This window comes from Methylobacterium sp. UNCCL125 (assembly GCF_900116795.1).
In the GTDB taxonomy this organism is placed as follows: Bacteria; Pseudomonadota; Alphaproteobacteria; order Rhizobiales; family Beijerinckiaceae; genus Methylobacterium; species Methylobacterium fujisawaense.
This window is the reverse complement of sequence record NZ_FPBW01000040.1, coordinates 1-42,456: the sequence shown is the minus strand read 5'-3', so window position 1 is coordinate 42,456 and position 42,456 is coordinate 1. Positions and strand designations below refer to the sequence as shown.

General features: G+C 70.7%; 43 protein-coding genes and 1 other annotated feature. Of the genes, 28 read left to right on the top strand and 15 right to left on the bottom strand.

Features of this window, described 5'->3' with window-relative positions; all coding sequences use genetic code 11:
• Positions 1-55: 55 nt before the first annotated feature.
• Positions 56-111 (bottom strand) — a sequence feature (sul1 is cis-regulatory element that is thought to sense ions involved in sulfur or methionine metabolism; They are found in Alphaproteobacteria).
• Positions 112-685: 574 nt separating this feature from the next.
• Positions 686-1,491, bottom strand: a protein-coding gene (locus tag BM396_RS28410; RefSeq protein ID WP_091995219.1) for an IS5 family transposase whose coding sequence is annotated in 2 segments (ribosomal slippage) — positions 686-1,161 and positions 1,161-1,491 — 807 coding nt in all. Because the reading frame shifts where the segments join, the coding sequence is not laid out codon by codon here.
• Positions 1,492-1,765: 274 nt separating this feature from the next.
• Between BM396_RS28410 and BM396_RS28405 the strand changes: the two genes are divergently transcribed.
• Both BM396_RS28405 and BM396_RS28400 read left to right on the top strand, forming a co-directional pair.
• Positions 1,766-2,167, top strand: coding sequence for a hypothetical protein (locus BM396_RS28405; RefSeq protein WP_043386800.1), 402 nt, complete (start codon positions 1,766-1,768; stop codon positions 2,165-2,167).
• Between the two features lie 232 nt (positions 2,168-2,399).
• Positions 2,400-2,717, top strand: a complete 318-nt coding sequence (locus BM396_RS28400; protein ID WP_043386797.1) for a hypothetical protein — start codon at positions 2,400-2,402, stop codon at positions 2,715-2,717.
• 191 nt (positions 2,718-2,908) lie between these two features.
• Here the strand turns inward: BM396_RS28400 and BM396_RS28395 are convergent, their stop codons facing one another.
• Both BM396_RS28395 and BM396_RS28390 read right to left on the bottom strand, forming a co-directional pair.
• Positions 2,909-3,502: a hypothetical protein gene (locus BM396_RS28395; RefSeq protein WP_043386794.1), complete on the bottom strand. Its 594-nt coding sequence runs from the start codon at positions 3,500-3,502 to the stop codon at positions 2,909-2,911.
• A 79-nt stretch (positions 3,503-3,581) separates the two neighbouring features.
• The gene (locus tag BM396_RS28390; protein WP_043386791.1) at positions 3,582-4,160 is read right to left on the bottom strand and encodes a hypothetical protein; all 579 of its coding nucleotides are present in this window, start codon (positions 4,158-4,160) and stop codon (positions 3,582-3,584) included.
• 467 nt (positions 4,161-4,627) lie between these two features.
• Between BM396_RS28390 and BM396_RS28380 the strand changes: the two genes are divergently transcribed.
• From BM396_RS28380 to BM396_RS28345, 8 genes are all read left to right on the top strand, one after another.
• Entirely contained in the window at positions 4,628-5,020 is a 393-nt protein-coding gene (locus BM396_RS28380) for a hypothetical protein (protein WP_139239561.1), read from the top strand.
• A 74-nt stretch (positions 5,021-5,094) separates the two neighbouring features.
• Positions 5,095-5,457 (top strand): hypothetical protein, encoded by a 363-nt coding sequence (locus tag BM396_RS28375; RefSeq protein ID WP_043386781.1) that lies wholly within the window; start codon positions 5,095-5,097, stop codon positions 5,455-5,457.
• A gap of 77 nt (positions 5,458-5,534) precedes the next feature.
• On the top strand, positions 5,535-6,329 hold the full coding sequence (locus BM396_RS28370; RefSeq protein ID WP_043386778.1) for a hypothetical protein: 795 nt from the start codon (positions 5,535-5,537) through the stop codon (positions 6,327-6,329).
• Positions 6,329-6,688, top strand: a complete 360-nt coding sequence (locus tag BM396_RS28365) for a hypothetical protein (protein ID WP_043386775.1) — start codon at positions 6,329-6,331, stop codon at positions 6,686-6,688. The genes BM396_RS28370 and BM396_RS28365 overlap by 1 nt, the downstream gene beginning before the upstream one ends.
• Positions 6,688-6,933 (top strand): hypothetical protein, encoded by a 246-nt coding sequence (locus BM396_RS28360; protein WP_043386772.1) that lies wholly within the window; start codon positions 6,688-6,690, stop codon positions 6,931-6,933. Before BM396_RS28365 ends, BM396_RS28360 begins: the two co-directional genes overlap by 1 nt.
• A 215-nt stretch (positions 6,934-7,148) precedes the next feature.
• Entirely contained in the window at positions 7,149-7,532 is a 384-nt protein-coding gene (locus BM396_RS28355) for a hypothetical protein (RefSeq protein ID WP_043386769.1), read from the top strand.
• Positions 7,532-8,020, top strand: coding sequence for a hypothetical protein (locus BM396_RS33030; RefSeq protein WP_043386767.1), 489 nt, complete (start codon positions 7,532-7,534; stop codon positions 8,018-8,020). The genes BM396_RS28355 and BM396_RS33030 overlap by 1 nt, the downstream gene beginning before the upstream one ends.
• A gap of 82 nt (positions 8,021-8,102) precedes the next feature.
• Positions 8,103-8,564, top strand: a complete 462-nt coding sequence (locus tag BM396_RS28345; protein WP_043386764.1) for a hypothetical protein — start codon at positions 8,103-8,105, stop codon at positions 8,562-8,564.
• Between the two features lie 50 nt (positions 8,565-8,614).
• Here BM396_RS28345 and BM396_RS28340 read toward each other — a convergent pair whose 3' ends face one another.
• Both BM396_RS28340 and BM396_RS28330 read right to left on the bottom strand, forming a co-directional pair.
• On the bottom strand, positions 8,615-9,190 hold the full coding sequence (locus BM396_RS28340) for a metallophosphoesterase family protein (RefSeq protein ID WP_043386761.1): 576 nt from the start codon (positions 9,188-9,190) through the stop codon (positions 8,615-8,617).
• Positions 9,191-9,681: 491 nt separating this feature from the next.
• Positions 9,682-11,247 carry an integrase family protein gene (locus BM396_RS28330; protein WP_043386758.1) on the bottom strand — a complete coding sequence of 522 codons (1,566 nt, stop codon included), beginning with the start codon at positions 11,245-11,247 and terminating at the stop codon, positions 9,682-9,684.
• Positions 11,248-11,758: 511 nt separating this feature from the next.
• Here BM396_RS28330 and BM396_RS28320 point away from each other — a divergent pair.
• The 3 genes from BM396_RS28320 to BM396_RS28310 all read left to right on the top strand — a co-directional run bounded on the left by BM396_RS28320 (position 11,759) and on the right by BM396_RS28310 (position 15,023).
• Entirely contained in the window at positions 11,759-13,312 is a 1,554-nt protein-coding gene (locus BM396_RS28320) for a PAS domain-containing sensor histidine kinase (RefSeq protein ID WP_043386818.1), read from the top strand.
• Positions 13,302-13,919: a response regulator FixJ gene (gene fixJ / locus BM396_RS28315; RefSeq protein WP_043345590.1), complete on the top strand. Its 618-nt coding sequence runs from the start codon at positions 13,302-13,304 to the stop codon at positions 13,917-13,919. The genes BM396_RS28320 and fixJ overlap by 11 nt, the downstream gene beginning before the upstream one ends.
• A 162-nt stretch (positions 13,920-14,081) precedes the next feature.
• Positions 14,082-15,023 (top strand): cyclic nucleotide-binding domain-containing protein, encoded by a 942-nt coding sequence (locus BM396_RS28310; RefSeq protein ID WP_244538985.1) that lies wholly within the window; start codon positions 14,082-14,084, stop codon positions 15,021-15,023.
• A gap of 138 nt (positions 15,024-15,161) precedes the next feature.
• Here the strand turns inward: BM396_RS28310 and hmpA are convergent, their stop codons facing one another.
• Positions 15,162-16,406, bottom strand: a complete 1,245-nt coding sequence (gene hmpA / locus BM396_RS28305) for an NO-inducible flavohemoprotein (RefSeq protein ID WP_043386755.1) — start codon at positions 16,404-16,406, stop codon at positions 15,162-15,164.
• A 94-nt stretch (positions 16,407-16,500) separates the two neighbouring features.
• Between hmpA and BM396_RS28300 the strand changes: the two genes are divergently transcribed.
• Positions 16,501-16,998: an Rrf2 family transcriptional regulator gene (locus tag BM396_RS28300; RefSeq protein WP_043386753.1), complete on the top strand. Its 498-nt coding sequence runs from the start codon at positions 16,501-16,503 to the stop codon at positions 16,996-16,998.
• Positions 16,999-17,311: 313 nt separating this feature from the next.
• Positions 17,312-17,578, top strand: a complete 267-nt coding sequence (locus BM396_RS28295; RefSeq protein ID WP_043345609.1) for a hypothetical protein — start codon at positions 17,312-17,314, stop codon at positions 17,576-17,578.
• A gap of 263 nt (positions 17,579-17,841) precedes the next feature.
• On the opposite strand, the gene BM396_RS28290 is transcribed toward BM396_RS28295, so the two are convergent.
• The 3 genes from BM396_RS28290 to BM396_RS28280 all read right to left on the bottom strand — a co-directional run bounded on the left by BM396_RS28290 (position 17,842) and on the right by BM396_RS28280 (position 21,466).
• Positions 17,842-18,594, bottom strand: a complete 753-nt coding sequence (locus BM396_RS28290) for a helix-turn-helix domain-containing protein (protein WP_043386750.1) — start codon at positions 18,592-18,594, stop codon at positions 17,842-17,844.
• Positions 18,595-18,686: 92 nt separating this feature from the next.
• Positions 18,687-19,277, bottom strand: a complete 591-nt coding sequence (locus tag BM396_RS28285; protein ID WP_043353988.1) for a class GN sortase — start codon at positions 19,275-19,277, stop codon at positions 18,687-18,689.
• On the bottom strand, positions 19,274-21,466 hold the full coding sequence (locus BM396_RS28280; RefSeq protein WP_043386749.1) for a marine proteobacterial sortase target protein: 2,193 nt from the start codon (positions 21,464-21,466) through the stop codon (positions 19,274-19,276). The genes BM396_RS28285 and BM396_RS28280 overlap by 4 nt, the downstream gene beginning before the upstream one ends.
• A gap of 251 nt (positions 21,467-21,717) precedes the next feature.
• Here BM396_RS28280 and BM396_RS28275 point away from each other — a divergent pair, with 251 nt between their 5' ends.
• The 8 genes from BM396_RS28275 (at position 21,718) to BM396_RS28240 (ending at position 29,731) form a co-directional block, all read left to right on the top strand.
• Positions 21,718-22,449: an NUDIX hydrolase gene (locus tag BM396_RS28275; protein WP_043386747.1), complete on the top strand. Its 732-nt coding sequence runs from the start codon at positions 21,718-21,720 to the stop codon at positions 22,447-22,449.
• Between the two features lie 10 nt (positions 22,450-22,459).
• Complete coding sequence (locus BM396_RS28270) at positions 22,460-23,446, top strand: SPFH domain-containing protein (protein ID WP_043386744.1); 987 nt, start codon at positions 22,460-22,462, stop codon at positions 23,444-23,446.
• 11 nt (positions 23,447-23,457) lie between these two features.
• The gene (locus BM396_RS28265) at positions 23,458-24,351 is read left to right on the top strand and encodes an NAD(+)/NADH kinase (RefSeq protein WP_043386741.1); all 894 of its coding nucleotides are present in this window, start codon (positions 23,458-23,460) and stop codon (positions 24,349-24,351) included.
• 22 nt (positions 24,352-24,373) lie between these two features.
• On the top strand, positions 24,374-24,919 hold the full coding sequence (locus BM396_RS28260) for a GNAT family N-acetyltransferase (RefSeq protein WP_043386738.1): 546 nt from the start codon (positions 24,374-24,376) through the stop codon (positions 24,917-24,919).
• Positions 24,920-25,380: 461 nt separating this feature from the next.
• Positions 25,381-26,433 carry an ABC transporter substrate-binding protein gene (locus tag BM396_RS28255; RefSeq protein ID WP_043386735.1) on the top strand — a complete coding sequence of 351 codons (1,053 nt, stop codon included), beginning with the start codon at positions 25,381-25,383 and terminating at the stop codon, positions 26,431-26,433.
• Between the two features lie 4 nt (positions 26,434-26,437).
• Positions 26,438-27,364: an ABC transporter permease gene (locus BM396_RS28250; RefSeq protein ID WP_043386732.1), complete on the top strand. Its 927-nt coding sequence runs from the start codon at positions 26,438-26,440 to the stop codon at positions 27,362-27,364.
• On the top strand, positions 27,354-28,160 hold the full coding sequence (locus BM396_RS28245; protein ID WP_043386730.1) for an ABC transporter ATP-binding protein: 807 nt from the start codon (positions 27,354-27,356) through the stop codon (positions 28,158-28,160). Before BM396_RS28250 ends, BM396_RS28245 begins: the two co-directional genes overlap by 11 nt.
• Before the next feature lie 29 nt (positions 28,161-28,189).
• The gene (locus tag BM396_RS28240) at positions 28,190-29,731 is read left to right on the top strand and encodes an amidohydrolase family protein (protein WP_043357013.1); all 1,542 of its coding nucleotides are present in this window, start codon (positions 28,190-28,192) and stop codon (positions 29,729-29,731) included.
• Between the two features lie 22 nt (positions 29,732-29,753).
• Here BM396_RS28240 and gudD read toward each other — a convergent pair whose 3' ends face one another.
• The 3 genes from gudD to kdgD form a co-directional block, all read right to left on the bottom strand.
• Positions 29,754-31,103 carry a glucarate dehydratase gene (gudD, locus tag BM396_RS28235; protein WP_043386727.1) on the bottom strand — a complete coding sequence of 450 codons (1,350 nt, stop codon included), beginning with the start codon at positions 31,101-31,103 and terminating at the stop codon, positions 29,754-29,756.
• A 79-nt stretch (positions 31,104-31,182) separates the two neighbouring features.
• A complete protein-coding gene (locus tag BM396_RS28230; protein ID WP_043386722.1) occupies positions 31,183-32,538 on the bottom strand; it encodes an MFS transporter in 1,356 nt (451 codons plus the stop codon).
• 98 nt (positions 32,539-32,636) lie between these two features.
• Positions 32,637-33,551 carry a 5-dehydro-4-deoxyglucarate dehydratase gene (gene kdgD, locus BM396_RS28225; RefSeq protein WP_043386719.1) on the bottom strand — a complete coding sequence of 305 codons (915 nt, stop codon included), beginning with the start codon at positions 33,549-33,551 and terminating at the stop codon, positions 32,637-32,639.
• A gap of 108 nt (positions 33,552-33,659) precedes the next feature.
• Here kdgD and BM396_RS28220 point away from each other — a divergent pair, with 108 nt between their 5' ends.
• Both BM396_RS28220 and BM396_RS28215 read left to right on the top strand, forming a co-directional pair.
• Entirely contained in the window at positions 33,660-34,562 is a 903-nt protein-coding gene (locus tag BM396_RS28220) for a LysR family transcriptional regulator (protein WP_043357021.1), read from the top strand.
• Between the two features lie 115 nt (positions 34,563-34,677).
• Positions 34,678-34,965, top strand: a complete 288-nt coding sequence (locus tag BM396_RS28215; RefSeq protein ID WP_043357022.1) for an MTH1187 family thiamine-binding protein — start codon at positions 34,678-34,680, stop codon at positions 34,963-34,965.
• 177 nt (positions 34,966-35,142) lie between these two features.
• On the opposite strand, the gene BM396_RS28210 is transcribed toward BM396_RS28215, so the two are convergent.
• Positions 35,143-35,316, bottom strand: a complete 174-nt coding sequence (locus BM396_RS28210; protein WP_043357024.1) for a metallothionein — start codon at positions 35,314-35,316, stop codon at positions 35,143-35,145.
• Between the two features lie 156 nt (positions 35,317-35,472).
• Here BM396_RS28210 and BM396_RS28205 point away from each other — a divergent pair, with 156 nt between their 5' ends.
• Together BM396_RS28205 and BM396_RS28200 are read left to right on the top strand one after the other, a co-directional pair.
• Positions 35,473-37,791: an FdhF/YdeP family oxidoreductase gene (locus tag BM396_RS28205; RefSeq protein WP_043357026.1), complete on the top strand. Its 2,319-nt coding sequence runs from the start codon at positions 35,473-35,475 to the stop codon at positions 37,789-37,791.
• Positions 37,792-37,836: 45 nt separating this feature from the next.
• Positions 37,837-39,207 carry a pentapeptide repeat-containing protein gene (locus tag BM396_RS28200; protein ID WP_043386716.1) on the top strand — a complete coding sequence of 457 codons (1,371 nt, stop codon included), beginning with the start codon at positions 37,837-37,839 and terminating at the stop codon, positions 39,205-39,207.
• 72 nt (positions 39,208-39,279) lie between these two features.
• Here BM396_RS28200 and BM396_RS28195 read toward each other — a convergent pair whose 3' ends face one another.
• Together BM396_RS28195 and selA are read right to left on the bottom strand one after the other, a co-directional pair.
• Positions 39,280-39,750, bottom strand: a complete 471-nt coding sequence (locus BM396_RS28195; RefSeq protein WP_043386713.1) for a MarR family winged helix-turn-helix transcriptional regulator — start codon at positions 39,748-39,750, stop codon at positions 39,280-39,282.
• 123 nt (positions 39,751-39,873) lie between these two features.
• Positions 39,874-41,316, bottom strand: coding sequence for an L-seryl-tRNA(Sec) selenium transferase (gene selA / locus BM396_RS28190; RefSeq protein ID WP_051976222.1), 1,443 nt, complete (start codon positions 41,314-41,316; stop codon positions 39,874-39,876).
• A 187-nt stretch (positions 41,317-41,503) separates the two neighbouring features.
• Here selA and BM396_RS28185 point away from each other — a divergent pair.
• Positions 41,504-42,456 (top strand): mannose-1-phosphate guanylyltransferase (locus BM396_RS28185; RefSeq protein ID WP_091995213.1); only part of this gene is annotated, 953 nt, incomplete at its 3' end.

Here is a 42,456-nt window from a genome sequence, read left to right as displayed (position 1 = left end):
CGCAAGACGATGGGTCGGCCTCCTCAGAGGTCTGCGACACGGTCATCGTCGATTGCGTGGTCCGGCGGATCGGCGGCCGGAAGAGCCACCCGGGGTTTCACCGGGTCCTGTTGTATGACCCCGCTCGTACATCAACCGTGTGGTACGATGCAATAACCTAGCGGCGCCCAGTGGGGACCGCTCGGGCAAGATCGGCCTCAACGTCCTTACCGCTGCATCGGCCCCGCCGAGACGTCGGCCGGTAGCGGTAGCGAACGCCAGAAGCTCATGCCTGGCGTTCGTCTCGTTTCCCGACCCGGCGAGATGGGGGGGGGGGGGGGGAAGAGCTCTAACGCGCCTTCCGGGGGGATGTGGAACGCGACAGGGACGACCTGAAGCGGGACGGAAAGCTGACGATATGGTTACTTGTACTCCCAGGAGCGGCCAGCGCGTTCGCACCTTTCACCGAAGGAATGATGCGTGAGGTGGCGAAGGATGTGACCTTCCGGACCATCGAACGGGCCAACCATTGGGTGCCGGCGGAGAACGCCAAGGCGCTCGGCAGCGCCATCACGGATTTCCGGTAGGAAGGCTTATGTCCGCTTACGGGCGACGGAAGCGTCCGGCCGAGCGGCAAAGTTGGGTCGATAGCTGTCCGTCCGTCAGCTGGTGTGAGGCAAGGTTTTGGCTGCTGCCTTGAGAGCGCCTAACAGAACCGCTTGATCTGGTTGAGTGTGATGAGGCTGGCAGCGAGGCTGGTGAAGGCTTCGTAGATGTCGGCGCGTCGCTCGTAGCGGACTGGCAAGCGCCGGAAGCGATTGAACCAAGCGTGCGTGCGCTGCACCACCCATCGGTGCCGGCCCAGCCTCTCGCTGCTCTCGATGCCGCGGCGTGCGATGCGCGGTACAATCCCACGTGCCCGGCACTCGTGTCGGCGCGGTCGAGCGTCGTAGGCTTTGTCGGCGTGCAGTTTGTCCGGGCGGTGTCGCGGCCGGCCCCGCCGACCGTTGCGCACGGGTGGGACGGCATCGAGGGTCGGTGCCATCATCACGCTGTCGTGCCGGTTGGCCCCACTCAGGCAGACGCCGAGCGGCGTACCACGCGCGTCGGTGACGAGGTCGCGCTTCGTGCCCGCCTTGCCCCGGTCCGTCGGGTTCGGGCCGGTGGCAGAGCCCCTTTTTTGGCCGGGACAGAGGCGCTATCCAGGCTCGCTCGGCTCCAATCGATCTGCCCCGCCCCGTGCAGGCGCTCCAAGAGCACTTGATGTAGGCGCGCCCACACGCCGGCCGCCTGCCAGTCCCGTAAGCGCCGCCAGCAACTCATCCCGCAGCCGCAGCCCATCTCCGCTGGCAGCATCTCCCACGGAACGCCTGAGCGCAGCACGAACAGAATGCCGGTCAACGCAGCTCGGCTCTCGATCGGCCGACGGCCGCCTTTTGGACGTGGGCGGGGCGGCGGCAGAAGCGGCGCAATCTCGGTACAGAGATCATCGGGCAGAAGCGGACGAGCTATCACCACTAACGCCCACCCACACAATCCGTATCCGTTCTGTTATGCACTCTAAGTTGAATCCGCCAACCTGCAGTGAGCTACGTCGGCGGGGGTAAGCTTAGCGCTTGGTCCGCCTGCGCGGCCGGGCATGTCGCTGGCGCCTCGTTCGATGCAGACTTGGGCGGAAAATTCGGTTTTAATCGCATGTTCGGTCCGGGACGCGATCTGGGACCGCACGTATGCGCGGCCCTCACGTGCTCTGCCCGTCGCCGCGGGGTCGCCACCCGGGACGACGGTGACCCTGCCGGGCTTCCCGTCGCAAGAGACGATCTCCGCCTGGGCACTCGTCAACGGCGCCCTAAGATGGGCCATCCGCGCGTGGACCGACGGCAAGCCCGCGGCCGGGAAAACGCTCCACCGCGAGCTCGTGGACCGCTACCTCTACCTCGTGAAGGGCCTGCCCGAGGCCCGGGGCGTCCTGGGCACGGCGGCCGCCGCGGCGACGACGTTCACCGTGACAAAGAACGGCTCGACCGTCGCGACCCTGGCCTTCGCGGCAGGCTCCAAGGTGGGGGGCTGGACGATGGCGGCGGACACGTTCTGCGTGCCCGGGGACGTCCTCGCGGTCGTGGCGCCGGCGACCCAGGATGCGTCGGCCGCCGACCTGACCGCGGTGTTCTCGGGCACCCAGACCTGAGGCACGCCGGGGATACGTGCTTCCCGGACTTTTCGTTACAGAACCGGGGCGCTGCCGTTACGAAGGCATGAAGTAACGGGGCGCTACCTTACCGTACGTCCACCCGCTGCAGGGGTATCCGAAACCTGGGGAATACGAACGAAGCGCCCAGGGTTTCTTTTACCACGGGGGGAATCGGCGCTTGCGGGCGATTCGGCGAGCTGAGATCGTCTCCTCATCCAGGGAGGCCGCCATGACCGCACACACCGTAGCCCAGACCTTCGACAGCGGCTTCCAGCGCCTGGCCGTGGCCGCCTTCAACATCCACCAGGACCGCATTGAGGCGCAGGCCGAAGCCGCCCTCAATCAGCGCACCCGGAACCTCGACGCGGTCGGGAAGGTAGCCGCCCGGGTTCGCCGGAATGCCGACCGCATCGAGGCACTGGAGGCCGACAACGCCAGGCTCCGGGCCGAGCTCAGCGCCATGCGGATGCGGGCCCTGCGCGCCGAGGGGAGCCTCGACGACGTGAAGGGTGCGCTCCGGACGCTCCGGGGAACGCGCGCGGCATGACGGGATGCCCTCGCGGCACGACGTCGTGCGCACAGATGCTGACAGTGTGCGCAGAGATGCGCACAGGGGAAGGCACAAGAGGTTTCTTGCCGAAATGATGTGGCGGGGTGTCGCACCCTGACGCAGGCAAAAAGAGAGGGCCGCCCCGGCACTTGGGGCGGCCCTCTTCCGTTTCGGCGTGGCTCGCTCGCTCAAGCAGCCAGGGCGGTGGGCTCCGGCTGGTCGTCGATGAGATCCTGGAGGATCTCCAGGGCGTGGGCCCGCTGGTCCTCCGGTGACGGGGCGGCCGGGGCCTCGGCGGCGCATTTCCCGACGAGGACGATGCGGTCACCGACCCGGGCGAAGCCTTTACCCACGCGGGCCTCGCGGCAGAGTGGCAAGTCGGCGATGGGGCGCTCGCCGAGGACGTGCTCGCCGATCCGCTTGGCGCCGTGCTGCGTCAGCCGCTGCAAGTCGGCGGCCGAGAGCTTGGCGATCCAGCGGGCGATGTCCTCCGGCAGGCGCGTCATGTCGGGGGCCGGGTGGCGGCCGTTGGAGAGCGTCGCCAGGGCGTAGTCGAAGGCGACGCGCCCGGCGTCGACGTCCAAGTCCGGCAGGGCGGCCTTCCCGGCGGATTCGGGGGCTGCCGCGACGCGCTCAAGGGCGTCCTCGATGTCGGCGCCGGGCGGGGGCGTCAGGTTCGGGAAGGCGGACCGCACGATCCACTTGCCGCCTTCCCACACCAGCTTCGTGGCCGCGGCCATCGCCGCCAGCACCCAAGCCATCATCTTCGCTACCGTGCGCATCGTCGTGTCCCTTCCCGATTTCGTGGTCCCGCCTCCATTTTCGACGGGCCGATGCATAGAACCAGGGCCGCACGTACGGTCAGGCGGCCGACCTGATCGCCTCGGCCGCGGCGACGGCCTCGGGGCTGTCGGAGGGGGCCACGGGCAGGCCGGCGTCCTGCATCTCCGCGAGCGACGGGCCGCGCACCCAGATCTGGCGGGCGGTGACTTTCTCGACGATGGCCCAATACCCGCGCCACTCCGACCCCGTGCCAGCCTCGTAGCCGTGGCCCTCCGGCATGCGAATCCGCGTCGTGCTGAAATCGAGGCCGGAGCCCAGCACGAGCCGGTGGTGTCGCCGTGCCAGGGCGCCCTCGGGATCGAGCTCGTCGGCTGCGTCCGCCATAGTCACGCCCGTGAGAGCGCCGTCGGCTTCCAGGCGGTAGACAGCGTGCCGGCCGCCCCAGGGCCCGTCGCCCGGCGCAGACATCCCCGCCGGCGTCGCCACGAGGAGCGTCCCGGGCTCGGCGTCGACTTCATAGACGCCCGCGCGCGCGAGGCCCGTACCCTCGTAGCGGACGGCCCGGATCGGGCGGCCGTTGCAGACGTGCCCGCGCTCCCGCGAGGCAAGATGGGCGGTCCAGAGCCAAGTGTCGTGGGGGAGCCTTGCCGTGATCACTGTAGCCTCCAAAGAAAACTTTCGAAGTTTCTAAAACAACCCGCTTGACTCATTTCACCAGTATTGGGATATTTGCCAGGCTAGAGGCGAAAAGATAATTACATAATACCTCTTGGCAAAACGCATTTCCAGGCTTATTACTAGAGCATCGAGGCGAGGCCCTTAGGCCTGCCCGTTATTCCCCCTGAGAAATACGTTGCCGGCTCGGCCGGCCGAGGAGGCTTGCCTATGGCGCACTCGAACGAGGAGGGCGCTCGCGCCGCGTCCGTCATCACGCCACCTGAGGCGGTCGCGGCATTGCGGGCGGCGGTCGCGGCGGCCGGTAGCCAGAAGAGGTTCGCCTGCGCACACGGGCTGTCGCAGTCTGATGTCAGCTCCGCCCTTCGGGGCCGCCGCCCGCCGGCGCCCGGCATCCTGGATGCCCTTGGGATCTCATGGGCACTCGTCCGGCGCGGGGGGCAGGCCTGATGTCGGTCCGCACCTCATTCGGCGACGAGCTCGTCTCCTTGGACGCGCGCGAGACCCGGGCCCGCCTCGCCGAGGCCATGGCCGCCGTCAAAGCCCACCCCTGCTGGGCCGAGGGCTCGAAGGGCAAGGCGTTGCAGGACGCCGTGTCGGGCGTGGAGTTCGAGCTCCTCAATACCGCACGCGGCGCGATCCAGCGCCTCGATGAGGCGCTGAAGGCGGCCGACTTCACGCCCGTCCCCACGACGCTCGCCGAGGCCCACGCCGACATCGTGGCCGGCCTCGACGCCGATGCGCCGCCCCCGCCGGTGAGGCAGTCCCCGCCGCCGGCGCCCCTCGGCGGCCCCCGCATCCAGGTCCCCCCGCCGAGGCCGCGCCTGCCGCCGCGGCCCTAGGCATCCCCGTCGACGCGCCAGGCGGTCAGTGGCGCCAATCGAAAAACACCACTTCCAGACCCGAGGCATCCGAAATGATCAAGAGAAAGTACGCGCTCTTCCAGACGCCGTTCGACGAACGTTGTTACGATTGGGAAGACAAGTCCTTCTACAGACCGAATGGTCGCCCGAAATCGCAGTGGGTCTACCGGCTGCACGAAATCCAGGAGAGCCTCCACACAAGCCGTGGATGGTATGTGTGGATCAACTATCGGCTCCACCGAGCCAACACGCTGACAGAAGCCTGCGACCGCATCGACACCTTCTACAACCGACGGGCCGGACAGCGCCGTCGGTGGGCCGAGGCCAAGACGAAGCCGGTCCGGCGACCGCTGCCGACCGTCCGCATCAACCTCAACGAATTCCTCGCCGAGATCCTCGCGCGTCCCGCGGCCTAAGGCATCCCCGTCGACGCGCCAGGCGGTCAGTGGCGCTCCCCCGATTCCGAGCATCCCCCAGAACAGGAGAGCGCCCCGTGCGCCAGCACCCCCAGACAATCCCGGCCGTCGCCATCGCCCTCGAACGCGATGCCGGTCTGCACTCGGACAAGGCGCTCGTCGAGCGCGCCGCCGAGGTCATCGACTACCTCGCCCGGCGCGGCTTCGAGATCGTGCCGAAGCCCGGGCAGGGATGGGCGCCCCGGTTCGACGAGGCACGCCGGACGGGCGACTGGCGCGGTGTTTCCGACGCCGACTGGATCGCATGGATGAACGTCCTGCGCCAGAGCGATCCCGCCGCCGCGGCCGCCGCCGCGGCGGAGTTCCTGCCGACCTACGAAACCCTCGCCCGCCTGCACGGTCTCTTCGTCCGGGCTGATGGCACGGTGACACCGATGGACAAGGCCGCCGTCGAGGCCGGGATGATCGCCATCGTCGAGCGCGACATCGGCCCGGTTGGAGTGACGCTGGATCGCGGCCTGACCGTGGAACTGCCCGCTGGTGCCGAGATCTCGGCGCCGGCCTCCGATCCAGACGAGGACGAGGAGCCCGAGAAGGACGACTGGGGCGTCCGCGAGCACCGCGCTGACGAGATGGCAGCGTGCCACGGGTGCCGCGTCGAACTCTCCGGCATCGACGACCCCAACTTGCCCCTGACGTACGACGACGATCTGCGCACGTATGCAGTCGTGACGGAGCGTTCGACCGGGCTCCTCGTGGGCCTAGTGGAGTGCTGGCAGAGCGAGGACGGCGACTGGATCGTGCCGCGCTCATGGCTGGTGATCACGCTCTCGGCCTGGGACGCCAAGAGCATGCCGAAGAGTGCCGCCTGATGCGCACCGTCAACATCAACTTCGACGACGGCTTCTCCTTCGAGAGCATCGACATCGACGCGGTCACGGGCGTTGCCAAGGTCAAGGGCGGCTACGTCCGCATCATCCATGTTAAGGCGGCGCGGGAGTACACCGTGCCGGTGAAGCTCGATACGTCCCCCGAGGACGCGTTGCGGCTCGCCGCCGCGATCATGGACTGGGACACCGGCATGATGGCTCGGGCAGACGATCCCTACCAAGCGAAGTGGTCGGGCGTCGGCCCCCGGCAGATCATCCGCGCCTTCTTACCCCGCATGTATCAGTCTGAGTTCCGCGACCTGTTCGTGGACACTTACGACCTCCACGGGGATATCCTCTGATGCGCGCCTTCCTCAGCCTCACCTGTGGCGGCCCCGGGCGGGTCGCCGTCAGCGCGGCCTTCGCGGTCACATGCGCATTCCTCCTCGCCGGCAACGGCGGAGATCTCGTCCGGGCGGCCTGGTACGCCTTCCTCTGGCTGGGCGCGTTCGCCCTGGCCTTCGGCACACTCGCATTCGTCGCGGCCGCCACCGGCGTCGCCGACGGGACCCCCACCCCCGCGCCGAAGGAGGCCGACAATGGGTAGCCTCGTCCGTTCCGTGGCTCGGGCACAAGCCCGCGCGCGTTCCGCCAAGGCCGCCTCCACCCCGACCATCGTCATCGGCAAGCCCTACGAGGCGCCGGTGATCAAGGCTGACAAGGGGCTCCTCGGGGGGGGCGTGCAATCGCACGGACTGCCAGGCCCCCGGAGCGACGTGGGTCCACGCGCACAACGGGGCGCACTATTGCCGGTCCTGTGCGATGGAGATCAACCGGTGGGCGAGACGCGACTTCGGCACGTCTCCGCTGAAGCCGGTTGAGCCTCGTCACTGCGACGACTTCATCGAGGACCCGGCCCAGCCCGAGTGCCTGCGCGGTTTCCTGGCCTACCACCGGCTCCCCGCCGCGGCGAAGTACCCGACCGGCGACGCCGACTATGACGCCAAGATGGAGGCGCACCTGGGGTGCCCCATGTGGCGCGACCCCGTCCCGGTGCTGTTCGCAAGCTATGTCGGCCGGCGCGTCCGGGTCGTCATGGCGTCCCGGTTCGGCGACGTCGGCATCACCACCCACCTCGATGCCGAGCACAGCTACGACCAGCGTGTCGCCGTCGAGAACCTCTCCAACTTCTCAGAGGCACCCTGATGCGCGCCGTTCTCCCCCTTCGCCTGCCGCCCCGGCTGCCCCCGGTCGTCCGCGGTGCCTGCGCCGTCGTCAGCCAGGCTGAGGCCGTGCTGCCCGAGCCGGTCGCCCCGGCGCCGGCCGCGGACGCCCCGCTGCAGGAGGTCCTCGCTGATCAAGCGGCGGCGCTCGTCGCGACCGCGGACCCCGCCACGCTGGAGGCCGCCCGTCGCGAAGCCCGGGGCGTGCGCCTCGTCGAGGCCCTCGACGGCGTGCTCCGGGACAATCCCCTCGACGAGAAAGGGCTCCTGATCGACGGGCAGCCCCCGAAGGAACACGAGCATGCCCGGGCCCTCGGCCGGCGGGCCGCCCGATGCGCGGGGTCGGCCGCCCGCTTGAGGGCGTACCTCCGTGCCGATTGGCACCCCCGGCACAGCGAGCTCGTCGCACTGCACGGGCGGCTCTCCGCCGAGGGGGATCGCCTCATGCGCGAATCGAGGGGGCACGCGTAGGAGGCGCCCTGGTGCCTTGCTTGGTCGTACGTACGCTGGTCCTCGGGACGGGCCGAGGGCCCGCAGGGACAGGGGACGGGACATGGCATTCAGCAGGACGCCCTACGCGGACAAGATCGCAGCGGGCATGTCGGCGGTTGGCGGCGACCGGCATTTCGCACCGGGAGCCGCCTACCGCGCCGGCGGATTCGATGAGTGGGCGTGGATGAGGGAGACGAACCGCCTCCTGAGGGATCTCAACCCCGGCTACGAAGTCGCCGTCCGGGTCTATCCCGGCGCACAGCGGCGGCGCGTCTGGGAGCTCCAGCACGGCGTCGGGGAAAACCCTAAGTTCGTGACGGTCCTGACCGCCATGCTCCAGCCGGAGCACACGTCAATACAGTCCCTGCAGGCCATGATCGACGTCTACGAGCAGGCCCGGAAAGCCGCGGCCCGGGAAGAGCTCGCCCGCCTCAACCCGCTGCCGGCGCCCTCATACGGCAAACGCCGCGCCCGGCCAGGAGCCGAGCCCGAGGAGGCCGCGGCCCCCGGCATGGGCCGCTGAGGCAGTCACCCCCGAAACCGAAGGGCCCCGGAGACGATCCGGGGCCCTTTTCATTCCGCCTCGTCCTCGGGGCGCTGCTCCTCGGGCGGGGTCGGCGTCGCGGCTAGGCGCTCCCGGATCTCGTGGAGGCCGACCGGCCTGAAGGCCCAGCAATCCACGCCGACGTCGCAGGACCGCGACGTCCCTGGCAGCCTGCCGTGGGAGTGCCCGTACAGGTGGAGCGCCCCGCGCCACGAGCCGGCCCATGTCCGCATGCCGTAGTGGCAGAGCACAAGCCGGGTGCCGTCGACGTGGACCGTCCGGAGCATCTCCGGCGCGCTCGCCCAGCCGAGCGACAGGTGCCTCGGCTTGTCGTGGTTGCCGATGACCAGGTGGATGTTGCCGCGCAGCCGCGAGAAGACCTCTTGGCAGCGCTCGGCCGAGGAGTTCATCGCGAAGTCGCCGAGGTGGAAGACTTCGTCGCCGGGGCGGACGACGCTGTTATGGGCGTAGACGAGGTCGTCGTCGTGGCGGGCGATGTCGTCCCAAGGGCGGCCCTCCATGGCGAGGATGCCCCGGTGGCCGAAATGCGTGTCGGCCGTGAACCAGCAGCGATGGGACGAGAACGTGGAACGCTTGGTCTTCATGATGGCAGCCTCCTTGAGGGGGGCTGCGCGCGCGGCGTCACGCCCCTGGGGGTGTCGGTCGGTTCGGGGCGTGGGCGCGTATTCGTTTCACCGGGGGCCTCTCGGGCGCTGGGGGAATCGGGATGATCGCAGCTCGCGACGTGCGATCAAGCTCGGTGCAGGGCGAACCGGCAGCGTGGTGAAGGAAGGGCTAACAGGATCTGCGGGGGCCGCATGCAGAATGTCCCCGGTGGATGAGTTTGAAGTCAGAATGCATGCCGCGCGCCGTTGATCCGCGCTCGCTTGTTCCTATTTTGTTCTCACGCGGAGGCGGGACATGCACGGCTACGAGGACGTCGCGATTTCGCCGGCCGGCGAGGAGCGAGACGCCCTGTGGCGCGCCCTAGCCGAGGACGTCGCCGAGGCGGCGGGGCCCCGCCGCGGTAGGGCTGGATTCGTGTCGGCCGAGCGCCTGGCCGACCTGGCGCGGGCGCTCGGCCGGGACCGGCGAGCTAAGCGGGGGCGAGCGTCCGGCGCGTGGTCGCGGGCTTCCTGACCGTGCGCGGCCGCGCCGGCGGCAGGGGCACGCGGGCGATGGCCTCGCGCTCTCGCTCGTAGGCCTCCAGGATCGCGGAGGACCACAAGGCCATCCCTTCCGCCTTGAGCGAGATCTTCTGAGCCCTGTCGTAATGAAGCCGGGTCACTGCGGCCGTCCGCTCGCGTTCTTCGGCGCGTCCGTCCACGTGGTCGAGGATGGCGGCCGCGGCGCCGCCCAACCGGCGCTCGCCGAGGAACGTGGCGAGCCCCCGCCGGACGTCGTGCGGGGTCCACCGCCGGATGCCATAGATCGCGAACAGATCTGGCTTCCCGGGGGCCGGCTTGCCCTCGCGCAGGCCCTGCAAGCGGCTGAGGAGCTGGTTGATGGCCAGATAGCTGACGTGGCCGTCCCCGCGGCGCGACGGGAACACCCACGGCGAGGGCGCATCCCTGTGCCAAGCGTCTTCCTGCCGGTAGCGCTCGATGAGGGCCCAGGCTTCCGGCGGGATGGGCAGACCGTGAGGCATCTCGCTCTTCATCACCGCGCCCGGCCAACCGACGGCGGTCCAGCCGGGCATCTCGTTGGAGAACTGGGGGACGCACGAGCTCACCTGGGTCGTGACAAGCGCGCCGGTGCGCTGGGCGGTCAGGACGACGGCCCACAGGGCCCCCAGCAGCCCGGCTCCGGTCCTGTGCTCGGTCTGCCCGAGGGACCGATGGCGCTCGGCGACGGCGAGGGTTCGGGCGAGCTCCTCGACGGTCGGGACGTGGTCCCGCGTGCCCGAGGCGTAGTCGACCGTGAGCCTGTCCCACCAGGGATGCTCCATGCGGACGAGCCGGCATCGCAGGGCCTGCTCCTTCCAGCCCCAGGTCATCGCGTCGCGGAACTGGCCGATCACCCGCTTGGCCGCGCTCCGCTTCGTGGTGCCGTCCTCCAGCAGCCGCTGCCGCACCCCGAGCATCACCTCCAGGTCCAGGGCGGCGACCGTCGTCATGGCTAGGCCGACGAGCTCGGGATGACGCAGGTAGCCCTCGTAGCTCGCGCGCCAGCGCCCTTCCTTGAGCTTGGGCAGCTTCCAGGCGAGGTACGCGTCGATCAGGTCACCGAGCACCCAGGGCCCGTGCTTCCGGCGCTCCTCGGCGGTCTGGCCCTCGGGCTCCTCTTCCGGCCATGCGGCATCCAAGGCGTCTTCGACGCTGCTGCCCCGGCGAATGGCCTCCTCGTAGATCCGGGTCTCCGCCTTGGGCTGGTGCAAACCGGGGACGGCGAGGCGGATGCGGTCGGCCTGGTCGCGTGCCTGCGCGAGGCTGATCACCGCGGCGTCGCCGATGCGGACGGTCCCGGACTTCGACTTCCGCATCCAGGTCGCCGAGTTCCGGGTCACCCGCAGGACGAGGCCGCTGCACTCCGTGTCGACGAGGTCGAGGCCGCGGCCGGGGACCTCGCCCTTCCGGATCATCGCCCGCGCCTTTGTCACGTGCCCAGCGGTGAGCGGCACGCGCTCCCGGGCGTACGAGCCCCTGCCACCCTCGACTGCCATTCGGTTCCTCCCGCTGGATACCACCGGGATACCACCTGACGCGAATCGGACCCGCAACCCCTCGGTTAATCCCGATGCGGCAGTTTCCCCTGTATATTGAGAGGGTTGGTTACCGAAACCCTGGGCAGATGGGGTACCATGCGGGTTGACAATTCAGCCTTCCAAGCTGAATACGAGGGTTCGATTCCCTTCACCCGCTCCATTCCAAAATCCGAAATCGCATCACGCGCTTAAGCGTAACCGGCCGGCCCTCCCCGGGCGTCGCGCGGCCGCCCCCTGCGCCGTGCAAGCTGCGTTCCCGGCCCCGCCGCGCCGCGGGCAGCCGGATGCGGGGCGGAGGCGTCGGCGGCTCGAGGCCAGGATCGCGGGCCGCCAGGAGCCCCGCCGGCCAGGCCCTCCCGGAGGACCGACGACCGCGGTGCGCGCCGGCTGTTTCTTGATGGACCCGGCGTTGTAAGACGGGCGCCGACGATCCGGACGGATGACGATGCCGTCCCCCCGTACGGCCGACATGACGACGTCTGACCCTCCCAACGATCCGGGTTCCCGCGGCGACGACCCCTTCGACGCGGAGGGACTTCGGCTGACTCTCGACGAAGCGGGCATCTGCGGCTGGGCTCTCGACGTCCGGACCGGGCGCGTCACGATCTTGCCGTCCTGCATCCGTCTGTTCGGGGTGCCGCCGGACCGCCTGACCTCCTTCGACGCGATGCAGGCCTTCGTGCATCCGGACGACCGCGCAGCCAGGGCGGACGCCATCGGGCGCGCGCTGGCGGAGGGCGGACGCTACGAGGTCGATTATCGGGCGGTGCATCCCGATGGACGCGTCCACTGGCTGCGTTCGCGCGGCCGCGTGCAGATCGGCGCCGACGGTCGACCGTGCCGCCACCGCGGCGTGGTCTTCAGCATTCACGAACAGAAGCAGGCCGACGAAGACCTGCGGGCGCGCGAGGCGCATCTGCGCTCGATCCTCGATACGGTCCCCGACGCCATGATCGTCATCGACGAGCAGGCGCAGATCAAATCGTTCAGCGCGGCGGCCGTGCGGCAGTTCGGCTACGGGCCGGACGAGATGGTTGGCCGGAATGTCAGCCTGCTGATGCCGGAACCCTATCGGAGCCAGCACGACGCCTACATGGCGCGCTACCGTTCGACCGGAGAACGCCGCATCATCGGCATCGGCCGCGTCGTGGTCGGCCAGCGCAAGGACGGCTCGACCTTCCCGATGGAATTGGCGGTCGGCGAGATGCGCTCGGGCGGCGTGCGCTACTTCACCGGCTTCATCCGCGACCTCACCGAACGGAACCAGACGGAGATGCGTCTGCAGGAGTTGCAGTCCGAGCTGGTGCACATGTCGCGCTTCACCGCCCTGGGCGAGATGGCATCGACGCTGGCGCACGAGATCAACCAGCCGCTGACAGCGATCGCGAGCTACCTCAAGGGCTGCCGCCGCCTCCTCGGGCGCATGGAAGGCCCGGAGGCGGCCCGGCTCTCCGACGCGGTGAACCAAGCGGCCGATCAGGCCCTGAGAGCCGGACAGGTGATCCGGCACCTGCGGGACTTCGTATCGCGCGGCGAGAACGAGCGGCATATCGAAAGCCTGCCCAAGCTGGTCGAGGAGGCGAGCGCCCTCGCCCTCGTCGGCGCCAAGGAGAAGGGCGTGCGCGTCCGCTTCGATCTCGATCCGGATGCGCCGCTCGTGCTGGCCGACCGGATCCAAGTGCAGCAGGTCCTGCTCAACCTCATCCGCAACGCGATCGAGGCCATGCAGGACGTGACCCGGCGCGAACTCGTCGTCGGGACGCGGGCGCGTCCGGCCGAAGGCCTGGTCGAGATACGGGTGTCGGATACCGGGACCGGCATCGCGCCCGAGATCGCCGAGCAGCTGTTCCAGCCCTTCGTGACGACGAAGGCGAACGGCATGGGCGTCGGCCTGTCGATCTGTCGAACCATCGTCGAGGCCCATGGCGGCAAGATCCAGGCCTGCCCGGGTCCGGACGGCGGAACGACCTTCCGCTTCACCCTGCGCACGCTCGACCGCGAGGAGATGGCTCATGTCGACTGACGCGCCCGTGCACATCGTGGACGACGATCTCGCGGTGCGCCAATCCCTCGCCTTCCTGCTGGCGACCGACGGACTGGCGGTCCAGGTCCACGACTCGGCGACCGCCTTCCTCGCCGCGGGGACCGACCGTGTCGGATGCATCGTCACGGACGTGCGCATGCCCGACATCGACGGCGTCGAACTGCTGCACCGCCTCCGGCAGAGAGGCCGGATGCCGCCCGTGATCGTCATGACAGGCCATGCGGACGTCGCGCTCGCGGTCGAAGCGATGAAGGCCGGCGCGGTGGACTTCATCGAGAAGCCCTTCGACGACGACGTTCTTCTCGCCAGCATCCGATCGGCCTTGGCGCGGGCGGATCGCGCCCGGACGCGCGACGCCGAGGGGGACGCGGTGCGGGCGCGCTTGGCCGCACTCAGCGAGCGCGAGCGCCAGGTCCTGGAAGGACTGGTCGCCGGCAAGGCCAACAAGGTCATCGGGCTCGATCTCGGCATCAGCCCGCGGACCGTCGAGATCTACCGGGCCAACGTCATGTCCAAGATGCAGGCGGGCAGCCTGTCCGAGCTGGTGCGCATGGCACTGATCGCAGAAAGCCTGGAGGGCGACTGAAGACCGACGCGCGTTGCGCCCCGTCGAGATGCCGATTCCGGGATGCCTCAGCGGACGGGCTTCGACGCAGGGGCTCGCTCTTCGAAGGCATCCCCAATGCCCTCTCGGCGCCCGCCCACAGCTGCTCGTAGGGCTGCAGGCCCGCCTCCGCGCCGACATCGGGTGGATCGGCGCACCGCAGTCACATCCGACCCCAGGGCGCTTGCCGGCTCCGGCGGTTCGCGTTCGCCGCGGGTCGGCGGTGCGCGGTCGATGCCGGATCGGGATCGGGGTTGGGCCAAATCTGCAGTTGATATGCATCAAGGCCGGAATGCGCCCCGGTTCTCACGATGCCGAGGTCGAGTGGAAGCGCAGCTTGCCATGCGCGGAGAAGCGAACACCGATCCCGGAACGGGTGACAGCAGCAAGGAGGCACCGCGCATCCGCACCATGTTCCAGCACACGCTCGAGCACGAAGTGCCGGCGGGGACGATCCTTTTCGCGCAGGGCGAGGTCCCGACCTTCCAGATCGTCGTCCTGTCGGGATCGGTTCAGCTCTTCGGACGATCCCGCGATGGCCGCGAGGTGCTCATCGAAGTCGTGAGGGCGCCGGACCTGTTGATCCCTGCCGCCGTCGTGACCGCATCGCCGTATCTGATGCAGGGGCGGGCTCCGGAGCCGACCCGCTTCCTGCTCATTCCGGCCGATGCGTTCCGCGACGCGGTGGAACGCAACCCGCATCTGGCGAAGGCGGTTCTGGAAACGCTCGCCGAGCAGTTCCGTCGGATGGTGCGGCAGACCAAGAATCTGAAGCTGCGCTCCGCGGCCGAGCGCGTCGGATGCCATATCCTCGTCCTATCCGAACGGCAGGGCACGCCGGACCGCGCGATCCTGCCCTACGAGAAGCACATGATCGCGTCCGAACTCGGGATGACGCGCGAGTCCTTCTCCCGCGCCCTCAAAGCCCTCACCAAGATCGGCATCGGCGTTGCGGGCCAGGAGATCGTCATCCGCGACCGCGCGCGACTGACCGCCGTCGCCAAGCCCGACCCCATGATCGATCTGCCTGCCTTCGACGACACCGGTCGCCGGACCCTGGCCCTGATCGAGCGGTTGAAGGGATAGGGACGGCAGGGCGGCCCGCGGCGTTCGACGGCGGACGCCCGTTCCGTCGGCACCGGGCGGTCCGGCGCCCGCACGCGCGATCACGGGAGGCGGCAGCGCCGTTCGCGGCGCCGCCGACACCCGGCTGTGGCGCCACGATCAGGCGACGCGCCGCACCTCGTCCTCCAGCAATTCGTCCGCCGGCCCGAAGAATTCGAAGCGGACCCGCTCGGCCGGGACGCCGTGGCGCTGCAGGCCGTTGACGAGCGCGGCCAGAAACGGCTTGGGACCACAGAGGTAGTAGACCGCTTCGGCCTGCGGCGTGTTCGCGACGAGCCAATCCGCCGTGATGAGACCCGCCTCGTCGTAATGCTCGCCACGCCGGTCCTGCGCGTCCGGCTGGGCGTAGAAGGTCCGGACGCGGATATGCGCGCGCCCCGAGGCTGCGGCGGCCGTTGCGTCCCGCAGCGCATGGACACGGCCGTTGAGGGCTCCGTGGACATACCAAGTCGGGCGCCCGGACATCTCATCCGCGATGGCGGCCAGCATGCTCACCATCGGCGTCAGTCCGACGCCGCCGCTGACCAGGACCACGGGGCCGTTCGTCGACCGGTCGAGGAAGAAGTCGCCCGCCGGCGGTGCCACGCGCAGGATCGTGCCGATGCCGGCCGCGTCGTGCAGCCAGTTCGAGACGACACCGGCCGGCGCACCGGGCGCGTTCTCGCGCTTGACGGTGATGCGGTAGACGCGGTCGTTCGGGGCACACGAGACCGAGTAATTGCGTTTCAGAACGCCCTGGCCTGGCAGGTCGAAGAGGAAGCCCAGGTATTGACCGGGCTGGTGGCGCAGCACGGCCCCCCCATCGACCGGCGCCAGCACGAAGGAGCGGATCGTCTCGCTCTCCTGGGTCACGCTCTCGATCTGGAACGCGCGCCAGCCGGTCCAGCCTCCAGGCTTTGCGGCGTGGTCGCGGTAGATGGCCGCCTCGCGCCCGATCAGGATCTCCGCCAGGAGCCAGTACGCGTCTCCCCAGGCCGCGCAGATCTCGGACGTCGCCGCATCGCCCAGAATGTCGCCGATCGCGCCGAGCAGCGCATCCGCGACGTGCGGATAGTGCTCGGGGAGGATGTTGAGCGCGACATGCTTCTGCGCGATGCGCTCCACCGCCCCGCCGAGAACGCTCAGATTGTCGATGTTGCGGGCATAGGCCAGCACGGCTTGCGCGAGGGCCTTCGGCTGCGAGCCCGCTGCCCCATGGTGCGACTGGTTGAAGAGGTCGCGCATCTCGGCGTTCTCGAACAGGCGCTCGTACATGCGCCGCGTGATGTCCAGGCCTCGCGCCTCCAGGGCGGGAATCGTGGCTTTGATGAGGGCGATGGTGGAGGGACTCAGCGGGGCAGGCATGGCGGTCCTCAAGATGCATATTACATGCACCTTATGACGGCCCATTTTTAAAGGTGCAATCGTCATGCACCTTAAGGGCTGTTACGGAGTTGACATGCGGCTGACCCGCTTCACCGATTACGGCCTGCGCACTCTGATCTATCTCGGCTCGCTGGGCCCCCGGCAGGGCTCCATAGCCGGCGTCGCGGCGGCCTACGGGATCTCCGAGCATCACTTGGTGAAGGTGGTGCATCAGCTGGGCCGGCTGGGATTGATCCGGACGACGCGCGGCCGGGGCGGCGGCTTGCTTCTGGGCCGGCCCGCGGACCAGATCCGCGTCGGAGACGTCGTGCGGGCCATGGAGGAGGATCTGGCGCTGGTCCCCTGCTTCGCCGGTGCGGCCTGTGCGATCACGCCCGCGTGCCGCCTCAAGGGTGTCTTGAACGAAGCGCTCGCCGCGTTCCTCGCGGTCCTCGACCGACATACCCTCGCCGACCTGCTGGAGCCGAATGCCGGGCCGGATCTCGCAGCCCTCCTGGGCATCGATCCCATGCCGTCGATCGACGAGCCCGCCTCGCGCATGCCTCGACGCCCCGTCGACCCGGTGCGTTGATCGACGGTTGCTCAGCCTCGACGCCGCGATGTGATCACCTACGCGATCGCAAGGCCGGACGCCCGCAGCATCGGAGCATGGGCGAGCGTCGGCGCGCTCCGGACGCGGGCTCGGAGCCCCACCGGATGCCGACTCGCCTCGGTGATCGCGGCGCAGTCGTCGCGATCGAAGCGGCAGGTCTTCACCTCTGCCGTCGCGGCTCCGGAGCCCAGGGCAGGACGGCACCGGCTTTAGGACCTCGCCCGGACGCAGGCTATAGTGCTTCTATACGATTTGATCTCTCGAACGCTTTGGGGCTGCCTGCGCGACGCCGATGGATAATTCGGCATTCAACCATCGATATCGAAAGGTCGCGATGATGAAGAATGTGCCAGAGATCCGCGAATTGACGGATGAAGAGATCGATTGTGTCGCCGGCGGCGTGAGCGACGACGCACTGTACGGGGCAGCGATCGGCCTCGCCGTGGCCAGCGTCGGCGCGCTGATCGCGGTGCCGACCATGGGAACGAGCACGACGCTCTGCGTGTGGGGGGCCTCCCTCGCCTCGTCGGCGCTCGCCTACAACATCGCGGCCCAGTAGCGCGGCCTGAACCCGGCGGCCCGCCGGAACCGGAGAGGGTCTGCTGACGGAGCGGCCCTCTCCAAGGACCGAGGCTTCGACGGGCACCCGAACGGGCGCAGGGTCTTCGGCCGGCCGGCGCCTACGCGAGGGGGGCCGACCCGGCGCGGGACGCCTCCTGTCCGCAGCCGGCGCAACGCGCGGTCGGCCGAACGCGTCGGCCGCTGTGTCGACCGGCCCATCACGGCCAGGGGCGCAGCCCATCCGCATCGCGCCCGGCCCCGTCAGGCGACACCCGTGAAGAAGGTGGCGTAGCCGTCCTCGTGCACGCGGGCGAGATAGGCGCGGTACGGTGCGAAGCCCGGCTCCTCGGGTCCGATGCGCCCGTAGCCGAACGCGCCGGCCTGCTCCGGAAGCAGCGCCAGGGGCGCCGCGGCGGGGGTCAGCTGGGTGCCGCGCCCCGCATGGAGCGTCGTCAGGACCCCGTACATCTCGCCCTGGATGTTCGGGCGGCACAGGACCGCCAGGCGGTGCTGCCCGTGCCAGTTGGTCACCAGATAGATCATGCCCGACTGGCTCGGCACGGCGACGCTGCCGGATTGCGCGAAGGGGGCGTCGAGCCGCTCGGCCTCGCGGAACACGAGGCGAGCCGACTCCGGGTCCCAGGCGATCTCGGTGCGGTAGGCGAAGATCGCGCCGGCCGTCCCGAAGGAGGGCCGCAGGGTGAGATAGCGCCCCTCGATCCAGGCCACGCTCTCCCGGGAATAGGAGCCGAGTTCGTCGGGCGCGTGACGGGCCGTCTCCGGAGCCGGTCGCCCCGGTTCCTGGCGGAGGGATTGGCCCAGGGCCTCCTCCAGCCGGATCGTCGTCGCCAGGGTGAAGGGCCGGCGGCCGGCAAGCGCCTTCTCCAGGGTCGAGATGCTGATCCGGGCCTCTTCGGCCAGCGTCTGCCGGGAGATCCGCCGGCGGGCCAGCGCCTCGCGCACGGTCTGGGCAATGGCGCGGCTCTGCGCCTCGGACAGTTCGATCTCGCTCACAGGCACGGCTCGCGCGGGCTTGATCCGGACAGATCCGCACGAAACCGCACAATTGCGCAAGCGCGGCCAAGCTGGCCATCCACGGCGGCCCGTCAGGAACGCCCCGCCTCCGACGCCAGCTCCGTCTCGACGATCAGCCGGAGCGGTCCGGCCCGCAGCGCCTCCAGGGGCCAGCAGGTGACGAGGTCGAGATGCCGGCCGGCCGCCTGCGGGTCGATGCCCGAGGCGTCCCACCGCGCCACCCGCGTGCCGGTGACGCGGAAATGCCGGGTCCGGCCGTCGCGGCCCGTCACCGTGACGGGATCGCCGGGCCCGAGGCGCCCCAGCACCGCGAACTGCGTGTCGCGGTGGGCGGCGAAGATTGCGGTGCCGGGCGCGCCGGCCTCCGGCGTACCGTCCAGATGGCCCGGGCCGAAGGCCAGGGCCTGGCCGCTCCCGCCCCGCAGCACCACGAAGCTGCGGCCCGCGACGGTGAGGCGGGCGACCGGCTCGGTGTCGGCCCAGGGCCAGGGCTTGGCGGGGTGCCCCTCGGCCAGCGTGCGGGCGAAGGCGCGCTCCAGCAGCACCTGCGCCAGGGCGGCCTTGGCGGGGATCCAGGCGGCCTGCGCCGCCAACCCGAGCCCCCCGAGGGTGAGGAGGGCCGCGAGGGCCCTCCCCAGTCCGGATACCGGGGAGCGGCTCATCGCGCGTCCCCGATCAGCCGGACGCCGCGCCGCTGCAGGCCAGCGCCCAGCAGGAGGCCCAGGAGGGCGAGGAGCAGGCCCAGGCCGAGCTGCGCCAGGATCCCGGCCCCGGTTTGCGGGAGGTCGACGCCCGCCTCGCCGGCATGGATCGGCACGATCCGGGCGGCCTTGTCGTCGGCGGGCGCTTCGCCGCTCCGGTCCGTGCCGAACACCTTGGCGAAGTCCCAGCCCGCCGGCAGGTTCAGCGGCAGGTCGGCGGCGACGAGGGGCGTGCCCGGCGCCCGGCGGGGCGTGGCGTCGATGGCCACGAGGCTGGTCAGCCGCGTCGTCAGGCCGTGCTCCAGGGCCAGCGCCAGGATGGTGGCGTCGGCCGCCTCCGCGCCGAGGCGTCCGGTGATCCGCGCGGTCTCGGTCTCGCCGATCCGGGAGCGCGCCCAGACCTTGGAGATGCCGGCGCCCGTGCCGGCCGCGGCGAGGGGCAGGGTCCGGGTCCAAGTCCGGCCGCCCACCCGGCCCGAGACGGTCACGGTCCCGTGGGCGATCCCCTCGGCCGCCTCCGGCAGCTGCGCGGCGAAGACCAGCGGCTCGCCGCGATACAGGTCGGGCAGCGCGCCCGGCGTGACGGCGACGCCCGGGACCGAGAAGGTCGCGGTCAGGTCGGTGACGGCGGGGGATTCCAGCTTCTCGTAGAGCGCGCGGGTCCGTTCGCCGACCAGGGCGAGGTCGCGGATCTCCGTGAAGCTGCCGCGGCCGATCTCGGCGGCGTGACGCATCAGGTGGCCGTTGGGCGCCGAGCCGATGCCGACCATGAACAGGCGCGTGCGCCCGAGATTGGCGTGGATCGCCGCGAAGATCCGCTCCTCGTCGCCGACGGCCCCGTCGGTGAGGAACACGACCTGGCGCACGCGCCCGTCCTCCGGATGGGGATCGGCCAGGGCCGCCTTGAGCGGCGCCAGCATCTCGGTGCCGCCTCGGGCCTCCAGGGCGGCGACGAAGCGCTCGGCTTCCGCCAGGGCCGCCCGCGTCGCCGGGACCGGCTCGGGATGCAGCGCGTCCCAGGTGTCGTCGAAGCGGATGACGTTGAAGCGGTCCTGCGGCGTCAGACGCGCGAGGCCGGCCAGCAGCCCGGCCTTGGCCTGCCGCATCGAGGCGCCGGACATCGAGCCGGAATTGTCGATCACGAAGGTGACGTCGCGCGCCGGCCGGGTGGCCGCGTCGGGCTCGAGCGCCGGCGGGTTCACGGCGGCCAGCAGGTAGGTCCGGCCGGCCACGGTCTCGCGGAACAGGCCGAGGCCGGGCACCCGGCTCGGAGCGGGCTCCCAGGTCAGCTCGAGGTCGCGGTCGGCCGGCACGACGCCGTCGGCCAGCGTGACGGTGCGCGCCTCCGGGCCGGTCTCGGTCACGCGGATCGCGTGGGTGGCGCTGCGGACGGCGCCGACGGCGAAGCCCGCCTGGAGCCGCACGGTGACGGCGACCGGGTTGGTCGGCGGGGACAGGGCCGGGTCGAGCACCGGCGGGCTGATCCGGGCGCGATCCGGAACCGGGTCGCGGGCCGCCTCGGCCACGCCGTCGAGGGAGACCGCGTCCACCGCGGCGGGGGCGGGAGTGTAGCGGGGCGCCACCACCAGCGGCAGGCGCAGCGTCCGCGTCTCGCCGGAGACGGGGATCGTCTGCTGATAGGTAATCTGGACCACCACCGTCTCGCCGGGGCCGATATTGGCGACCGCGTTGGTGAAGATGTTGGGCCGCTCCTGCGCGGTCAGGGCCGCCGACTGCCCGGCCGCCTTCGCGGCCTCGTAGGCGCGCTTGGCCGCCGCCCGCTCGCGGATGTCGGCCACGATCACGCGGTTGCCGACGACGAGCTTCATCCCGTCGACGGCCGCGTCTTCCGGCAGGGGGTACACGTAGGTGCCCTCGACCCAGTCCGCCGTGGTGTTGCGGAAGGCCTGGGTGACCGTGGCCCGGGCGGTCGGGCCGCTGACATCGACGCTGATGTCGGTGGCAAGCTGGACGGCCTCGGCCGGCGCGGCGCCGGCCGGCCCGCGCAGCATCAGGCCGCCCCGCGCCGGCCCCGGCGCCGCGTGGGCCGAGGCGAGCATGATGAGGAGCGCCAGCAGCGCGAGGAAGAGCGGTGACAACGCGGCGTTGCGGGGGGGCTCGACCGCGGGTCGTGGAGCGAAGAACGGCATCGGGGAAACCTCCTGCGCCGGCGGATCGGGGCCGGCTCGCCGCTGAAGCTCCCGCGCCCGCCCCTCGGCCGCCACGAGAAGCTTCGCCCTTTTCCAGGCTCGGCCCGCACCGGCCGGCCGCGCCGCGGCGGATCTGTGCGGAGCCGGTGCGGAGCTGTGCGCCCGGCGGCGCGTCCTGACGGATCCGCCGTCGCCTTGACATATGCGCAACCTGCGTCTTAGTTATGCTCAACCTGAGTAGAAATCGAGCGATGACCGAATCCGAGTTCCTGGCAGGCTACGATCCTGCGGCCTACGAGCGGCCCGCCCTGGCGGTGGATCTCGTCCTGCTGGGGATCCGGGCGGGGCGGCTCGCCGCTCTCCTGCTGCGGCGGAGCCAGCAGCCGCAGGCGGGCCTCTGGGCCCTGCCGGGCGGATTCGTGGGCATCGCCGAAACCCTCGACGCCGCCGCGGAGCGCGTCCTGCGCGACAAGGCCGGGATCGGGCGGGCGCGGCTCGAGCAGCTCTACACCTTCGGTGCCGTGGACCGGGATCCGCGGATGCGCATCGTCTCGGTCGCCTATCTGGCGCTGCTGCCGGAGGCGGCCTTCGCCGAGGCCCTGGCGGGCGGCGCCGCGCTGACGGCGGCGACGCTGGTCGTGCCCTGGGCGGGCGAGGCCGGCGGCCCGGTCTCGGCCGTCACGGAGGACGGCGCCCCCCTCGCCCTCGCCTTCGACCACGCCGACATCCTGGCGCTCGCCGTGAAGCGGCTGCGCGGCAAGCTCGACTACACGGATGTCGGCTTCGCGCTGCTCCCGGAGCACTTCACCCTCCGCCAGCTCCAGGACGTGCACGCGGCGATCCGCGGCGCGCCCCTCAACAAATCCGCCTTCCGCCGCCGCATGCGCGACCGGGGCTGGATCGCGCCGACGGGCGCCCGCGAGGCCGGGACGGCGTTCCGCCCCGCCGAACTCTTCCGCTTCGACAGGTCGGGTCAGTTTTGAGGAGACCATCATGGCCACGGTCCGCAACATCGGTGTGATCGCCCAGCTCCGGAGCGAGGCGAGCAGCCACATCATCCGCTTCCGCAACGGCCGGGTCCGGCAGAGCGGGCGGGGGCTGGTCTTCTGGTTCCGGCCCGAGACCGCCAGCGTCAGCGAGGTGCCGGTGGACGACCGCGAGATGACCCTGTTCGTCCGCGGCCGCAGCCGGGACTTCCAGACCGTCGTGGTCCAGGGGACGATCGGCTGGCACGTCGTCGATCCCGAGCTGCTGGCGAGCCGGGTCGACTTCTCGATCGACCTCCGCACCGGGCGCCTGCAGGGCGAGCCGATCGAGCGGATCGAGGCGCGCCTCGGCGGCATCGCCGGCCAGGCGGTGCTGCAATATCTCGGGGCGAGCCCGATCGGCGCCCTCCTCGACGCGGGGCCGGAGCCGCTGCGCGCCGTTCTGGAACGGGTGCTCTTCGCCGCCCCGGCGCTGGCCGAGATCGGCATCGCGGCCGTGGCGGTGCGGCTCACCAACCTCGCGCCGACGAGCGAGCTGGAGCGCGCCCTGCAGACGCCGACCTTCGAGGCCTTGCAGCAGAAGGCCGACGAGGCGACCTTCGCCCGGCGCGCCCTCGCGGTCGAGAAGGAGCGCGCCATCGCGGAGAACGAGCTCGCGACCAAGACCGAGCTGGCCCGGCGCGAGACCGTGCTGATCGCGCAAGAAGCCGAGAACGCCCGCGACCGCGCCGCCGGCGTCGCGGAGGCCCGCGGCCTGGAGGCCGCCGCGGAGGCCGAGCGGATCCGGCTCGTCGAGGGGGCCCGGGCCGAGGCGGAGCAGCGCCGCGCCGCAATCTACCGGGACATGCCGCCCGCCGTCCTGCTCGGTCTGGCGGCCCGGGAACTCGCCGGCAAGCTGGAGACCATCGAGCACGTCAACGTCACGCCCGACCTGCTGGCGGCCGTTCTCGGCGAGTTCCGCGGCGCGCTGCCCGCGCGGCTCGCGCCGCGCTGAGGAGGCCCGCCATGCCGGCCATCACCCCCCGGGTCGTCTTCGTGATCCGCGACACGGATTACGAGTTGCTCATCGCCCGGCACGCGACCCGCGGCCAGGTCCGGTTCTTCCTGGAGAGCCGGGGCCAGACGCTCGCGGAGGTCGAGGCGCGCCACGCCCAGTTCCAGGCCGTGCTCGCCGAGGCGCGGTCCGCCGTGCCCCTGGACTGGCGGCAGGCCCTGGTGCGGCGCCCCGACCTCGACCGCTTCCTCTTCGCCCCCGAGGACGTGGTCGTGGCCGTGGGGCAGGACGGGCTCGTGGCCAACGTCGCCAAATACCTCGACGGGCAGCCGGTGGTCGGCGTCAACCCGGCGCCCGACCTCTACGACGGCGTGCTGGCCCGGGCCCGGGTCGAGGCCCTGCGTGCCCTGCTGCCCGCCAGCGCGGCCGGCGCCGCGCCCCTGCAGCGGCGCACCATGGTGCAGGCGACCTTCGACGGCGGCGAGCGGCTGCTCGCCCTGAACGAGATCTTCGTCGGCCACCGCAGCCACCAATCGGCGCGCTACCGCATCGACGACGGGGCGCGGGCGGAGGACCACTCGTCGAGCGGGCTGATCGTGGCCTCGGGCACCGGCCTGACCGGCTGGGCGCGCTCGATCAGCGAGGCGACGCACCTTACCGTTGAGGTGGGCATCGAGGAGGCGGCCTTCGGCTACTGGGTGCGCGAGCCGTTCCCGAGCGTCGCCACCGGCACCGACCTGCGCGGCGGCAAATTCGCCGGATCGCCCCTCACCGTCGTGTCGCGGATGAACGAGGGCGGCGTGGTGTTCTCGGACGGGATCGAGCAGGATTTCGTCGCCTTCGACTGGGGGCGGCGGGTGAGCCTCGCGCCGGCCGACCGCACCTTCAACCTCGTGGCCGCGTAGGGCGGCGCCGACCGGGAGCCCGATGATCGCCATCCGGACCGACCGCCTCATCCTGCGGCGCTTCAGGCCGGACGACGCCGCCGACCTGTTCGCCTACCTGCACCGGCCGCGGGCACGCTGCTTCCTGAGCAGCCGCCTCGATACGCCGGCGGACGCGGAGGCGGAGGCCGAGCGGCGCGCCAGTAGCGACGAGCACGTGGCCGTGTGCCTGACCGCGTCCGGCCGGCTGATCGGCGACCTGTTCTGCCTCCCCGAACCGCCCGACACCTTCTCGGTCGGCTGGAACTTCAACGCCGCGTATGGCGGCGCGGGCTACGCCCATGAGGCCGCGGCCGCTCTGTTCGGGCACCTGTTCTCCGAGCGGCAAGCGCGGCGCCTCTACGCCTATGTCGAGGAGGACAACGCCGCCTCGCACCGCCTGTGCGCGACGCTGGGAATGCGCCTCGAGGGCCTGTTCCGCGAGTTCGTCTCCTTCGTGGACGACGATCAGGGCAACCCGATCTTCGAGAACACGATGCAGTACGCCATCCTGCGCCGGGAATGGGCAGAGCGCTCCGCGCGCGGCTGAGGCCGGTCCGGCACTGTCCGAGGACCCCGGCTGAATACGCCGGCGGCATTCAGCTGCTTTCGCGGGCGTCGGACCGGTCGAATCGCGGCGCGAAGACGGTGTCCGTCATCACGAGCGCAGCGAAGTGACCCAGGGCAGCGCGACGTTCGGAGGCCTGGCGCTGCTGGATTGCTTCGCTCCGCTCGCAATGACGGCGGTGCAGTTCTTCGACAGCGCCGACGGGCAAGGCGCGCCGCCAATACGGTCGGTCCCTGCATCTGGCACGCTTCTTGGTTCGTCTTCACCAGCGCAGCGTCGCCCCGGCGGCGGCTAGAGGTTGGCGTGCCGTCGATGTGGTGAGGTGCCGGGCGACCGGATCTCCGCGACTGCCTTGAGCCTGTCCCGAGCTCCGATCCCTCCGTTTCAGCACCGGCACGCGCCGTCCGGCGGATCGCACGATCCGCCCTCTGAGGAGAGTCGATATGTGCGACCGTCACGGCGATTATCGCGTCCCGGATTTCACGCGGTTCAAGCCCAGCCGCAGGCGCTTCCTCGGCGGGACCGCCGCCGCGCTGACCCTGGCGGTGGGTCCGGGCCTGACCGGCCCGGCCGCGGCGGCCACCGGCATCCGCGCGACCCACGGCACCGGCTTCTGCAACCTGAACTTCTTCCTCGCCGAGGCGATGCAGCTCGCCAAGGATGACGGCCTGACCATCGACTTCGTCAACACGCCGACCTTCTCGGATCAGGTTACCTTCCTCGGCATGGGCCAGGTCGATGCCGGCGTGATGCCCTATACGAGCTTCATGGCGCTCTACGACGCGGGCGCCCCCGTGAAGATCGTGGCCGGCGGCGGCATCGAGGGCTGCGTGCTGGTCGCCCAGCCCGGGCTCGACAGCCCGGAGAAGCTCAAGGGCAAGACGCTCGGCACCTTCCAGCTCGATACGCTGGAGGTGCTGCCCTACGACTGGCTGAAGAAGAACGGCGTCGCCTTCAAGGACATCACGGTCCGCTACATGGGCTCGACCCCGGAGGCCGTGGAGGCGTTCCGCGCCGGGGCGCTGGACATCATCTCGACCATCGAGCCCTACGGCACCGCGCTCCTCACCGACGTGAAGGGCGCCGTGAAGCTCTCCGACGGCACCGACATCTACGGCAAGGGCTACACCGACTGCGTGCTGGCGGTCCGCAATGAGCTGATCGCCAAGAACCCGGCCGCCGTGAAGGCGCTGATCAAGGGCATGATGAAGGCCCAGGCCCTGGCCGAGGGCGACCACCAGGCCGCCCTGAACAAGCTCGTCGGCTCCTACTACAAGACCTCGATGAGCAACGCCCAGCTCGCCATGGGCCGGCAGCCCTCGGTGGTGGACGCCCGCAACCAGACGCAGTTCATCCTCGACCGGACCGATTCCGTGGCCGAGATGGGCTACATCAAGAAGAAGCCCGGCCGCGACGCGATCGACTGGACCCTGCTGGAGCAGGTCATCGCCGAGAACCCGGACCTCTACGGCAAGCTCAAGCTGAAGTCGGCCTGAGCGGATGGCCGTCGATCTCGCCCGCGCCGCCGTCCCGCACATCCGGCCGCGCGTGCCCTTCGGTCAGCGCCTCGCGCTGCCCGACGGGCTCGTCCCCCTGCTCCGCCGGATCGGCTGGATGCTGGTCTCCGTCGGCTGCTTCGCCGGCCTCTGGGAGCTGCTCTGGGCGCTCGGCATCGCCGATGCCAAGCTGCTGCCGCCGCCGCACATCTTCCTCGGCAACCTCGCCGAGCAGGCCCGGTTCTTCAACACCGCCCAGCGCTGGCAGATCGGCACCGGCATGAATGCCGGTCCGAGCCCCGCCATGGCGGTGCTGATCACCGTGCTCGCCTCCACGGGCCGGGTGCTGGCGGGCCTCGCCCTGGCCGCCACCCTGTCGATCCTGGTCGGGGTGGCGATCCGCTACGTCGTGCTGTTCGAGCGCCTGACCCTGCCGACCATCACGCTTCTGGCGCCGGTCTCGCCGATCGCGTGGCTGCCGGTGGCGATCTTCATGTTCGGGATCGGCAACGCCCCGGCGATCTTCATGGTGTTCATCGCCCTGTTCTTCACGATGGTGCTCTCGACCATCCAGCAGATCGACGGGGTCAACCGGAACTACATCAACGTCGCCCGGACGATGGGGGCGACGAAGCGCCAGATCTACGCGCGGGTGATCGTGCCGGCGATCCTGCCGGGGCTGCTGGCGGTGCTGCGCCTCAACCTGTTCGGCGCCTGGATGGTGGTGCTCGTCGCCGAGGCGACCGGCGTCGGCTACGGGCTCGGCCAGGTGATCATGCTGGCGCGCAACACCTTCAACCCATCGCTGGTGTTCTTCACCATCACGCTGATCGGCCTGCTCGGCTTCGCCTTCGACCTGCTGTTCCGGGTGGTCCAGCGGCGGCTGCTGTACTGGCTGCCGCGCGACACGGGGGCCGCCCTTGGCCTCTGATCTCAGCTCCGACGCCGCCGTCTCCTGCCGCGGCGTCGCCAAGGTCTGGGCGGCCGGCACCGCCCGCGCCCACGAGGCCCTGCGCGACATCGACCTCACCGTGCGGCCCGGCGAGTTCGTGGTGTTCCTCGGCCCCTCGGGCTGCGGGAAGAGCACGCTGCTCTACCTCATCGCCGGGCTGGAGGCCGCCTCCGGCGGCGCGCTCCTGTCCTTCGGCGAGGCCGTCACCGGGCCGTCGCCGGAGCGCAGCCTGATCTTCCAGGAAACCTCGCTGCTGCCCTGGCTCAGCGTCTGGCAGAACGTCAGCTTCGGCCTGTCGCTGAAGGGCGTGCCGGAGGCCGAGCGCCGCAGCGTCGCCCGGGCCGCTCTCCAGCGGGTCGGCCTCGCCGAGGCCTTCGACAAGCGGCCGGATGAATTGTCGGGCGGCATGCGCCAGCGCGTGGCGGTGGCGCGCGCGCTCGCCATGCGCCCGAAGGTCCTGCTGATGGACGAGCCCTTCGCGGCCCTCGACGTCCAGACCCGCCAGAAGATGCAGGACTTCCTGCTCGACGTCTGGCGCGACAGCGGCGCCTCGGTGCTGTTCGTGACCCACCACATCGACGAAGCGGTGGCGCTGGCCGACCGGGTGGTGGTGTTCACCGCGCGACCGGGGCGGATCAAGACGATCGTCCGCAACGACCTGCCCCGCCCGCGCGACCCGTTCTCCCCCGAGGCCGAGGCGCTGCGGCGGCATCTCACCGAGCTCCTGCGCGACGAGGTCGACCGGGCCTTCGCCGAGCAGGAAGCGCTCGTCTGAACCCTCTCCCAAGCAAGACGGACCCAACCATGGCCACATCGCTGATCCGCAGCCGGCGGATGATCACCCGCACCCTCGACCACGATCGCTGGGAGGAGATCGTCGACGGGGCGGTGCTGCAGACGGACGGGATCATCGCGGCGGTCGGCACCTACGCGGACCTGCACGCCCGCTATCCCGACGCCCCCGTGATCGGCTCCGGCCGCGAGATCCTGCTGCCGGGCTTCGTCAACGGCCACCACCATGTCGGCCTCACGCCGGTGCAGCTCGGCTCCCCCGACATGCCGCTGGAACTGTGGTTCGTCACCCGGATGGTGGCGCGCAACCTGAACCTCTACCTCGACACCCTGTACTCGGCCTTCGAGATGGTCGGCTCCGGGATCACCACGGTCCAGCATATCCACGGCTGGATGCCCGGCAGCCTGGAGGAGGTCGAGGCGCGCTCCAACGAGGTGCTGCGCGCCTATCGCGACATCGGCATGCGGGTTTCGTACTGCTTCGCGGTCCGCGACCAGAACCGCCTCGTCTATCAGGCCGACTTGGATTTCGTGGCGAGCCTGCCGGCGCCGCTGCAGGACCCGATGAAGCGCTGGTTCGAGCGCTTCCAGATGTCCCTGGAGGACAACTTCTCCCTGTTCCGCAGCCTGCATGCCGGACAGGCCGGGGCGTCGCGGTCCAAGATCCAGCTCGCGCCCGCCAACCTCCACTGGTGCTCCGACGCGGCCCTCGAAGGGCTCGCCGGCCTGTCCGAATCCTACGACGTGCCGATGCACATGCACCTCGTCGAGACCGCCTACCAGAAGGCCTACGCGGAGCGGCGCGGCGGCGGCACCGCCGTCGAGTATCTCGATCGGTTCGGCATGCTGGGGCCCCGCCTCACGCTCGGCCACGGCGTCTGGCTCAACGAATCCGACATCGACCGGGTCGCGGCGACCGGCACCTGCATCTGTCACAACTGCTCGTCGAATTTCCGGCTGCGCTCCGGCGTGGCGGCGCTCAACCGGTTCGAGGCGAAGGGGATCAACACGGCGATCGGCCTCGACGAGGCCGGCATCAACGACGACCGCGACATGCTCCAGGAGATGCGCCTCGTGCTGCGCGCCCACCGGGTGCCCGGCATGGACGAGGCCGACGTGCCGAGCATGGCGCAGGTGCTGCGGATGGCGACCGTCGGCGGCGCCCGCACCACGCCCTACAGCGACAGCCTGGGCACGATCGAGGTCGGCAAGGGCGCCGACCTCGTCCTGATCGACTGGGACCAGATCGCCTACCCGTATCTCGACCCGGAGACGCCGCTCCTCGACGCGGTGATCCAGCGGGCCAAGACCGGGGGCGTCACCACGGTGCTGTGCGAGGGCGAGGTGCTCTACGCCGACGGGCGCTTCACCCGGGTCGACCGCGACGCCGCCCTGAAGGCGCTCCACGACGACCTTTCGCGGGCGCTGTCGGACGACGAGGTCGAGCGGCGCCAGCTCTCGAAGGCGCTGCTGCCCCACGCGCGGCGCTTCTACGCCGATTACATCGACCCATCGCGGCACGAGCCGTTCTACCGCCCGAGCTCGCGCGTCTGACGGCGCGGGCCCGGGCCGGGCTTCAGCGGACCAGGCAGGGCTTCTTGTTGTCGAAGCTCCAGCCGGGGATCAGGAACTGCATGGCGGCCGCGTCGTCGCGGGCGCCGAGGCCGTGGTCGCGGTAGAGGGCGTGCGCCTCCTCCACCGCCGCCATGTCGAGCTCGATGCCGAGGCCCGGCCGCTCCGGCACCCGCACGAGGCCGCCGCGGATCGCCAGCGGCTCCTTGGTCAGGCGCTCGCCGTCCTGCCAGATCCAGTGGGTGTCGATCGCCGTGACGTTGCCCGGGGCCGCCGCGGCCACGTGGGTGAACATGGCGAGCGACACGTCGAAATGGTTGTTCGAATGCGAGCCCCAGGTCAGGCCGTGGTCGCGGCACAGCTGGGCCACCCGGACCGAGCCGGCGAGCGTCCAGAAATGCGGGTCGGCGAGCGGGATGTCGACGGCGCCGAGCTGGATCGCGTGGTTCATCTGCCGCCAGTCGGTGGCGATCATGTTGGTGGCGGTGGGCAGGCCGGTGGCGCGGCGGAACTCGGCCATGATCTCGCGGCCCGAGAACCCGCCCTCGGCGCCGCAGGGATCCTCCGCGTAGGCCAGCACGTGGCCCTGGCCCTTGCAGAGGCGGATCGCCTCGTCGAGGGACCACGCGCCGTTCGGGTCCAGCGTCACCCGCGCCTTGGGGAAGCGCGCGTGGATCGCGGTGACGGCGGCGATCTCCTCCTCGCCCCGCAGCACGCCGCCCTTCAGCTTGAAATCGTTGAAGCCGTACTGGTCGTAGGCGGCCTCGGCGAGGCGGGCCACGGCCTCCGGGGTCAGCGCCTCCTCGTCGCGCAGGCGGAACCAGCCGTCGCGGGCGGTCGGCGCGCGATAATCGAGATCGGTGCGGGTGCGGTCGCCGACGTAGAACAGGTAGCCCAGCATCTCGACGGCGTCGCGCTGCTGGCCCTCGCCCAGGAGGGCGGCCACCGGCACGTCGAGGTACTGGCCGAGCAAGTCGAGGAAGGCGGATTCGACCGCCGTCACCGCGTGGATGGTGATGCGCAGGTCGAAGGTCTGCAGCCCGCGCCCGCCGGAATCGCGGTCCGCGAAGCGCGTCCGCATGGCGTTCAGCACCGCATTCCAGGCGCCGAGCGGCTGCCCGACCACGAGGTCCCGGGCATCCTCCAGGGTCTTGCGGATGCCCTCGCCGCCGGGGACTTCGCCGAGGCCGGTGGCGCCGGTGGAGTCCGTGAGGATCACGAGGTTGCGGGTGAAGTACGGGCCGTGCGCGCCCGAGAGGTTGAGGAGCATGCTGTCGTGGCCGGCGACCGGCACGACCTTCATCTCGGTCACGGTGGGCGTGTTGCGCGCGGCATGACGGCTGTCGTTCGGCATGGCGTCCTCCTCGAAGATCCCCGGCCGGCCTGAGCCAGGCGCGGGGCGGGTTCGGAACGGGGCCGGTCCGGCCCGCGGGTCAGTGGGCCTTCAGCTCGACGCGGCGGATCTCGCCGACCACCACGAGGTAACAGAAGCAGGCGACGAGGGCGTTCAGGCCCACGAAGACCAGGGCGCCGTTGAACGAGCCCGTGCTCTGGACGATGTAGCCGATGGCGATCGGCGTGGTGATGCCGGCGGTGTTGCCGAAGGTGTTGAACAGGCCGCCCGAAAGGCCGCCGCTCTCCCGCGGGGAGGTGTCGGCGACGACCGCCCAGCCGAGCGCGCCGATCCCCTTGCCGAAGAAGGCGAGCGCCATCAGCCCGACCACGAGGGCATCCGCCTGGACGTAGTTGCAGCCGATGATGCTCATCGACAGCAGCATGCCGCCGACGATCGGGATCTTGCGGGCCGCCGTCAGGGAAAAGCCGCGGCGCAGGAGCAGGTCGGAGATCACGCCCCCGAGGATGCCGCCGATGAAGCCGCAGAGCGCCGGCAGCACCGCGGCGAAGCCGGCCTGGAGGATCGACAGGCCGCGCTCCTTGACGAGGTAGACCGGGAACCACGTCAGGAAGAAGTAGGTCAGCACGGTGATGCAGTACTGGCCGATATAGATGCCGAGCAGCATGCGGTTGGCGAGCAGCTGGCGCAGCGTCCGGCCGGCATCGCCCTGCCTGGTCCGGCTCTGCCCGTCCATGTCGAGCAGCGCGCCGCCGGCCTCGATGTAGTCCCGCTCCGCCTGATTCATGGACGGGTGGTTCTTCGGGCTGTCGACGACGCGCAGCCACACGACCGCGAAGGCGAGGCCGAGCAGGCCCATGCTGGTGAAGACGTGGTGCCAGCCGAAATTGTGGACGATCCACGCCATCAGCGGCGTGAACAGCACCGTGGCGAAGTACTGCGCCGAGTTGAAGAACGCCGAGGCCATGCCGCGCTCCCGGGTCGGGAACCATGCGGCGACGATCCGGGCATTGGCGGGGAAGACCGGCGCCTCGGTGAGGCCGACGGCGAGCCGCAGGGCGAACAGCAGCACCACGGCGGTGAGACCGGAGAAGAAGCCCACGGCCCCCTGGACCAGGGTGAAGCCGGACCAGAGGGCGACGGCGGCGGCGTAGACCCATTTGACGCTGTAGCGGTCGAGGAGCCAGCCGCCCGGAATCTGGGCCAGAACGTAGGACCACGCGAAGGCCGAGAAGACGTAGCCCATCTGGACCGGGGACAGGCCGAGTTCCTTGGCCATGTCGGGTCCGGCGATCGAGATGGTCGCGCGGTCGGCGTAGTTGATCGTGGTGGCGGCGAACAGCATCGCGACGATCAGCAGGCGGACGCGGGTGCGGCGACCCGCATCGGCGGCGTCGAGCAGGGTGCTCGCCGCGCCGCTCGAACTGGCACTCATGAACGTTCTCCCTGGCTCGTCGCCGCCCGGTTGATCCAGGAGGCGGGTCGTGGCCGCCGTTGGCTCGGCGGGTCTGTCGTTGGTCGTCTCGTGGGGGCTCAGCGGCGGTCGCCGATCAGCGCCGTCAGCTCGGCGCGCTCCGCCGCGTCCAATTCGGTCAGCGGCGGCCGGACCGGGCCGGCGTGGCGGCCGACGGCGCTCATCCCCGCCTTGACGATCGAGACCGCGTAGCCGCGCTTGCGGTTGCGGATCGCGATGTAGGGGAGGACGAAGTCGCGCAGCTCCCGGTAGACGGCGTCGCGGTCCCGGCGGCGCACGCTGTCGTAGAAGGACAGCGCCCATTCGGGCAGGAAGTTGAAGATCGCCGAGGAGTAGGTGGTGACGCCCATCTCCAGATACGGCAGCGCGAAGGTCTCGGCGGTGGGCAGGCCGCCGACATAGGTCAGGCGGTCGCCCAAAGCAGCGTAGATCCGGGTCATCAGCTCGACATCGCCGACGCCGTCCTTGAAGCCGACGAGGTTCGGGCAGCGCTCGCACAGGCTGGCGAGCGTCTGCTCGTTGAGCTGGGCGTTGGCGCGGTTGTAGACGATGATCCCGAGAGAGGTCGCGCGGCAGACCGCCTCGATATGGGCGGCGAGACCGGCCTGCTCGGAGCCGACGAGGTAGGGCGGCAGCAGCAGGATTCCGTCCGCGCCGGCGGCCTCGGCGGCCCGGGCCATCTCGACCGCCAGGGCGGTGCCCTGGCCGGCGGGGGCGATGACCGGCGTGCGGCCGCGGGTCTCCGCGACGGCGGCGCGCAGGACCCGGTCGATCTCGGGGGGCGTCAGCGAGAAGAACTCGCCGGTGCCGCCGGCCGCGAACAGGCCCGACACCTTGTAGTCGGCCAGCCGCCCGAGATTGTCCCGATAGGCGGTCTCGTCGAAGCCGAGATCGTCGCGGAAATGGGTGACCGGAAAGGACAGCAGGCCGGAGCCCAACACGCGCGCCATCTCGGCCGGGGTCATCCGCGCCATCGATTCCTCTCCCTGATGCGCACCGTTCGGTGTCGCGTCCGGGGTTAGGCGCAGGCTTTCGATGCGTCCAACGTTGATTTTGGCTGGATTATCCCGGATCCTGCATCAATGTTCGATCTCGGTCACGCCCGCAGCTTCATCGCCGTCGCCGAGGAGATGCATTTCGGCCGGGCCGCGGCACGGCTGAACCTGACCCAGTCGCCCCTGTCGCGGCAGATCCAGATGCTGGAGCAGACGCTGGGCGTGACGCTGCTCGAGCGGACCACACGGGCGGTGCGCCTGACCCCGGCGGGCCGGACCTTCCTGGCGGAGGCCCACCGGGTGCTGGCGGCGGCCGAGAACGCCGCGCGCATCACGCAGCGTGCCGACCGGGGCGAGAGCGGGGTGCTGCGCCTCAGCTTCACCGCCGCCTCGGCCTACCGGACGCTGCCCCAGGTCGTCGCCCATGTCCGCCGGACCCTGCCCGAGGTCGACCTCGTGCTGGAGGAGATGGTCTCGGACGAGCAGATCCTGGCTTTGGGCGAGAACCGCACCGATCTCGCGATCCTGCGGCCAAGTCCGGTCCTGCAGGATCCGAAATCCGCGATCGCGACGGCGCCGCTCGCACGGGAACGGCTGCTGCTCGCGGTCCCGCGCGGACACCGCCTGGCGACCGCCCGCACCCCGACCCTGCGGGATCTCGACGGCGAGGCCTTCGTGACGTGGTCGCCCCGGGGTGGCCGCTACTTCATCGACCTCCTCGACAGGCTGTTCGAGGCCGGGGGCGTGCAGCCGCGGATCGTGCAGCGGGTGAATCAGGTCCACGCGATGCTGGCGCTCGTCGGCGCGGGCATCGGCGTCGCGCTGGTGCCGGGCAGTGCCCGGGGCAACAGCATGGCCGATATCCGGCTCCGGCCGATCGCCCTGCCCGCCACGACCGGGCCGGAGCTGTGGCTCGCGTGGCGCACCGACAATGCCAATCCGTGCCTGCCTTCCGTGCGCGCCGCCGCGCTCGAAACCGGCGAGGCGTGACGGCCGGCTCGGCAGCGCCCTGGAAAGTCGATGCGGCCGGCGATAGCCTGCCGGCCCGCCCCGCGTCCGGTCGCAGAACCGTGCGGGGCCGCTTCCCCCGGATCAGGCAGGCACCATGAAAGTTTCGGCCGACCTCTGCATCGTGCCGATGGGCGTCGGCCCGTCGGTCTCGCCCTACGTCCGGGCGATCAAGGACATCATCGAGGCGAGCGGGCTCACCGCCACGATGCATCCCAACGGCACGAACATCGAGGGTGAGCTGTCGGAGATTTGCGCGCTGGCCGAGCGATGCGAGGCGAAGCTCGCAGAACTCGGCGTCCAGCGGACCTTCTTCACGCTGATCTTCTCGACGCGCCGCGACAAGGACCAGTCGATGGCCGACAAGCTCGCGGCGGTCTCCTGACCGCGAGGTCGGGCACGGACGCAGAGCCGCTGCCGATCAGGTCGGCAGGATGACGACAGCCGAGCCCGCGCCGAGCGAGGCGCGCGCCCCCTCTCCCGCACGGGAGAGGGGGCGCGTCGCGGCTGTCTCGACCAAAGATGCCTTCTCCAGACCGTCGCAGCGCGATTGCGAGCGGCCCTAGCCGTGGCAGGCGCAGCCGGCGTGCTCGCAGCCGGCGTGATTCTTGTGGCCGTCCGCGCAGTCGTCGCAGCAATAGGCCTTGCCGTCCCGCGACACGGCCTTGGAGACCGGAATCACGCAGACGCAATCCTGGCACGCACACTTCACCATCTCGACGTCGACGCTGGCCATGGTTTCCTCCTCCGGCGGTCGGTCCGCGGCTCGACGTTAGATCCGCGCCATCGGCAAGGAAAGCCGTCCAAGAACGCGGTGACGCGCCCGTGATCCCATTCGCTCCCTCGTGCGTTCCCTTCGTCCGGTGATCGATGCGCCGGATGGGAGGACGGCATGGCCGATCAGAAGACCGACGACGTCCGGATCGAGCCCTATGACGGCCCGGCGGGCGGCTGGGGCTCGGCCCGCTCCCTCGTCGAGATCCTGACCCGTGAGGGCGTGCCGATCACCGGCTCGGCGATGCTGCTGAAGCAGAACAAGCCGGACGGCTACATGTGCACGTCCTGCGCCTGGGCGAAGCCCGCCAAGCCCCTCGCCTTCGAGTATTGCGAGAACGGCGCCAAGGCGACCGCCTGGGAGCAGACGCGGCGGCGGGCGACCCCGGACTTCTTCGCCGAACACACGGTGACCGAACTCCTCGGCTGGAGCGACTACGCCCTCGAAGAGCAGGGACGCCTCACCCATCCGATGCGGTACGATCCGGAGACGGACCGCTACCGGCCCGTCGCCTGGGCGGAGGCCCTCGCGGAGATCGGCCGGGAGCTGAAGGACCTGCGCGCGCAGGACCCGAAATCGGTGGTGTTCTACGCCTCGGGACGGGCCTCCCTCGAGACCAGCTACATGTGGGCGCTGCTCGCCCGGCTCTACGGCAACAACAACCTGCCGGATTCCTCCAACATGTGCCACGAGCCGACCTCGGTGGCCCTGCCGCAATCGATCGGCGCGCCGGTGGGCACGGTGCTGCTGGAGGACTTCGAGACCACCGATCTGATCTTCTTCTTCGGCCAGAATGTCGGGTCGAATTCGCCGCGGATGCTGCACCCGCTCCAGGAGGCGCGGCGCCGGGGGGCCCAGATCATCACCTTCAACCCCCTCCGGGAACGCGGGCTGGAGCGCTTCACCGACCCGCAATCGCCGGTAGAGATGCTGACGCGCTCCTCCACCAAGATTTCGACGCAGTATCACCAAGTGAAAGCCGGCGGGGATCTCGCGGCGCTCACCGGCCTGTGCAAGGCGCTGCTCGCCCTCGACCGGGCGGCGGACGCCGCCGGCCGGCCGGGGGTCCTCGATCGCGCCTTCATCACCGAGCACACCCACGGCTTCGAGGCCTTCGTCCGCTTCTGCGACGGGCAGGATTGGGCCGCCCTGGAGCGGCGCTCCGGACTGACCCGGACGGCGCTGGAGGCGGCCGCCGGCGTCTACGCCCGCGCGAAGGCGGTGATCGGCATCTACGGGATGGGCCTGACCCAGCACCGCAAGGGCACCGAGACCGTCCGGATGCTCGTCAATCTGCTGCTTCTGCGCGGCAATATCGGAAAGCCCGGCGCCGGGATCTGCCCGGTGCGGGGCCACTCGAACGTGCAGGGTCAGCGTACCGTCGGCATCACCGAGAAGCCCGAACTGGCACCGCTCGACCGGCTGAAGGAACTCTACGACTTCGAGCCGCCGCGGGAGAAGGGGCTCAACACGGTGGAGACCTGCGAGGGGCTCCTCGATGGACGCGTGAAGGCGTTCATCGGGCTCGGCGGCAACTTCCTGCGGGCGATCCCCGATACCGGCCGGATGGAGCCGGCCTGGCGCCGGCAACGGCTCACGGTGCAGGTCTCGACCAAGCTCAACCGCTCCCACCTCGTGAACGGCGCCGTCGCCTACATCCTGCCGTGCCTCGGCCGGATCGAGATCGACCGGCAGGCGAGCGGCCCGCAGGCCGTGTCGATCGAGAGCTCCACCGCGCAGTTCCATGGCTCGCGGGGGGTGGCCGATCCGGTCGGTCCGCATGTGCGCGCCGAACCCTGGATCGTGGCGGAGATCGCCAAGGCGACCCTGCCGCCGAATCCCCGCATCGACTGGGATGCCTGGGTCGCCGATTACGCGCGGGTGCGCGATGCGATCGAAGCGACCTACCCGAGCGTGTTCCACGACCTGAACGGTCGGATGTTCCAGCCCGGCGGCCTGCTGAAACCGCTGGGCGCCCGCGACCGCAAGTGGGAGACCGAGACCGGGAAGGCGAATTTCGCGGTCCCCGAGGGCCTCGAGGCCGATCCGGACCTTCCCGCCCGCGGCCCGGACGTGCTCGACCTGATCACCCTGCGGTCGAACGATCAGTTCAACACCACGGTCTACGGCTACGACGACCGTTTCCGCGGGGTGAAGGGCACCCGCGACGTGCTGTTCATGAACCGGCGGGACATCGCCCGGCTGGGGCTGAGGGACGGCCTCACCGTCGCCGTGGAGACCGAGGCCGAGGACCAAGTGCCGCGGCGCGTCGGCGGCCTGCGCGTGGTGGCCTACGACATCCCGGAGGGCAACTGCGCCGGGTATTATCCGGAGCTGAACGTGCTGCTGCCGCTCTGGCACCATGACGAGCAGTCCAAGACGCCGGCCGCCAAGGCGATCGCCGTGCGGGTGGCGGCCGCGACCCAGGGCCCGTGAGCGTCGTGTCTGGCGTCCGGTCGCGCGTTCCGGCAAGGAACGACCATGGACCAAGCGACCCCACCCGATGCACGACCGGACGCTCCGGTGGAGTCGCGGCTGCGCGCCCTCCTCGACCGGATCGCCGGCGGGGCGCCCCTGCATGAGCCGGGCGCGGACCTGTCGCAGCTGAGCGCCGGGCCGGACGCGCTCGCCGCACAGCCGGACGCCGGCATCGGCACGGACGTCGAGTCGGGCGGCCTGGCGCTGGCCGGTGCGGACCTGTCCCGGGCCCGCATGGAGCAGGCCGACCTCTCCGGCGCCAATTTGCGCCGGGCACGCCTCGCCGGCGCCGTCGGACGCTCGACGCGCTTCACCGGCGCAATCCTGGAGGAGGCCGACCTGTCCGAGGCCGACCTCTCGGGGGCGGACTTCACCGGCATCGTCGCCGGTCAGGTGAAGTTCGCCGGGGCGATGCTGGAGGATGCCCGCTTCGGGCACGCCGCGATGCGCTTCGCCGACCTGTCCGGCGCCCTCCTGGACGGGACCGATTTTGCCGAGGCCGACCTCTGGGGGGCGGATTTCTCCGGGGCGGATGCGGACGACACGGTCTTCCGCGGGGCGCGGCTCGACGAGGCCAAGCTCGCCGACGCCAACCTGACCCATGCGGATTTCGCCGAGGCGAGCCTGACCAAGGCGTCGCTTGCCGGCTCGCGGCTGCGGGGGGCGCATTTCACCGGGGCGAAGCTCGACGGTGCCGATCTCTCGGGCGCGGATCTCTCGGACACCGACCTCGTGCGGCTGAACCTCGGCACCTGCCGCCTGCGGCATGCCCGCTTCGCCGGCGCCTGGCTCAACGGAACGCGCATGAGCGTGGAGCAGCTCGGCGGGGCGGTGGGCGAGGAGGTGGCCGGCGCCTACGAGGCCGCCCAGGCGAGCTACCTCGCGCTGGAGCAGAACTGGAAGAGCATCGGAAGCCACGACGCGGCGAGCTGGGCCTACAAGCGCGGCCGGCGGATGGGCCGCTTCCATGCCGGCCAGCAGGCCCGCGGCGCCTGGGGCGCCCGGGACGGGGCCGGCTTCCTGCGGCACGGCTATCGCTGGACCGCGGACCGCTTCGTCGAGTGGCTGTGCGATTACGGCGAGAGCCTGTCGCGCATCGCCCGGGCCTTCGCCCTGCTGATCGTGGTGTTCGCGGGCCTCTTCGGGCTCACCGGCGGCCTGTTCATCCTGGAGGGGCCGGAGGCGGGGCCAACCTACAATCCCCTCGACCTCCTGAGCTACAGCGCGCTCAACATGATGACCGCCAACCCGCCGGAGATCGGCCTCAAGCCCACCGGCCGCGTCACCAACCTGCTGGTCGGCATCGAGGGCGGCGTCGGCATCATCCTGATGGGGCTCTACGGCTTCGTCCTGGGCAACCGCCTGCGGCGGTGAGGCCGATCGCTCCGGCGCGGCGCAAGCGGCTCATCGCGGCTCATCGCGGCTCATCGCGGCTCCGAGGGCGCCTCAGTCGCTCACGCTGAGCCGCTCGATGACGAGGCTGAGATCCTTGCGGAGGGCGCGGATCTCCGGCTCGCTGAGTTCGAGCTGGCACATCACGCTCTCGCGGACGGACACCGCGTCGGCGCGCAAGGCGGCGCCTTCGGGCGTCAGGGCGATCTCGACCTCGCGCTCGTCGGACTGGCGGCGGGTCCGGAGCAGGAAGCCCGCGCTCTCCAGGCGCTTCAGCACCGGTGTCAGCGTGCCGGAATCCAGACGCAGGCGCCGGCCGATCTCCGACACGGTGACGCCGTCCTGCTCCCACAGCACCAGCAGGACCAGATATTGCGGGTATGTCAGTCCGAGCCGCTCAAGCAGGGGCCGGTACGACTTGGTCATTCGATGCGCGGCAGCATAGAGCGCGTAGCAAAGCTGGTTATCGAGAAGCAGCGGATCCGTCTCCGGCTCCGCCTCAGCCGTATCGGCAATATACGCCATATCGTTCGCCCATCGCGGTCCACGCACCGCCACTCTCGACCGCGACCGCAGGTCCGTGATTATACCATAACACGGGATGCCGGCGCGCAAGATCCAGACGTGTGATCCGTTCTCTCAACAACCCTATGTGGTTCGTCGCCCGTCTTCGGCGCGCGTCAGCGCCGCCAGGGCGGCGAGGAAGCCGGCCTCGTCCTCCAGGGTCCGGAGGTCGAGGCGGACGGCCTCGTCGCTGATGCGGCCGATCACCGGCACCGGAAGCCGGCGCAGCTCCTCGGCGAGCCGCCGGCACCGTCCGCCGCCGCCCCGTCCCCCCGGGGCGTTCGGCGTCAGGACCAGGGCGGCGCTGGGAAGCGTCTCCACCGGCAGGGCGCCGGATCCGATCTGGCTGATGCAGTCGGCGACCGAGACCGTGGCCCGGCCGGCGAGCCGCTCCGCCACCGCGGGGGCGAGGCGCTCGGCCTGTGCGGCGATCGCGTCCCGCTCGCGGGTGAGGAGCCGCAGGGTCGGCAGCTCCGCACGCAGCCGCTCGGGATACAGATAGAGCCGCAGCACGGCTTCGAGGGCCGCGTAAGTCATCTTGTCGACGCGTAGGGCGCGCTTCAGGGGGTTCTTGCGCACACGGGCGATCAGGTCCTTCCGGCCGGCGACGATGCCGCACTGGACCGCGCCGAGCAGCTTGTCGCCGCTGAAGGTCACGACATCCGCCCGCTCCAGGGCGGCCCGGACCGTGGGCTCGGGGGGCAGGCCGTAGGCCGCGAGGTCGACGAGGCTGCCGCTGCCGAGGTCGTCCGCCAGCGGCACGCCCCGCTCCCGGCAGAGGGCGTGGAGGGCGACGGGATCCGCCGCCGCGGTGAAGCCCGCGATGGCGTAGTTGCTCGGATGCACCTTCATCACCAGGCCGGTGCGGGGCCCGAGGGCCTCCGCGTAGTCGCGCAGGTGGGTGCGGTTGGTGGTGCCGACCTCGCGCAGGCGGCAGCCGGCCCGCACCATCACGTCCGGCACCCGGAACGAGCCGCCGATCTCCACGAGCTCGCCGCGGGAGACCACCACCTCCTTGCGCATGGCGAGCGCGTTCAGCACCAGCAGGACCGCCGCCGCGTTGTTGTTGACGACCACCGCGGCCTCGGCGCCGGTCAGGCGGCAGATCAGCGCCTCGACATGGTCGTCGCGCTCGCCGCGGGCGCCGGTCGCCAGATCGAATTCGAGGTTGCTCGCCTGCACCATCACGGCGGCCACCGCCTCCGCGGCCGAGCGGGGCAGCAGGGCGCGACCGAGATTGGTGTGGAGCACCGTCCCGGTCAGGTTGAAGACCGGCCGCAGGGACGGGCGGCGCTCGGCGGCGAGCCGCGCGGACGCTTCGGCCCGGATCGCCGCCGCGTCCGGGACGGGGCCGCCACCGGCCCGGATTCCCGCCAGAACCGTCCGGATGGCGTCCGTGAAGGCCGTCCGTCCGTAGGTCTCGAGTTCCGCGGGCGACGCGGCGCCGACGAGGCGCTCCACCGAGGGGATCCGGCGCGGGGACGGCACCGGATCGTCGGCCGGGGGGGTGGGGACGGGCGCATTCATGTCAGGTCAGAGATAACCATCCCCCGGCACGGAGCCAGTCCGTTCCGGCGCGGATAATGCGCGCAGGTTGTTCAGTCTCCGCCCCGACGGTAAGGGCAGATCTGGAAATCGGCGGCCGAGAGTCCATCGCACCCGCGCGGGGCGGGCTCGGCCGCGCCCCCGCCGAGCCCTCTCGGGAGACGCCGCCATGTCCCGATCTTCGATCCAGATCCACCCGATGATCCTGTGCGGGGGGACGGGGACGCGGCTGTGGCCGGCGTCGCGGGAGAGCATGCCCAAGCAGTTCGCCCGGCTGGTGGATGCCGAGCGCTCGACCTTCCAGGCGACGCTGGCGCGGGTGTCGGACGCGTCCGTCTTCGCCAGGCCCACGGTCATCGCCTCGGCGGAGGCCCGCTTCATCGTCGCCGAGCAGCGTGACCAGCTGGGTCTTGCCGCCGACATCCTGCTGGAGCCGCAGGGCCGCGACTCGGCCGCCGCCGTGGCGGTGGCCGCACTGCATGCCGCCGCCGCCGACCCGCAGGCCGTGGTGCTGATCCTGGCCGCCGACCATGTCGTGCCCGACACGGAGGCCTTCGTCGACGCGGTGCGGCGCGCGGCCGCCGGCGCCCAGGCCGGCTACACCATGACGCTCGGCATCGAGCCGGACCGGCCCGCCACCGATTACGGCTACATCCGCCGGGGCGAGCCGATCGCCGAGGCGCCCGGCGCGGCCCGGGTCGCCCGCTTCGTCGAGAAGCCCGACCGGGCCGGCGCCGAGGCGCTGATCACGGACGGCGCCCTTTGGAACTCGGGCTACTTCCTGTTCCGCGCCGACCTGATGCTGGCCGAGCTGGAGGCGTTCGTCCCCGAGGTGCTGGCGGCCGCGCGCGCGGCGCTGGAGGCGGCGGTGACCGACCTCGACTTCGTGCGCCTCGATGCGGCGGCCTTCGCCCGGGCGCCCAAGATCTCGATCGACTACGCGGTGATGGAGCGGACCGCCCGGGCCGGGGTGCTGCCGGTGTCGTTCTCGTGGTCGGATGTCGGCACCTGGGACGCGGTCTGGCAGGTGCTGGACCACGACGCGGAAGGCAACGCCGTGCGCGGCCGGGTGTCGCTGATCGGCACGAAGAACAGCCTCGTGCACAGCCAGGGCGAGGGCCT

Bases quoted from the DNA above. Each gene is read 5' to 3' on its own strand.
- BM396_RS28400 (WP_043386797.1), top strand. From the start codon at position 2,400: ATGACCGCACACACCGTAGCCCAGACCTTCGACAGCGGCTTCCAGCGC.
- BM396_RS28395 (WP_043386794.1), bottom strand. From the start codon at position 3,502: ATGCGCACGGTAGCGAAGATGATGGCTTGGGTGCTGGCGGCGATGGCC.
- BM396_RS28380 (WP_139239561.1), top strand. From the start codon at position 4,628: ATGTCGGTCCGCACCTCATTCGGCGACGAGCTCGTCTCCTTGGACGCG.
- BM396_RS28375 (WP_043386781.1), top strand. From the start codon at position 5,095: ATGATCAAGAGAAAGTACGCGCTCTTCCAGACGCCGTTCGACGAACGT.
- BM396_RS28365 (WP_043386775.1), top strand. From the start codon at position 6,329: ATGCGCACCGTCAACATCAACTTCGACGACGGCTTCTCCTTCGAGAGC.
- BM396_RS28360 (WP_043386772.1), top strand. From the start codon at position 6,688: ATGCGCGCCTTCCTCAGCCTCACCTGTGGCGGCCCCGGGCGGGTCGCC.
- BM396_RS28355 (WP_043386769.1), top strand. From the start codon at position 7,149: ATGGAGATCAACCGGTGGGCGAGACGCGACTTCGGCACGTCTCCGCTG.
- BM396_RS33030 (WP_043386767.1), top strand. From the start codon at position 7,532: ATGCGCGCCGTTCTCCCCCTTCGCCTGCCGCCCCGGCTGCCCCCGGTC.
- BM396_RS28345 (WP_043386764.1), top strand. From the start codon at position 8,103: ATGGCATTCAGCAGGACGCCCTACGCGGACAAGATCGCAGCGGGCATG.
- BM396_RS28340 (WP_043386761.1), bottom strand. From the start codon at position 9,190: ATGAAGACCAAGCGTTCCACGTTCTCGTCCCATCGCTGCTGGTTCACG.
- BM396_RS28330 (WP_043386758.1), bottom strand. From the start codon at position 11,247: ATGGCAGTCGAGGGTGGCAGGGGCTCGTACGCCCGGGAGCGCGTGCCG.
- BM396_RS28320 (WP_043386818.1), top strand. From the start codon at position 11,759: ATGACGACGTCTGACCCTCCCAACGATCCGGGTTCCCGCGGCGACGAC.
- fixJ (WP_043345590.1), top strand. From the start codon at position 13,302: ATGTCGACTGACGCGCCCGTGCACATCGTGGACGACGATCTCGCGGTG.
- hmpA (WP_043386755.1), bottom strand. From the start codon at position 16,406: ATGCCTGCCCCGCTGAGTCCCTCCACCATCGCCCTCATCAAAGCCACG.
- BM396_RS28300 (WP_043386753.1), top strand. From the start codon at position 16,501: ATGCGGCTGACCCGCTTCACCGATTACGGCCTGCGCACTCTGATCTAT.
- BM396_RS28295 (WP_043345609.1), top strand. From the start codon at position 17,312: ATGGATAATTCGGCATTCAACCATCGATATCGAAAGGTCGCGATGATG.
- BM396_RS28285 (WP_043353988.1), bottom strand. From the start codon at position 19,277: ATGAGCCGCTCCCCGGTATCCGGACTGGGGAGGGCCCTCGCGGCCCTC.
- BM396_RS28280 (WP_043386749.1), bottom strand. From the start codon at position 21,466: ATGCCGTTCTTCGCTCCACGACCCGCGGTCGAGCCCCCCCGCAACGCC.
- BM396_RS28275 (WP_043386747.1), top strand. From the start codon at position 21,718: ATGACCGAATCCGAGTTCCTGGCAGGCTACGATCCTGCGGCCTACGAG.
- BM396_RS28270 (WP_043386744.1), top strand. From the start codon at position 22,460: ATGGCCACGGTCCGCAACATCGGTGTGATCGCCCAGCTCCGGAGCGAG.
- BM396_RS28265 (WP_043386741.1), top strand. From the start codon at position 23,458: ATGCCGGCCATCACCCCCCGGGTCGTCTTCGTGATCCGCGACACGGAT.
- BM396_RS28260 (WP_043386738.1), top strand. From the start codon at position 24,374: ATGATCGCCATCCGGACCGACCGCCTCATCCTGCGGCGCTTCAGGCCG.
- BM396_RS28255 (WP_043386735.1), top strand. From the start codon at position 25,381: ATGTGCGACCGTCACGGCGATTATCGCGTCCCGGATTTCACGCGGTTC.
- BM396_RS28250 (WP_043386732.1), top strand. From the start codon at position 26,438: ATGGCCGTCGATCTCGCCCGCGCCGCCGTCCCGCACATCCGGCCGCGC.
- BM396_RS28240 (WP_043357013.1), top strand. From the start codon at position 28,190: ATGGCCACATCGCTGATCCGCAGCCGGCGGATGATCACCCGCACCCTC.
- gudD (WP_043386727.1), bottom strand. From the start codon at position 31,103: ATGCCGAACGACAGCCGTCATGCCGCGCGCAACACGCCCACCGTGACC.
- BM396_RS28230 (WP_043386722.1), bottom strand. From the start codon at position 32,538: ATGAGTGCCAGTTCGAGCGGCGCGGCGAGCACCCTGCTCGACGCCGCC.
- kdgD (WP_043386719.1), bottom strand. From the start codon at position 33,551: ATGGCGCGGATGACCCCGGCCGAGATGGCGCGCGTGTTGGGCTCCGGC.
- BM396_RS28220 (WP_043357021.1), top strand. From the start codon at position 33,660: ATGTTCGATCTCGGTCACGCCCGCAGCTTCATCGCCGTCGCCGAGGAG.
- BM396_RS28215 (WP_043357022.1), top strand. From the start codon at position 34,678: ATGAAAGTTTCGGCCGACCTCTGCATCGTGCCGATGGGCGTCGGCCCG.
- BM396_RS28210 (WP_043357024.1), bottom strand. From the start codon at position 35,316: ATGGCCAGCGTCGACGTCGAGATGGTGAAGTGTGCGTGCCAGGATTGC.
- BM396_RS28205 (WP_043357026.1), top strand. From the start codon at position 35,473: ATGGCCGATCAGAAGACCGACGACGTCCGGATCGAGCCCTATGACGGC.
- BM396_RS28200 (WP_043386716.1), top strand. From the start codon at position 37,837: ATGGACCAAGCGACCCCACCCGATGCACGACCGGACGCTCCGGTGGAG.
- BM396_RS28195 (WP_043386713.1), bottom strand. From the start codon at position 39,750: ATGGCGTATATTGCCGATACGGCTGAGGCGGAGCCGGAGACGGATCCG.
- selA (WP_051976222.1), bottom strand. From the start codon at position 41,316: ATGAATGCGCCCGTCCCCACCCCCCCGGCCGACGATCCGGTGCCGTCC.